This window comes from Glycocaulis albus (genome assembly GCF_014639075.1).
In the GTDB taxonomy this organism is placed as follows: domain Bacteria; phylum Pseudomonadota; class Alphaproteobacteria; order Caulobacterales; family Maricaulaceae; genus Glycocaulis; species Glycocaulis albus.
Window position 1 is genome coordinate 1 of sequence record NZ_BMFS01000001.1, and the last position, 56,015, is coordinate 56,015.

At 64.3% G+C, this 56,015-nt stretch carries 54 protein-coding genes and 3 tRNA genes (1 of these 57 running past the window's edge); 27 read left to right on the forward strand and 30 right to left on the reverse strand.

Features of this window, described 5'->3' with window-relative positions; translation table 11 throughout:
• The first annotated feature begins 50 nt into the window (after positions 1–50).
• Positions 51–3,341, forward strand: coding sequence for an autotransporter family protein (locus IEV75_RS00005; RefSeq protein ID WP_188450501.1), 3,291 nt, complete (start codon positions 51–53; stop codon positions 3,339–3,341).
• 74 nt (positions 3,342–3,415) lie between these two features.
• On the opposite strand, the gene IEV75_RS00010 is transcribed toward IEV75_RS00005, so the two are convergent.
• The 4 genes from IEV75_RS00010 to IEV75_RS00025 form a co-directional block, all read right to left on the reverse strand.
• Positions 3,416–3,784 carry a hypothetical protein gene (locus IEV75_RS00010; protein WP_188450502.1) on the reverse strand — a complete coding sequence of 123 codons (369 nt, stop codon included), beginning with the start codon at positions 3,782–3,784 and terminating at the stop codon, positions 3,416–3,418.
• A gap of 84 nt (positions 3,785–3,868) precedes the next feature.
• Complete coding sequence (gene arsH, locus IEV75_RS00015; RefSeq protein ID WP_188450503.1) at positions 3,869–4,588, reverse strand: arsenical resistance protein ArsH; 720 nt, start codon at positions 4,586–4,588, stop codon at positions 3,869–3,871.
• Positions 4,588–5,649 carry an ACR3 family arsenite efflux transporter gene (gene arsB, locus IEV75_RS00020; RefSeq protein WP_188450504.1) on the reverse strand — a complete coding sequence of 354 codons (1,062 nt, stop codon included), beginning with the start codon at positions 5,647–5,649 and terminating at the stop codon, positions 4,588–4,590. Before arsB ends, arsH begins: the two co-directional genes overlap by 1 nt.
• 11 nt (positions 5,650–5,660) lie before the next feature.
• Positions 5,661–6,164, reverse strand: a complete 504-nt coding sequence (locus tag IEV75_RS00025) for an arsenate reductase ArsC (RefSeq protein ID WP_188450505.1) — start codon at positions 6,162–6,164, stop codon at positions 5,661–5,663.
• A gap of 75 nt (positions 6,165–6,239) precedes the next feature.
• On the opposite strand from IEV75_RS00025, the gene IEV75_RS00030 reads away from it, so the two are divergent.
• Complete coding sequence (locus IEV75_RS00030; RefSeq protein WP_188450506.1) at positions 6,240–6,605, forward strand: ArsR/SmtB family transcription factor; 366 nt, start codon at positions 6,240–6,242, stop codon at positions 6,603–6,605.
• 25 nt (positions 6,606–6,630) lie between these two features.
• Entirely contained in the window at positions 6,631–7,500 is an 870-nt protein-coding gene (locus IEV75_RS00035; protein WP_188450507.1) for a 1-acyl-sn-glycerol-3-phosphate acyltransferase, read from the forward strand.
• A 56-nt stretch (positions 7,501–7,556) separates the two neighbouring features.
• Here the strand turns inward: IEV75_RS00035 and ahcY are convergent, their stop codons facing one another.
• Positions 7,557–8,975 carry an adenosylhomocysteinase gene (ahcY, locus tag IEV75_RS00040; RefSeq protein WP_188450508.1) on the reverse strand — a complete coding sequence of 473 codons (1,419 nt, stop codon included), beginning with the start codon at positions 8,973–8,975 and terminating at the stop codon, positions 7,557–7,559.
• A gap of 244 nt (positions 8,976–9,219) precedes the next feature.
• Here ahcY and IEV75_RS00045 point away from each other — a divergent pair, with 244 nt between their 5' ends.
• Positions 9,220–10,779, forward strand: a complete 1,560-nt coding sequence (locus tag IEV75_RS00045) for a prolipoprotein diacylglyceryl transferase (protein WP_188450509.1) — start codon at positions 9,220–9,222, stop codon at positions 10,777–10,779.
• Here IEV75_RS00045 and IEV75_RS00050 read toward each other — a convergent pair whose 3' ends face one another.
• The 4 genes from IEV75_RS00050 to IEV75_RS00065 form a co-directional block, all read right to left on the reverse strand.
• A complete protein-coding gene (locus tag IEV75_RS00050; RefSeq protein ID WP_217978594.1) occupies positions 10,780–11,055 on the reverse strand; it encodes an HPr family phosphocarrier protein in 276 nt (91 codons plus the stop codon).
• Complete coding sequence (locus tag IEV75_RS00055) at positions 11,052–11,456, reverse strand: PTS sugar transporter subunit IIA (protein WP_188450510.1); 405 nt, start codon at positions 11,454–11,456, stop codon at positions 11,052–11,054. Before IEV75_RS00055 ends, IEV75_RS00050 begins: the two co-directional genes overlap by 4 nt.
• A 102-nt stretch (positions 11,457–11,558) precedes the next feature.
• Positions 11,559–13,199 (reverse strand): sensor histidine kinase, encoded by a 1,641-nt coding sequence (locus tag IEV75_RS00060; RefSeq protein WP_188450511.1) that lies wholly within the window; start codon positions 13,197–13,199, stop codon positions 11,559–11,561.
• Positions 13,168–13,869: a response regulator transcription factor gene (locus IEV75_RS00065; protein WP_188450512.1), complete on the reverse strand. Its 702-nt coding sequence runs from the start codon at positions 13,867–13,869 to the stop codon at positions 13,168–13,170. Before IEV75_RS00065 ends, IEV75_RS00060 begins: the two co-directional genes overlap by 32 nt.
• A gap of 158 nt (positions 13,870–14,027) precedes the next feature.
• On the opposite strand from IEV75_RS00065, the gene IEV75_RS00070 reads away from it, so the two are divergent.
• Positions 14,028–15,773: a hypothetical protein gene (locus IEV75_RS00070; RefSeq protein WP_188450513.1), complete on the forward strand. Its 1,746-nt coding sequence runs from the start codon at positions 14,028–14,030 to the stop codon at positions 15,771–15,773.
• 24 nt (positions 15,774–15,797) lie between these two features.
• Here the strand turns inward: IEV75_RS00070 and IEV75_RS00075 are convergent, their stop codons facing one another.
• From IEV75_RS00075 to IEV75_RS00100, 6 genes are all read right to left on the reverse strand, one after another.
• Positions 15,798–16,280: a YbjN domain-containing protein gene (locus IEV75_RS00075; protein ID WP_188450514.1), complete on the reverse strand. Its 483-nt coding sequence runs from the start codon at positions 16,278–16,280 to the stop codon at positions 15,798–15,800.
• A 61-nt stretch (positions 16,281–16,341) separates the two neighbouring features.
• Positions 16,342–16,671 (reverse strand): gamma-butyrobetaine hydroxylase family protein, encoded by a 330-nt coding sequence (locus tag IEV75_RS00080; protein ID WP_188450515.1) that lies wholly within the window; start codon positions 16,669–16,671, stop codon positions 16,342–16,344.
• Positions 16,664–16,882, reverse strand: coding sequence for a Trm112 family protein (locus tag IEV75_RS00085; protein WP_188450516.1), 219 nt, complete (start codon positions 16,880–16,882; stop codon positions 16,664–16,666). The genes IEV75_RS00080 and IEV75_RS00085 overlap by 8 nt, the downstream gene beginning before the upstream one ends.
• A 40-nt stretch (positions 16,883–16,922) precedes the next feature.
• Positions 16,923–17,585: an LON peptidase substrate-binding domain-containing protein gene (locus tag IEV75_RS00090; protein ID WP_188450517.1), complete on the reverse strand. Its 663-nt coding sequence runs from the start codon at positions 17,583–17,585 to the stop codon at positions 16,923–16,925.
• 76 nt (positions 17,586–17,661) lie between these two features.
• Positions 17,662–18,585, reverse strand: coding sequence for a thioredoxin (gene trxA / locus IEV75_RS00095; protein WP_188450518.1), 924 nt, complete (start codon positions 18,583–18,585; stop codon positions 17,662–17,664).
• A gap of 97 nt (positions 18,586–18,682) precedes the next feature.
• The gene (locus tag IEV75_RS00100; protein WP_188450519.1) at positions 18,683–19,219 is read right to left on the reverse strand and encodes a prolyl-tRNA synthetase associated domain-containing protein; all 537 of its coding nucleotides are present in this window, start codon (positions 19,217–19,219) and stop codon (positions 18,683–18,685) included.
• A 138-nt stretch (positions 19,220–19,357) separates the two neighbouring features.
• Here IEV75_RS00100 and IEV75_RS00105 point away from each other — a divergent pair.
• Positions 19,358–19,432 (forward strand) — tRNA-Gly (locus IEV75_RS00105).
• 105 nt (positions 19,433–19,537) lie between these two features.
• On the opposite strand, the gene IEV75_RS00110 is transcribed toward IEV75_RS00105, so the two are convergent.
• Positions 19,538–19,747, reverse strand: a complete 210-nt coding sequence (locus tag IEV75_RS00110; RefSeq protein ID WP_188450520.1) for a hypothetical protein — start codon at positions 19,745–19,747, stop codon at positions 19,538–19,540.
• Positions 19,748–19,943: 196 nt separating this feature from the next.
• On the reverse strand, positions 19,944–20,633 hold the full coding sequence (locus tag IEV75_RS00115) for an SDR family oxidoreductase (protein ID WP_188450521.1): 690 nt from the start codon (positions 20,631–20,633) through the stop codon (positions 19,944–19,946).
• A 206-nt stretch (positions 20,634–20,839) separates the two neighbouring features.
• Here IEV75_RS00115 and IEV75_RS00120 point away from each other — a divergent pair, with 206 nt between their 5' ends.
• Positions 20,840–25,771: an NAD-glutamate dehydrogenase gene (locus tag IEV75_RS00120; RefSeq protein ID WP_188450522.1), complete on the forward strand. Its 4,932-nt coding sequence runs from the start codon at positions 20,840–20,842 to the stop codon at positions 25,769–25,771.
• Between the two features lie 116 nt (positions 25,772–25,887).
• Here the strand turns inward: IEV75_RS00120 and IEV75_RS00125 are convergent, their stop codons facing one another.
• Genes IEV75_RS00125 through tsaD form a run of 3 tightly spaced genes read right to left on the reverse strand, consistent with a single transcriptional unit; the run spans position 25,888 to position 28,348 of the window.
• Positions 25,888–26,223, reverse strand: coding sequence for a Rieske (2Fe-2S) protein (locus IEV75_RS00125; RefSeq protein ID WP_188450523.1), 336 nt, complete (start codon positions 26,221–26,223; stop codon positions 25,888–25,890).
• Between the two features lie 2 nt (positions 26,224–26,225).
• On the reverse strand, positions 26,226–27,221 hold the full coding sequence (locus tag IEV75_RS00130) for an NAD(P)H-dependent glycerol-3-phosphate dehydrogenase (RefSeq protein WP_188450524.1): 996 nt from the start codon (positions 27,219–27,221) through the stop codon (positions 26,226–26,228).
• The gene (gene tsaD, locus IEV75_RS00135; RefSeq protein ID WP_188450525.1) at positions 27,218–28,348 is read right to left on the reverse strand and encodes a tRNA (adenosine(37)-N6)-threonylcarbamoyltransferase complex transferase subunit TsaD; all 1,131 of its coding nucleotides are present in this window, start codon (positions 28,346–28,348) and stop codon (positions 27,218–27,220) included. Before tsaD ends, IEV75_RS00130 begins: the two co-directional genes overlap by 4 nt.
• Before the next feature lie 47 nt (positions 28,349–28,395).
• On the opposite strand from tsaD, the gene hemC reads away from it, so the two are divergent.
• The 7 genes from hemC (at position 28,396) to IEV75_RS00170 (ending at position 35,874) form a co-directional block, all read left to right on the forward strand.
• Positions 28,396–29,367 carry a hydroxymethylbilane synthase gene (gene hemC / locus IEV75_RS00140; RefSeq protein ID WP_188450526.1) on the forward strand — a complete coding sequence of 324 codons (972 nt, stop codon included), beginning with the start codon at positions 28,396–28,398 and terminating at the stop codon, positions 29,365–29,367.
• Complete coding sequence (locus IEV75_RS00145) at positions 29,364–30,092, forward strand: uroporphyrinogen-III synthase (RefSeq protein ID WP_188450527.1); 729 nt, start codon at positions 29,364–29,366, stop codon at positions 30,090–30,092. Before hemC ends, IEV75_RS00145 begins: the two co-directional genes overlap by 4 nt.
• A 39-nt stretch (positions 30,093–30,131) precedes the next feature.
• A complete protein-coding gene (locus IEV75_RS00150; protein WP_188450528.1) occupies positions 30,132–31,373 on the forward strand; it encodes a COG4223 family protein in 1,242 nt (413 codons plus the stop codon).
• Entirely contained in the window at positions 31,370–32,881 is a 1,512-nt protein-coding gene (locus IEV75_RS00155) for a heme biosynthesis protein HemY (protein ID WP_188450529.1), read from the forward strand. Before IEV75_RS00150 ends, IEV75_RS00155 begins: the two co-directional genes overlap by 4 nt.
• Before the next feature lie 11 nt (positions 32,882–32,892).
• The gene (udk, locus tag IEV75_RS00160) at positions 32,893–33,540 is read left to right on the forward strand and encodes a uridine kinase (protein ID WP_188450530.1); all 648 of its coding nucleotides are present in this window, start codon (positions 32,893–32,895) and stop codon (positions 33,538–33,540) included.
• Between the two features lie 451 nt (positions 33,541–33,991).
• Positions 33,992–34,067, forward strand: a tRNA-Thr gene (locus tag IEV75_RS00165).
• Positions 34,068–34,302: 235 nt separating this feature from the next.
• On the forward strand, positions 34,303–35,874 hold the full coding sequence (locus IEV75_RS00170; protein WP_188450531.1) for a long-chain-fatty-acid--CoA ligase: 1,572 nt from the start codon (positions 34,303–34,305) through the stop codon (positions 35,872–35,874).
• Positions 35,875–35,883: 9 nt separating this feature from the next.
• Here the strand turns inward: IEV75_RS00170 and IEV75_RS00175 are convergent, their stop codons facing one another.
• The 6 genes from IEV75_RS00175 to IEV75_RS00200 form a co-directional block, all read right to left on the reverse strand.
• A complete protein-coding gene (locus IEV75_RS00175) occupies positions 35,884–36,630 on the reverse strand; it encodes an SDR family NAD(P)-dependent oxidoreductase (protein WP_188450532.1) in 747 nt (248 codons plus the stop codon).
• 52 nt (positions 36,631–36,682) lie between these two features.
• Entirely contained in the window at positions 36,683–37,108 is a 426-nt protein-coding gene (locus IEV75_RS00180) for a response regulator (RefSeq protein WP_188450533.1), read from the reverse strand.
• Positions 37,109–37,154: 46 nt separating this feature from the next.
• A complete protein-coding gene (locus IEV75_RS00185) occupies positions 37,155–38,066 on the reverse strand; it encodes a bifunctional 5,10-methylenetetrahydrofolate dehydrogenase/5,10-methenyltetrahydrofolate cyclohydrolase (RefSeq protein WP_233351694.1) in 912 nt (303 codons plus the stop codon).
• A gap of 6 nt (positions 38,067–38,072) precedes the next feature.
• The gene (locus IEV75_RS00190; protein WP_127569118.1) at positions 38,073–38,378 is read right to left on the reverse strand and encodes a YggT family protein; all 306 of its coding nucleotides are present in this window, start codon (positions 38,376–38,378) and stop codon (positions 38,073–38,075) included.
• An 87-nt stretch (positions 38,379–38,465) separates the two neighbouring features.
• On the reverse strand, positions 38,466–38,876 hold the full coding sequence (locus IEV75_RS00195; RefSeq protein WP_188450534.1) for a response regulator: 411 nt from the start codon (positions 38,874–38,876) through the stop codon (positions 38,466–38,468).
• 26 nt (positions 38,877–38,902) lie between these two features.
• On the reverse strand, positions 38,903–40,111 hold the full coding sequence (locus tag IEV75_RS00200) for a sensor histidine kinase (protein WP_188450535.1): 1,209 nt from the start codon (positions 40,109–40,111) through the stop codon (positions 38,903–38,905).
• 146 nt (positions 40,112–40,257) lie between these two features.
• Here IEV75_RS00200 and IEV75_RS00205 point away from each other — a divergent pair.
• From IEV75_RS00205 to IEV75_RS00225, 5 genes are all read left to right on the forward strand, one after another.
• Positions 40,258–40,333: transfer RNA gene (locus tag IEV75_RS00205), tRNA-Ala, on the forward strand.
• A gap of 435 nt (positions 40,334–40,768) precedes the next feature.
• Positions 40,769–42,526, forward strand: a complete 1,758-nt coding sequence (locus tag IEV75_RS00210) for a glycosyl transferase family protein (protein ID WP_188450536.1) — start codon at positions 40,769–40,771, stop codon at positions 42,524–42,526.
• Positions 42,523–44,211 carry an NfrA family protein gene (locus tag IEV75_RS00215; protein WP_188450537.1) on the forward strand — a complete coding sequence of 563 codons (1,689 nt, stop codon included), beginning with the start codon at positions 42,523–42,525 and terminating at the stop codon, positions 44,209–44,211. Before IEV75_RS00210 ends, IEV75_RS00215 begins: the two co-directional genes overlap by 4 nt.
• Before the next feature lie 105 nt (positions 44,212–44,316).
• On the forward strand, positions 44,317–45,192 hold the full coding sequence (locus IEV75_RS00220) for a tetratricopeptide repeat protein (protein ID WP_188450538.1): 876 nt from the start codon (positions 44,317–44,319) through the stop codon (positions 45,190–45,192).
• Positions 45,193–45,242: 50 nt separating this feature from the next.
• Positions 45,243–45,671 (forward strand): hypothetical protein, encoded by a 429-nt coding sequence (locus IEV75_RS00225; RefSeq protein WP_188450539.1) that lies wholly within the window; start codon positions 45,243–45,245, stop codon positions 45,669–45,671.
• Positions 45,672–45,690: 19 nt separating this feature from the next.
• Here the strand turns inward: IEV75_RS00225 and IEV75_RS00230 are convergent, their stop codons facing one another.
• A complete protein-coding gene (locus IEV75_RS00230; RefSeq protein WP_188450540.1) occupies positions 45,691–46,014 on the reverse strand; it encodes a hypothetical protein in 324 nt (107 codons plus the stop codon).
• Between the two features lie 97 nt (positions 46,015–46,111).
• Complete coding sequence (locus tag IEV75_RS00235; protein ID WP_188450541.1) at positions 46,112–46,402, reverse strand: 4a-hydroxytetrahydrobiopterin dehydratase; 291 nt, start codon at positions 46,400–46,402, stop codon at positions 46,112–46,114.
• An 84-nt stretch (positions 46,403–46,486) separates the two neighbouring features.
• Here IEV75_RS00235 and IEV75_RS00240 point away from each other — a divergent pair, with 84 nt between their 5' ends.
• The 3 genes from IEV75_RS00240 to IEV75_RS00250 all read left to right on the forward strand — a co-directional run bounded on the left by IEV75_RS00240 (position 46,487) and on the right by IEV75_RS00250 (position 48,422).
• Positions 46,487–46,759 carry a histidine kinase gene (locus IEV75_RS00240; protein WP_188450542.1) on the forward strand — a complete coding sequence of 91 codons (273 nt, stop codon included), beginning with the start codon at positions 46,487–46,489 and terminating at the stop codon, positions 46,757–46,759.
• An 89-nt stretch (positions 46,760–46,848) separates the two neighbouring features.
• Positions 46,849–47,988 carry an iron-containing alcohol dehydrogenase gene (locus IEV75_RS00245; RefSeq protein WP_188450543.1) on the forward strand — a complete coding sequence of 380 codons (1,140 nt, stop codon included), beginning with the start codon at positions 46,849–46,851 and terminating at the stop codon, positions 47,986–47,988.
• Complete coding sequence (locus tag IEV75_RS00250) at positions 47,985–48,422, forward strand: acyl-CoA thioesterase (protein WP_188450544.1); 438 nt, start codon at positions 47,985–47,987, stop codon at positions 48,420–48,422. Before IEV75_RS00245 ends, IEV75_RS00250 begins: the two co-directional genes overlap by 4 nt.
• Positions 48,423–48,449: 27 nt before the next feature.
• Here IEV75_RS00250 and IEV75_RS00255 read toward each other — a convergent pair whose 3' ends face one another.
• Positions 48,450–49,010 (reverse strand): hypothetical protein, encoded by a 561-nt coding sequence (locus IEV75_RS00255; RefSeq protein WP_188450545.1) that lies wholly within the window; start codon positions 49,008–49,010, stop codon positions 48,450–48,452.
• A 51-nt stretch (positions 49,011–49,061) separates the two neighbouring features.
• Positions 49,062–49,604 carry an RNA 2',3'-cyclic phosphodiesterase gene (gene thpR, locus IEV75_RS00260; protein ID WP_188450546.1) on the reverse strand — a complete coding sequence of 181 codons (543 nt, stop codon included), beginning with the start codon at positions 49,602–49,604 and terminating at the stop codon, positions 49,062–49,064.
• Between the two features lie 164 nt (positions 49,605–49,768).
• Here thpR and rimP point away from each other — a divergent pair, with 164 nt between their 5' ends.
• The 5 genes from rimP to IEV75_RS00285 all read left to right on the forward strand — a co-directional run.
• Positions 49,769–50,377: a ribosome maturation factor RimP gene (gene rimP / locus IEV75_RS00265; protein WP_373290493.1), complete on the forward strand. Its 609-nt coding sequence runs from the start codon at positions 49,769–49,771 to the stop codon at positions 50,375–50,377.
• A gap of 13 nt (positions 50,378–50,390) precedes the next feature.
• Positions 50,391–52,151 (forward strand): transcription termination factor NusA, encoded by a 1,761-nt coding sequence (gene nusA / locus IEV75_RS00270; protein WP_188450548.1) that lies wholly within the window; start codon positions 50,391–50,393, stop codon positions 52,149–52,151.
• Positions 52,148–52,795 (forward strand): RNA-binding protein, encoded by a 648-nt coding sequence (locus IEV75_RS00275; protein WP_188450549.1) that lies wholly within the window; start codon positions 52,148–52,150, stop codon positions 52,793–52,795. The genes nusA and IEV75_RS00275 overlap by 4 nt, the downstream gene beginning before the upstream one ends.
• 125 nt (positions 52,796–52,920) lie before the next feature.
• The gene (gene infB, locus IEV75_RS00280) at positions 52,921–55,488 is read left to right on the forward strand and encodes a translation initiation factor IF-2 (protein ID WP_188450550.1); all 2,568 of its coding nucleotides are present in this window, start codon (positions 52,921–52,923) and stop codon (positions 55,486–55,488) included.
• 163 nt (positions 55,489–55,651) lie between these two features.
• On the forward strand, positions 55,652–56,015 hold the 5' portion of the coding sequence (locus IEV75_RS00285; protein ID WP_188450551.1) for a DMT family transporter. Its footprint extends 98 nt past the window's final position; the window shows 364 of its 462 coding nt (coding positions 1–364); its start codon is at positions 55,652–55,654; its stop codon lies beyond the right edge, outside the window.

Consider the following 56,015-nt stretch of genomic DNA (forward strand, 5'->3'; position numbering starts at 1 on the left):
TCCCTTCAAGGAGCTTGAATCACGACCCAGCTGATTTGGGAATCCCGTTTATGGGTACAGAACCTAGCGGCGGGATCAGCTTCAACTGTACCGGCTCGATGATCAATCCGCGCACCGTGATCAGCGCAGCGCACTGCTTCAACTCCAATCCGAACGAGATCTACGGTTTCCAGAGCGGCCCGTTGACCCCGATCATCGCTTTTGGACCCGACACGCTGGCCTCCGGCGGACCGCTGTTCAACTGGATCGGTACAGGCAATCAGTTCATTGATGACCGCAACGGCCTGACCTTTGCGCTGAACGTGATGACGCCGGAGGACGGCGCGTTCGGCGGCGATCCCTTCCCCGCGGCCGATGTCGCCATGCTGACCACATTCGATCCGCTCTTCACCCTGCCGACCTATGGCATGCTGTTCAGCCCGATCCCGGAAGACGTGCTCAATGAAGGCGTGCACGTCAACATGATCGGTTACGGCTCGTTCAATCCCGGGTCTGACAATTCGCTGCAGGATATCAATGGCCGCCGCCGGGCCGGCGAAAACATGTTGGGCTTCCTGGGCAATTTCAACCAGTTCTTCAGCGCACTGGGGCAGCAGGACAATTCCTTTCCGGGTGGCAGCAACACGCAGATGATGTACTGGATCGATTTTGATCAGCCAGACCGGACCGGCGAGTGCGGCCGCGAGAACGCGTTCGGGTTCACCAATTCTGTCGTCTGTTCGGACTGGGACGGCTTCAGCGGCGCGCTGGTCGACGGCGACACGTTTCTGCTCCCGGGCCCGTCGCTGGACATCTTCCCTGGCGATGCGCTGCCCAATGAGGTGGGTACTGCGGGCGGCGATTCCGGTGGCCCGCTCATGGCCATGAATATCTTCTCCAACCCGCTTATCCTCGGCGTTCTGTCGGGCGGCTTTGTCGATGGTTCCCTGCAGGCTGCGGGGCAGGATTATGGCGGGGTCAGCTATTATAACCCGCTCTACGCCTATGCGAACTGGATTGCGGAGAACAATCCCTACAAATACGTCACCAATAGCGGTGGCGGGGACTGGTTTGACGAGACGATCTGGGTGCAGGCGATCGATCCGAACTATTTCGTTTATCAGGACGGCGAGATCGTAAACGGTCTGCCTGACGGGCCTGATCTGGAAACGGGTACCGGTACGCCCTGGGGCGTGGTGTTTGACACCGATGTTGCCGATTTCGCGCCGGCCGGGTCAGCGGCGGCCTCCGCAGGCGCTCCGGCCGGTCTGTCGATTACCACCGATTACGCGGCGGACGGGCTGATTGTCACCGTTGGCGGCGACGTGCAACGCGGCACGCCCGGCTCTGGCGACGCTGCCAACGCGGCCGAAGCGCCTGAAGCTGTCGATGATGGCGAGATGACCACCCAGAATACCGGGCCGGGCTCCACAGGCTTTGTGCCGGAGAATTTCTACGGTGATCAAGGTGTGGAGGCTCCGCGCTTCTATGACGTGACGCTGGCTGCAGACGGCGATGTCACCCTTTCAGGTGCGTTTGTGGAAATTGACCGCCTGACCCTTGCCGGTTCTGGTGCCGGGCTCACCATTGCCGCTGACGCCGATATGTGGAGCCTGATCTCGACCGAGCTCTTCGCCGGTACGCTGACCGTCAATGGCGGTTTCATCACCCGCGAACTGGTGAACTGGGGCGGGGTAGTCCGCGGTACAGGCGTAATTGACCTGTTTGACCCCAACTTCCTGTTTGGCAATGGCCAGCTCATGTCGGGCGCATTCTTCAACGTCGCCGGCATCGTCAATCCGGGTCTGGCCAGCGCTGGCGGCCTTCTGGTCAATGGTGACTATATCCAGACATCAGGCGGGATGTTCGTCGTCGACTGGAATGCCAGCACGAACAGCCTTCTGCTGGTGGACGGGGACGTATCGCTGGCTGGCGGCGTAGCGGTGAACCCGGTAGATGGTTACGTGCCGCAGTTCGGCGACCGCCGCACCGTGCTGGAATATTCCGGCGATCTGGTCGGCGAGTTTGACGGCGTGATGGACCTGCCGGGCGTGCTTTTCGCGACGCCGGTTTATGGCGCCGGACAGGTAGAGCTGGTGCTGGATGCGGAAGATTTCACCAGTTTCGCGAATTTCACGAACCCGTCCCAGACCGCTCTGGGCAATCGTCTCGACGAGCTGCGCGGCAACCCGCAGGCCGGTCCGGTAGCCCAGCTCTACCAGATCATCGACCTGTTGCCGAACGGCCCTCTGGAAGACGCGTTTGAAAACCTCGTTCCGCATGAGGGCTTCCAGTTCCGCCGGGCGCTGAGCGGTCATAGCGACCTGCTCGGTGATGCCTTGCGCGGACGCATGCTGCAGGGTGCGCCGGCGGGCACGCCGACCGGCGGCGGCCAGACCATGTTCAACCTGATGGGGTCTGAAGCCTCCGCGGGGATGAGCGGCATGGCGATTGCCGATGCCATGCGCATGAACGGGTCTGCCATGCAGGACGAGGCGCAGGATCTGGGCAATGGGTTCGAGGTATTCTTTGCGGGCGGTCTGGTGGACGGGTCAGCGCCCACCACGTCCAGCTCGGCCAATGCCTCGACCGAAGGCGGTTTCGCCATGGCCGGCGTTGATTACGGCCGGTCCGTCGGCTGGCGGTTTGGCGGTGCGATCGGTTTTGCCACCTCGGAAAGCGAGCAGGTGCTCGCCGGTGGCGGCTCGGCGTCAAGCCGCGTGGAGAGTGTGCAGGTGACCGGTTATGCGGCCTATCGCAGCGACACGATCCAGGCCCTGCTGGCGGCGAGCTATGGTGACCATACCGCCCGGGCGGGCCGCACCGCTGTTGTCGGCGGCGTGTCCCTGCCGGTATCGGGTTCGCTGGGCGCGACCAGCTATGACCTGACGGCCCAGATCGGGTATACGGTCACCAATGGCGCGCTGCGCGCAACGCCGGTTGCCGGTATCACCTGGCAGCGCATCGAGATGGATGCCGGCAGCATGGCCGGCTCGCCCGCGGCCTTCGACCTGACGAGCTATACCGACTCCTTCACGACCGCGCGTGCCGGTCTGGATGTCGGCTATATCTTCTCCGGTCCGGGCTACACGTTCGAGCCGCGCGCCTATGCCGGATATGCCAACCGGCTGAGCGATGAGAGCGAAACCATTAGCGGTGACTTTGCCGGAACGCCGGGCAGCCAGGGCTTTGTGCTTGCCAGCGGGCTGGACGCGGAAAACGAGTGGTTCGAGCTCTCGGTTGGGGGCATTGCCCGCATGGATAACGGGATTGACCTCTCTGTCTCTTACGAGACGCGGGCGGGCAATGACCGTATCCGCGATGTCGATGTCTTCATGCTGGGCCTGCGCACCCGCTTCTAGGGCGCTCAGATTGCAAACAGGAAGGCCGCCCCGGATCATCGGGGCGGCCTTTTTGCTACGCGCAGGTATAAAGTCTAGCGGTTGCGCTCCACACGCACACGCACACCATTGGTCATGGCGCCAGCCCATGCGGCGCCTGCATTTTCGCGCTGGCCGGCAAACAGCGTGTCTCCGGCCCCGTCGACAAAGACAAGGCGCCCGCCATCATCTTCCTCAAATTGCCAGAACATGGTCTCGGCAATCGCGAGCTCGCAGTCCGGTGACACGGCCGCGAGGCCGGCAGCGCCCCTCATCAGAGCCATGGCACCGTCCGGGCGGCGTGCCGGGGGCATCAGCACCAGGGCGCATTGCGTGCCGTTCTCGGCCGTAGCGGTATAATTGCCGGCAATGGAGGCGGCTTGCGGCGTCTGGGCGGCAAGCAGGAGGGCGACAATCAAGCTCATTACGGCCAAATCCCTTGCTGGAGCGGTATCGGCTCACAGCCTAGCGCCGGATTGGCGCGGCGTCGCCCCCCGCTGACGGGCCGGCTACATGGAGCGCTGGCTGACGCGTTTTGACACCTCGGCGGCGCTTTCCTTGCGTTCGCTATAGCGGTCCACGAGATAGTCCGCGCAATCGCGCGTCAACAGGGTGAATTTCACCAGCTCCTCCATGACATCGACGATACGGTCATAGAGGGAGGAGGGTTTCATCCGGTCATGCTCGTCAAACTCCAGCCAGGCTTTGGGGACCGATGACTGGTTGGGAATGGTGATGAGGCGCATCCAGCGCCCCAGCACGCGCAGCTGGTTGACCGTGTTGAAGCTCTGCGACCCGCCCGAGACCTGCATCACGGCCAGCGTCTTGCCCTGCGTAGGGCGCACCCCGCCGAGCGCCAGCGGAATCCAGTCGATCTGGGCCTTCATGATCCCGGTCATGGCGCCATGGCGCTCGGGAGAGCACCACACCATGCCTTCAGACCACATCACCAGACCGCGCAGTTCGGCGACCTTGGGATGCGCCACATCCGCATCGTCCGGCAGAGGCAGGCCGGACGGGTTGTAGATGCGGGTTTCTGCGCCAAGGCGTTCCAGTATTCGGGCGGCTTCTTCGGTGGCCATGCGGCTGAAGGAGCGTTCCCTCACTGAGCCATAGAGCAGCAGGATGCGTGGCCTGTGCGTGGCCCGCGTGGCGGGGAAGAGCTGCTCTGGCTCCACATCGCGGTAGCAGTCCTCGTCGAGATGGGGCGTGGTGAGATCAAGGCTCATCAGGGCTGCTCCGCAGGGAATTTCGCGCGCGTCCGGTTGGCGAGCGCGACCAGCGACAACATCACCGGGACCTCCACCAGCACGCCCACTACCGTTGCCAGTGCTGCGCCGGAATTGAGCCCAAAGAGCCCGATGGCGACGGCGACGGCCAGTTCAAAGAAGTTCGAAGTGCCGATCAGCGCGCAGGGCGCAGCGACATTGTGCGGCACTTTCCACAGGTAAGCCGCGCCATAGGCGACACCGAAAATCGCGTAGGACTGGATGATGATCGGCACCGCGATCATGGCGATCACCAGCGGCTGGGACAGGATCGTACCGCCCTGGAAGCCGAAGAGCAGCACGACAGTGGCGATGAGGGCCGAGATCGAGACCGGCTTGATGCTTGCGTTGAAGCCGTCGAGGCGCGCCATGCCGCCGGAACGGATGAGCCAGCGGCGCACAGCAATGCCAGCGATGAGCGGGATCACCACATAGAGCCCGACCGAGAGGAGCAGCGTCTCCCAAGGCACCGAAATGGAGGTGACGCCCAGCAGCAGCGCCACGATGGGCGCAAAGGCCACTACCATGATGGCGTCATTCACCGAGACCTGAACAAGCGTGTAGGCCGGATCGCCCCGTGTGAGCTGCGACCAGACGAAAACCATCGCCGTGCAGGGTGCGGCGCCCAGAATGATGAGGCCTGCAATATATTGCTCGGCGTTTTCCGGCGCGATGAAGCGGGCGAACACGCCTTCAAAGAAGATCACCGCCAGCAGGGCCATGGTGAAGGGCTTGATCAGCCAGTTCACGGCGAGGGTGATGATGAGGCCCTTGGGCTTCTCGCCCACGCGGGCCAGCGCGCCGAAATCGGCATTCACCATCATCGGGAAGACCATCGCCCAGATGAGGATGGCCACTGCCAGATTGACCGAGGCGTATTCCAGGCCTGCCAGAAAGCCGAACACGCCAGGTACCAGCGCCCCCAGGCCTATTCCGGCGATGATGGCGAGGCCCACCCAGACCGAGAGCCATTTCTCGAACGGGCCGATGCCGGCAGGCGCGGCGTCGTTTGCAGTACTCATAGGCCTGTCCTTCAGGGTTGGAAATCGGGGATGGGCGCGCCTGCATGGGCTGCTTTCAGGGCGGCTTTCAGAACGGCTGGATCAGACAGATCACCGTCAAATGCCAACACCGCCTCGATACGCGCTTTCAGCGCCTGAAAAACCTGCTCGAAGGCCTCGCGGCAGGCCGCGTCCGGCGTGACATAGGCGGGGTCGGGCAGGCCCCAATGCACCTGTACCGGCGCGCCTGGCCAGATCGGGCAGGCCTCGCTGGCGGCCGAATCGCACACCGTGATGACGCCGTGGATTCCGGGCGCACCGGCTTCGGCAAATACGTCCCAGCTTTTCGAACTCAAGCCCTCAATTGGGAGGCCATGACGGGCGAGCGTTTCCAGCGCTATCCGATGCGGCTCACCCTTTGGCTTTGACCCGGCAGAGACGGCTGTGACCACCCCCTTGCCTAGCGCACTGAACAGCGCCTCGCCGAGGATGGAGCGGGCCGAATTGCCGGTACACAGGACGAGGATGCGGATCATGGGCGGCCTCTGGAGCGCGTGCTTGTCCGATCTCTAGCCTTGACATTTCAATATTTCAAGAAGTATTGAAATGAAATGTCAGATCGACCCGAACTTGCCGAGGCGCAAGCCTGTGCGCAGCTCTCCGCCCTCGCTCATGAGGGCAGGTTGCGGATATTCCGCGCACTCGTCTCTGCAGGCCCCAAGGGGCTCGCCGCAGGCGTGCTGGCAGACAAGGTCGAGATCAGCCCCAGCAATCTGTCGGCTCATCTGGCAGTGCTGACTACGGCTGGCCTCGCACAGGTCACGAAAGCCGGACGCCAGCGCATCTATGCGGCTGATCTGGCAGCAACCGCGGAACTGGTCAGCTTTCTGGTCGCCGATTGCTGCGGCGGTGATCCGGATCTGTGCCGCGATGTCACGGCGAAGCTCGCGGTATCGGCGCTAAGGGCTTGCAACTGACGCCCGCCCGTTTGAACTAGGGGCGATGAACCAATATCCCGCTGACCTTTATCCCGTTCCGCCCGCGCCGCCACAGTCGGCCAAAGAGCTTGTTGATCAGCTGATTGACGAGCGTGCGCCGCGTCTTCGCAAGCACCCGCGCCTGTGGAATGTGGTCCGGCCCACGGCCGGTGCGCTGATGGGCTATCGCGAAGCGATCCGTATGGTGGAGATCGTCCGGCCGATGCGGGCACGCGAGGCGTTCGACTGGGCCACGCAGTATCTGGAGCTGACCGTAAACGCGCACGGGCTTGACGCCATTCCCGATACAGGACCATGCGTGATTATCGGCAACCATCCCGGCGGCATCGCTGACGGCATTGCGCTCTGGCAGGCCATCCGCGAAAAGCGCCCTGATCTTTGCTTTCTGGCCAACCGGGATGCGCTGCGTGTCTGTCCGGGTCTTGAAGACATGCTGATCCCGGTAGAGTGGCGCAAGAATGCACGCAGCCGGGCCAATGCGCGCGATACGCTTCGAGGCTCCATGGAAGCACTCAATCAGGGCCGCTGCCTTGCCATATTTCCGTCGGGCCGCATGGCGCGCTGGCGCTGGAAACGCTGGGGGCTGGTGGAGGAGCCGTGGGCGCCAACGGCGATCTCGCTGGCCCGGCGCTTCAATACCCCGGTGGTGACGCTCGGCGTGCGCCAGTCCATGCCCGTCGCCTTCTATGCGCTGGACCAGATCCATGAGGAGCTGCGCGATATCACGCTGTTTCACGGGCTGATGCGCCAGCGCGGCAAGACCTATCGCTTGCGCTTTTCCGATCCGGTACCCGCCCGCGAGATACCGGGCAGCGAAGCGGAAGCCACCGCCACGATACTGGCACAGGCCGAACAGCTCGCCTGGGGGCGGTAAGAAAAACCCCGGCGGACCGCTCCGCCGGGGCTTTTCATGCGCAAAAGGCGAAACGCCTAGTAGCGGTAATGCTCGGCCTTGAACGGGCCTTTCTGTTCGACGCCGATATAGTCAGCCTGCTCAGGTGACAGCTTGGAGAGCTTCGCACCCAGCTTGTCCAGATGCAGTGCTGCGACTTTCTCGTCGAGGTGCTTGGGCAGGATATAGACATCGTTCTTGTACTGGTCGCCGCGCGTCCACAGCTCGATCTGGGCCAGCACCTGATTGGTGAAGCTGGCGCTCATCACGAAGCTCGGGTGGCCGTTCGCATTGCCCAGATTCACAAGGCGGCCTTCGGACAGGAGGATGATCTTGTGGCCTTCGGGGAACTCGATCAGATCGACCTGCGGCTTCACATTGGTCCACTGGAAATTGCGCAGCGCCTCGACCTGAATCTCGTTATCGAAATGGCCGATATTGCACACGATGGCCATGTTTTTCATGGCGCGCATATGGTCGACCGTGACGACATCCTTGTTGCCGGTCGCGGTAACGACGATGTCCACCTCGCCGATCACGTCTTCCAGCCGGACCACCGCAAAGCCGTCCATGGCGGCCTGCAGGGCGCAGATCGGATCGATCTCGGTCACCGAAACGCGGCAGCCTGCCTGCGCCAGCGATTCAGCCGAGCCCTTGCCGACATCGCCATAGCCGCACACAACGGCGGTCTTGCCGGCCATCATCACGTCGGTGCCGCGCCGGATGGCGTCGACCAGGCTCTCGCGGCAGCCATAGCGGTTGTCGAATTTCGACTTGGTCACGCTGTCATTGACGTTGATCGCCGGGAAGGCCAGCTCGCCGCGCTTGGCCATCTGGTAGAGGCGCATGACGCCCGTGGTGGTTTCTTCTGACACACCCTTGATATTGGCCTTGGCCTTGGCGAACCAGCCGGGGCTGGCCTTGATGCGGCGGCGGATAGCGTCAAACAGCCAGCGCTCTTCTTCCGATTTCGGTTCGCCGAGTACGGACGGGTCCTTTTCCGCCTTCTCGCCAAGCTGGAGATACATGGTGGCATCGCCGCCATCATCCAGGATCATGTTGGCGGTTTCACCATCCGGCCAGTGGAAGATGGCGTCGGCATAATCCCAGTATTCCTTCAGCGACTCGCCCTTCACGGCGAAGACCGGCACGCCGGTCTCCGCGATGGCCGCAGCGGCATGGTCCTGGGTGGAGAAGATGTTGCACGAGGCCCAGCGCACGTCGGCGCCAAGGGCGGTCAGCGTCTCGATCAGCACGGCGGTCTGCACGGTCATGTGCAGCGAACCGGCGATGCGTGCGCCTTTCAGGGGTTTGGATTTCCCGAACTCCTCGCGCAGCGCCATCAGCCCCGGCATCTCGATCTCGGCCATGTCCAGCTCGATCCGGCCCCAGCGGGCCAGGGAGAGGTCCTTGACGAGATAGTCTTTGCCATCGGGCGTGTTGAACAGCAGGGTCATGGATGATCCTTCTTTTCGCGGAGTTCTAAGCGGGAGTGCTTGATCAGCGCGGTGTATAGCCCCCGCGCGGGTACAGCGCAAACGCTGCACTGCCTGCTGTCACGGCTCTGACACAGGGAATTTGCAAACAAGAGGTTAAACCGGCCCGTTTTTTGTATACACTCTCTTAACGAGGGGCGTCTGTGCCATTGGCTTACAGCCGTGACGAGCACGAACATGGCGCGTGATGAGGGGAATACCAGGCATGGCGATACTGCCGACAGCTCACGCTACCCAGCGCTTTGGCAGCCGGGCGATCGATTTCTACGTGGCACCAGGACAGGTTATCGGATCGGATCCGCGCGCCCGCGCAGACGAGCGGCGCATCCAGGATCTCGATGGCGAACGTCATCCGGTCCGGATCGGCAAGCGCGACTTTGCGCTTGATGCCGGGGACTATGCCGCCGTGATACGCATGCAACCCGGTCCGAAACGGCGCTCAAGCCCGGTTGCGGTGGTCAATTACCGTACCGGCAGCTGGACGCGCACCAGCCAGGACAATACCCGCGTCCTGTCGCGTGCCGGAGTGTCGCGTAACGCCAACTGGCTGCTGACCCTTCTGGCGCTGACCCTTCTGGCGCTGATCATTGTATGGCCGCAAATGCTGACCCTGCTTGGCCTGTTTGCACCCGGACTTGCCGCCGGCCTTCCCTCGTTTGACGTGTTTTCAGCGCTTGTGGCTATCCAGCCCGGGCTGGCTGATGCGCGGCTTGCCGGTTCGGTACCGGCGGTCTCGGACATTATCGCGGAACTCGCGCCCCAATTGTCAGGGTTTGAAGGGGCTGTGATCTTTGCCGGCATTACGCTCGCCGGCGCCCTTCTGGCACTGGGTGCGCGCTCCTGGCGCTTTGCGTGGGTGCCGGTTTTCCTGATCATCACGCTGGCTGGCGCGGTGGCCATTGGCGGACCCGAGACGGCAGCCATTCCGGCCCTTCTGGCGCTGGCTGGCAGTGCAGCCCTGTTTATTGTGGCCGGGATCATCAATCGCTGGCGTGATGCGGCACGGCTGGAGGCGCGTATCGCCCGGCTGGCTGACCATGTCCTGCGTCATCCGCCGCAGGAGATGGTGACCCGCCGCGAAATGCCTGCCGGGTTTACCGAAACGGCTGGCGATACCGGTATAGACGCGGCGGACGAGGGCCAGGATGACCGGGCAGATATGCCGGCCGCCCCTGTGGCGGCAGCGGCTGCGGCGGCTGCCAGCATCTCCAGTGCTGATGGCACGCAAGAGGCTGCGCTGGCTGCCACACCGGCAGAGACCGCCCCGGATGCGGACGATCACGCCGAAGCCGGACCGGCCATCACGGCCGGCCCGGACGACGGGGCACAACCGGTCTCGCTTGAGGCAGGCGAGGCGGCCGGAGCGGAGACGCAAGCCGGGCACGATCCGCGTGCCGAAGCCCGGTCCATGGACATCCCCCCGCCGCCGCCCATGCCCTCTGAGGCTGTCTCTGGTGATACGGGGGCTGAGCGCGTGAACCGGGATGCCGAAACCACCGAGGCCGGGGCTGGCGCCCTTACCGGGCCGGTGGTCACTGATACCGAGACGCTGCAGCCTGATGCGCCCGTCGAGACGGCGGGCATCGTATCGCCTGACTCCGGTAATGCCGCTGCTTCGCTGGAAAGCGATGCGTCCGAGGATGCTTCACTGGCGGCAGGCGATGCGTTTGGCGGTCAGGAAGACCCCGCTGCCGCTGCTGTTGACGGCGATCCGGAAGACGCGGTCACGGGCGGTGAGGATGCCGGCAAGCCACGCGAGGGCTGATCACTCGCCCTCGTCGAACCCGTTTTCGATGAGGGCGCGCAGCGCCTCGATCAGGGCCGTGGCATCGCTGCCATGCGCGGTGAGTGTCAGCCGGGTGCCAGGCCCGGCGCCCAGCATGAGCAGATCCATGATGGAACGGCCATCGGCTTCATCGCCGTCCCGCTCGACCGTGACCGACGCCTGGAATTCCCGGGCCAGGCCGACAAATTTTGCGGCTGCGCGGGCGTGCAGCCCCCGCTTGTTCACAATCATCACCTCGGCCGTGGATGTATTCACGACAGCCCGTCGATCAGGTGGGAGCCAACCGTGATATAGCGCCGGCCCGCGCTGGAGGCATTGGCGGCGAGGTCGGCAAGATTCATGCGGCTACGCGCCTCGGCCAGGGTGATCATCATGGGCAGGTTGGCGCCCGCGATCACTTCGACCTTGCACTTTTCAAGAAGCGACATGGACAGGTTGGACGGCGTGCCGCCGAAAATGTCTGTCACGATAATGACGCCATCGCCGCTGTCTGCGGCCTCCACTGCCGCGCGGATGTCACCGCGGCGCTGCTCCATGTCGTCATCGGCCCCGATCGATACGGGTACGCATGCTGCCAGCCGGCCGACAACATGCTCGGTTGCTGCCACCAGTTCCTGGGCAAGCTGACCGTGGGTGACGATGACAAGGCCGATCATGGAGACTCGAAGAGCGGGGCGGGGCGAAGTGTGACCGCCATGTAACCTTGCATTTCAGATATGTGAAAGGGGCGTCTTGCAAAGAGGCCACAGCCGTGCCTTTCAGGACACGCCCGGGAGCTCAATGACAAAGCGGGCGCCGTGTGCCGGGCTGGCCCGGTTTTCAGCGTGGATCGTGCCGCCATGGGCGGAAATGATCTGACGGGCAATGGCCAGGCCCAGACCGGAATGGGTGCCGAATGCCGCTCCCGCCGGACGCTGGGTGTAGAACCGGTTGAAGATGGTTTCCAGTGCCTCGGATGGAATTCCCGGCCCGTCGTCCTCCACCGTGAGGATGAAGCCTTCACGGGCGTTGGCGTGCTTGCGCTGTATGGCCATACGGACCTTGCCCTCTGGCGGTGAAAAGGTCAGCGCATTGTCGATCAGATTGGTGAAAACACGGCCCAGCGGCTCCTCGCGTGCCGCAATGAAGGCTTCGGTAAGACTGGTCTGGAGTTCAAGCTGGCCGGGCAGGGCGCGCTCGCCATCGATATAGACGCGCACAATGTCGCGGATCAGGCGCACCAGATCGACGGGCGTCACCTGGTCGCGCGCGAGTTCGGCATCCAGCCTCGAGGCATTGGAAATGTCGGTGATCAGCCGGTCAAGGCGCTGCACATCCTTCTGGATGACGCCGACCAGCCGCTCACGCGCCGCATCATCGCGCGCGCGTACCAGAACCTCTGCCGCGGAACGGATGGAGGTGAGCGGGTTCTTGATCTCGTGGGCGACATCGGCGGCGAAGCTTTCGATGGCGTCCAGCCGGTCGTAGAGCGCGTCCGTCATGGCGCGGAAGGCCTGTTCCAGGTCGCCGATCTCGTCGCCCCGGCGCGAGAAATCCGGCAGAGGTACGCGCCTGCCGCCGGCCAGCTGGACGCTGCGCGCTGCGTCCGACAGGCGCTTTACCGGGCCGGCGATGCGCAGGGCCAGCAACGCGCCGAACGCGACAATGATCAGCGCGGCAAAACCGAGATAGGGCAGGATGGCGACCCGGTCAGCGGCAATCAGTGCGTCGTAATCATAGGATTCATAGGTGACAGAGCCGACAATGGTCTGGACCGGCGCGATCGCCAGCGTGACCGAGACGACCCGCTCGCCATAGCGCCCGCGCCGGACACCGGCCACGGCCTCGCCGGTTGTCTGGGCGAGCGCGATTTCCTCGCCCAGCGAGCGTTCGCGGGTCTGGCGCTCCTCGGACGACAGGAAGAAACCGCCAACAAAATCGCGCATGGCCCGCCACAGGCCGGTGAAAAAGCCTTCCACATCGCGCTGGCCCGGTGGAGGCAGGAGCTCGACGCTGACCCGCCCGGCGCTGAGATAGCTGTCGGCGGCGAGGCGCCCTTCCGGGCCGTGGATCATGGCGCGTGTGCCCTCCGGCACATAAAGCCGGGCCAGCACTTCGGCTGCGATGCGGGCATTGAGGACCGGTTCGGGCGAGCCTTCCACCGCCGTTTCGGTGATGACATTGCGGATAATGTCGGCCTGCTGGGTGAGCGAGTCGACCTTGGCGTCGATCAGGCCGGTGCGGTTCTCGATCAGGGCCAGCGTGCCCAGCGCCAGCAGTCCCAGCGCGAACAGGTTGGCAACAAGAATGCTGGCGGCCAGCCGTGAAAACAGGGCCTGGCGGAGCGTGGAGGGAAGCGCTGCAAGCCGCCTCCAGAGGCGGCGCGGCTCACGCTTCCTTGTAGCGGTATCCGACGCCATAAAGGGTCTCGATCCCGTCAAAGCTGTCGTCGACGACGCGGAATTTCTTGCGGATGCGTTTTATGTGGCTGTCGATCGTGCGGTCATCAACATAGACCTGGTCGTCATAGGCCGCGTCCATCAGGTTGTCGCGGCTCTTCACATAGCCCGGCCGGTTGGCCAATGCCTGCAGGATGAGGAATTCCGTCACGGTCAGGCGCACCGGTTTGCCGTTCCACAGGCAGGCATGACGATTGGGGTCCAGCGTGAGCGATCCGCGCACCAGCGCCTTCTGGTCGCTTTCCCCGGCCGGCAGGTCGGCGTCATCGGGCTGGGCCCGGCGCAGGACCGCCTTGATCCGCTTGGCCAGAAGCTGGTGAGAGAAGGGCTTGGCGATATAGTCATCGGCTCCCAGATCAAGTCCCAGCGCCTCGTCAAATTCCCCGTCCTTGGAGGTGAGGAAGATCACCGGCAGGTTGGAACTCTGGCGTACCCGGCGGAGCAGTTCCAGCCCGTCCATACGCGGCATCTTGATGTCGAAAATGGCCAGATCGGGCGGATTGTCGGCCAGTACGCCCAAGGCTTCGACCCCGTCGGTGAAGGTCTGCACCTGATAGCCTTCACCCTCGAGGAAGAGGGAGACGGAGGTGAGAATATTCTCGTCATCATCGACAAGGGCGATCTGGGCCATGCGCATATTGATCCTCTGATCAGGGCAAGTCACTGCAAACCTACAGCGCTGCCCGCCCGGAGCAAGGGGGTTGGGCGAGGCGCATGGTTACGAGCGGTTAAGCATAACACGCCAGTGTGGCAAGCGGCGGGGCAATAACAAGGGCGCAGGCTGGTTCCATGGCCAATGGAAAAGTCCATTTCGAGGTCTTCCTGAAGAAGCATCCCAAGGCTGAATGGGTGCTGGTGGAAGCTCTCAACGAGCGCTCGGATGCCATTACCCTGGCCGACCGGCTGGTCGCGAAGATGCCACGTGGCTCGGCCCGTGTCGCGCGCGAAACCTGGAATGATGCCAGCGGCACGTTCAGCTCTGTCACCATTCACGAGGTGGGCGCTGAACGCTTCAGCGTGCCCAAGGAGAAAACCGGAGAGGCTACGCTGCCCTGCGTGACGCCGGAGGATCTGGCCGGACCGGCTGCCCGTGACACGGTGCGGCGCGTTCTTGCGCCCTGGCTGGAGCGCCAGGAAATCTGCCCGCTGGAACTGCTCTACCGGCCAGACATGGCCGAAGCGCTGGATGCGTGCGAAAGCGATCTGCAACATGCCATCCAGAAGGTGGCGATTGCCCGGTCGCAAAACTCCGATGCCTCGGTTCACGCCTATGTCCGGCTTCTGACCGAGCTGGTCCAGCGGGCTATTGAAAAGGCGCGTAAAGATGCCAAGCGCAAGGCCCAGGACCCGAAGAATGCCAGCTTCCGGGAGCTGACCGAGAAAATCCACGCCGAGGGCAGTGCGGAAACCCGCCTGCGCCGCGCCATTGCCGAGCGGCTGGCCAATGCATCGGGCATGGCCCGCAAGGCGGAGATGCTGCTCGATTTCCACGACGACCTGCCCGAGGATCCCGAAGCGCGTGCCTTCGCTGCCAGGGAGGCTGACGCCTTTCTCGCCGAAATGCTGTCCTTTGACCGTGCGCTGAACCAGATTATCGGCCAGAGCCGCGATCTTGGCAGCCATGTGGAACGCCTCACCAGCGTGTTTGCCGGGGCGCAGACCCATCCCAGCATGAACGGTGCGCCCGGCAATGCGCGCCGGCTCGCCTCAAAGTTCGAGGCCAGACAATTGCCCGACAGCAAGGGCGAGATTGCCCGGCGCGTGCTTGATGCGCTGCGCCAGCCCAAGCGGTTCAAGCCTGACAATGTGCTCGAGGAGATCGCGCTGTCGCGCTCGCTTGCCCAGCGGCTGATCGCAGCGTCCGGCGACCATCTCAATCCGCAGGCTCTGGTGGAGGCCTTCACCGTGCGCTCGGCGCGGCTCCTGTCACCGGAATCGATCGAGGAAGCCCTTAAGAACGTGCCGACACCTGCTGACGAGGTCGCCCGGCTATTATCGATGGAAGACAATCTGGTTGGCGAACAGAACAAGGTGAAGCTGGCCGCTTACGTGCGCGCAAAGCTGTCGTCGCAGAAAATGGTGAGCTGGTTTGTAAAAGGGCCCGGCCAGCCGTTCGAGCGGCTGGCCACGCTCACCTCGCTGCAGAAGCGTGCGATCAAGGGCACGTTCCCGGAAGCGGCCAAGCTGGAGATGAGCGACGCGTTCGACCAGCTGGGTACTGCCATCATTCATGACAATCAGCTGTTTGAACGTATCACCGCGTCAAACCTGCCCGCCCTTGACCGGGCTGCCGGTCTCTTGCGGCTCGCTGCGCAGGATATCCTGCCGCTCGGGCGCTGCCAGCAGGACGCGCAGGCGCGCGCCATGCGTCTCCTGTCGTCCGAAATGGGACGGGCCGAAGCGCGTGCCGACAACGGTCCTGCCAAGCTGCAGGAATTGCAGGGCCTGCTGGCCAGCATCCAGCCGGCACCCCGGCCGGCGAAGACCGAGGCGGCAGGCGACACCCAGCCTGTTGCGGCCGAGGATCAGGCCTAATGCCCGTTATTATGACGGAGTTTGCTACTCGCCGCCGGCCTGGACGACCGAGCCTGCGATTTCCAGCAAAGTGCTGACCGATGTGGACAGGGCGCCCAGCGTGGTGCCGCCATTGAGCACATCATAGCGTGAGAACACGACACTATCGCCTTCCAGCACCACCAGCTTGATGGCGGCATAAGTCTGGTTGACCTGGTTTGCCACCTCCAGCGTGGCGGGCGTATTGGTGAAGACCAGCTCGGTGAGCATGCCCTGGCACTGTCCGTCCTCGCACACCGTTCCCGCAACCAGATAGTTCATGGTGCCGGTGGTGGCGATGAGCAGGGGCTGGCCCTGATCGGTGACGGTTTCATTGGTGATCTCGTGGCCCAGACCGGTCACCAGTGTCCGCAAGCCCTGGGCATCGATGCGCTCGATCACCGGTCCTGTGCCCTGGGCCGCAGCGGGCGCCGCTGCCGCCAGGCAGATCGAGGCGAGCGCCATACCGGCGCGGATAAGCATGGTCATGAATATATCCCTCAAAATCAGATCGCCGCGAAGTGTGCCGTCTCACGCCGGAACTGGCAAATCACACAGCCGGGCGCGTATGTGCCGCCTCGCCGAGGCTGCGCAGGAGTGTCCACGCATAGATGCCGCTATCGTGGCCGTCATCAAAAACAAGGCGGACCGCGTAGCGTCCGACAGGTTCTGCGGCGGTAACCCTGACCTGATCGGCGTGGGGGACGGCGCGCTTCTGGCCAGGGCCATGGCCCTGCACCTCGGCGGACGGGCTTTCACGGCGCAAGAGCGCATACGGGATGTCAAACACGGCGCCGTCGTCAAAACTGACGCGCAGGCGTTTGTGCGATGTCTGGAAGGCGAGGCGAACCGGCCAGGGCGTATGCGGGCGCTCAGCCATCGATGCGGCGGGCTTCTTCAGGCAGCATGACCGGCACGCCTTCGCGTACGGGGTAGGCAAGACCGGCGGCACGCGAGATCAGCTCGCCTGCTTCCCGGTCATACTCCAGCGTCTGGCGGGTGACAGGACAGACAAGGATTTCCAGCAGTTTCGGGTCCACATGGGCCGAGCGGCGCGGATTGGCGGTCTGGCTGTCTTTATCAGTGCTCATGGGCAGGGTGTTTAAGGCAAAGCCGGTATGTCCGGCAAGCCTAATGGAGTCTGCCAGCCGGACCGGATGACGGCCCGCGAGAGGCATGTTCCAGCGCCCCCTCCATGAGCGATGTCAGAAGCTCGCGGCGCACACAGGGTTTGGAGGCCTGCAGCAGCGCCTGCTTGCAGGCGGCATCAAAGGGGGCCGCCATGGCCACCTTGCCGGTAATGGCCGAGAGGGGCGCATGCTCCATGGACGACCAGTCGGCCTCGATCCCCGCGTGCTGGAAAAAGCGCTGCAGAAGGGCGAGGAAGCCGGCCCGGTCGGCGCCCGCCTCGTCGGCTGGCGGTCCCTCGATATCGTGCTCGAACCCGGCATAATCGGCCCGTCCCACGCGGTAAGGGGTCTTCAGCCGCGGCTGGGCGGTCAGGGTGAAGCGCGATACGCCCACCAGCACGATCAGATAGCGCCCGTCACTGGTTTCAGTGTGCTTGGCAATGCGCCCGGCGGTCCCCACGCGCTCCAGATCGGGATGCTCGCGCGGCCCTGTCTCGCGCGGCTGAATAATGCCCAGAAACCCGTTTCCGCTCATGGCGTCGTCGACCATGTTCAGATAGCGCGGCTCGAACACGTTCAGCGGCAGCGCCTCTCCAGGCAGCAGGATGCAGCCACGGATCGGAAAGAGGGGCAGCGTATCCGGCAAGGCGGGGTGTGCGGGCATGAGTCCTTACGAGCCTCCTGGTCGTGCTGGCGCGTTCCCGGTAGACATAGACTTGTGCCGGCCTGCCGCCAGTATTCTAGCTGAACAGGATGGAGGAGAGGCGCTTGCGGCCGGCCCTGGTCAGAGCCGATGTCTGCCCGGCGGCATCAAAGACACGCAGCAATAGCTGGCGGGCTGCGCCGTCATTCCATTCGCGGTCTTCCGCGATGCTGTCGAGAAGCTGGGCGGCGGCACCGTCAAGATCGCCGGCGCCGATCAGGGCGCGGGCCAGATCATAGCGAAGCGCGGCTCCCTTGCCGCCTGCTGCTTCCAGCGCGGCCCGGGAATCAGCCGGATCACCCGCATCCTCGCCCTCGCTGGCCAGCTCCATCGCGGCACGCACGCCGGCGATCGCGCCATCACCGGCCTTGGCAGGCGGTACCTGCGCCAGAACGCCTTCAGCGCCTTCCCGGTCGCCTTGCGACAGGAAGACGCGCGCCATCCCGGCCAGGGCACGGATATTCTCCGGATCGGCTTGCAGGACGGCGGCAAAATCCTGCGCTGCGCCGCCGGCATCACCCTGTGCGAGGGCGTTTTCAGCGCGCTCAAGCACCTCATCAAGCGCGGCCTCGTCGATATCGCCGCTGACACGCTTGATGAAGTCGTTGACCTGGCTTTCGGGAAGCGCGCCCATGAAACCGTCAACGGGCTGGCCGTTCACGAAGGCCAGCACGGCCGGGATGGACTGGATGCGCAGCTGGCCGGCCACTTGCGGGTTCTCGTCGATATTGATCTTGACCAGCTTCACCTTGCCCCCCGCCGCATTGACGGCCTTCTCGATGACCGGGCCCAGCTGGCGGCACGGGCCGCACCAGGGCGCCCAGAAATCCACGAGGACAGGCACCTGTTTTGACACCTCAACCACATCGGCCATGAAATTCTGGTCGGTGGAGTCCTTCACATGGCTGCCGGTGGGGTTGTTTGCCGGATTGCTGGCGGGCTGCTTGCCGAAAATCTGCATGACGGATCCCTGAAAATGCCGGTCCGGGCGGCGGCCCGGACATGTCGATATGTTGCGTTCCTAGGTGGACCGGCCGGGGCCAGACTGCAAGTGGCCGTCACGCCGGAACAGTGAAATCCATGATTTCAGGCTCGCGCCCCAGCGCCGCCAGAAAACGCAAAAGGCCTTCGCGTGATATGGCCGTGGTCGCGTCGTTTTTCAGCGGGTGAAAATTCACTGTCTCATGCGCCATCAGGGCGGCATCGAGAATGAAGCGCACCTTGCGTTGCGGATCATTGATGAGCGCGAATGCCGTCACCGAGCCGGGCGTTACACCCAGCACGTCTTCCAGACGGTCAGCCGATCCAAAGGAGAGCCGTCCGCAGCCCAGCCGCTCATGCAGGCGTTTAAGCTCTATCTGTGTCGAATGTTCCGCCGATATGAGGATCAAATTGCCCTTTTTGTCTTTCAAAAACAGGTTCTTGGTATGGCCGCCCGGCATGTGGGCCTTGATCTGGTCGCTCTCGGCGACCGTGAAGACCGGCGCATGGTCGTACGTGGTGTGGGCAATGCCCAGCGCATCGAGAAAGCTGAACAGACCCTCGCGGGTCACAGGCGGGGCGGGCAAGGGGACAGGCGGGACGGAAGCGTTCATGGCGTTCTTCCTGCCCTGCCCGGCACCGCGAATGCAAGAGATGAAATGAACGCCGCAGTGAAGGCTTGCCAAACCATTCGCGATGCGCGATATACCGCGCCCTCTGGCCTTCGCGGCCAGCCCCGGTAACGCATATGAGCGGGCGTAGCTCAGGGGTAGAGCATCACCTTGCCAAGGTGAGGGTCGTGAGTTCGAATCTCATCGCCCGCTCCATTTGCCGGATCTAAATCCGAAATTTTGATTCTGGCTGGCAGAGCGACACGGATCGTTCAAGCAAGCTATTAAACCTGCTTGTGTGAAGCGGGTATAATTGCGCCGTCAGGGCTTGGGCCCATCGCGCTTTTCCTGGCTGCCCTTACCCGCCTGGCCACTTTCGCGCGGCGCGGCCGGAGCGGGCGGGTCGGAGGCCGGAAAACTTTCTTCCAGTGCCTCGTCCAGCGCCTCCTCATCATCCGGCTTTTGCGGACGGCGCTTCGATGGTGGAACAGGTTTCGGGGTCGGTGCCGGTCTCGGCTTGCGGTCGGTCATGTCAGGCTCCTGTCATCGGTACCTGCCCTTGAAACCCCTCTGACCGGCCTTGTGTTCCGTGGCTGATCCGCCTGCGTGTTGCTGGCGTATAGAAAGCACGGGTCTCCCTTTGAGCGTCCCCAGCCTGCCATCGTGAGACCCGAAGGGCGCTGCCGGACTGTCCTGTCCCCGTCCGGCGGCGCCCGCCTTTGCCTGCCTACCAGTCGAGATCCTCGCCGCTGACATGGAAGAAGCGGCCATTCATGGCCGGATTGGCGCGGGCAATGAGATCGAGCTGGCCTTCCACGCATTCATTCACCGTAAGCGTGCCGCCCGCCCCGCCCATATCGGTCTTCACCCAGCCGGGATGGAAGATGAGCGTGATGATGCCCTTCGCCTTGAGATCGATGCTAAGGGACTTGCCGATGGCGTTCAGCGCGGCCTTCGACATGCGATAGGCATAATAGCCGCCACTGGTATTGTCCGCGATGGAGCCCATGCGGCTCGACTGCAGGGCGATCACCTTGAGCTGGGACTGCGCGACCTGACCGGCAAAGGTTTCCGCCAGCTCCAGAGCGGCAAAAGCGTTCACCTGTGCGATTTCAGCCATGGCGGCATAGTCGGTCTGGCCAAAGCCCTGCTCGCGCGGGCCGAACATGCCCGCATTGGCGAACAGGATGTCGATCGGGCCTTTGACCTGTCCGGCCAGCGCCTTGCCCGCGCCGGGGCGGCCAGCATCGTATTCCAGCATGGACAGGCGTCCGTCGCCGGGGTCGAGCGCCTTGAGGTCCCCGGCCCTGCCGGGATTGCGGCAGGCTGCGCTGACATGCCAGCCGCGCGAGAGCAGGACGCGTGTATGTTCCAGGCCAATGCCACGGTTGGCGCCGGTGATGAGCATGTGAGGCATGGTTCGACAGTCTCCGCAGAAAAAGGACTTGTTTTCAGTCACGCAACGAACCACACCGCGCGCCAATTGGTCCAGCCTTGCTGTCCATCATGCCGCAGTGGCGTTCATCGCTTGAACGGCGCAGCAGTGCAGCTAGGCTGGCGCCTTCCCATGCGGCGCGCGGCACCGGCGTGCGTCCGCCAGTCCGAAACGGAGCGTCCCCGAGCATGACCGCTGTCGTCAGTTCCGCCCATGCCTTTGATCGCGAAGAGTTTCTCAAGGCAGCCCGCAAGCACTGGAAGGCCCGCTTTGGCGGGCTTGACGATGCGGCGGCGAGCTTTGCCGAGCAGGTCTGGGAAGATTCCCTGTCTGATGATCTGCAGGGCATTTCCCAGGATGACGCACTGACGGTGTTTGCCGATTTCTGGGAGTTCGCGTCCGAGCGCGCCAGCGACAAGATAAAGGTGCGCGTGCGTGAAGGTCAGGGCAGTGACGGCAAACCGCTGGGCCGCGACATTGTCGAGGTGATCGGCCAGGACAGGCCGTTCCTGGTGGATTCGGTGATGGGCGAGATCGCCTCTCACGGGCTGGACGTGCTGGCCATGGTGCACCCTATCGTTCAGGTGCGCCGCAATGAGGATGGCAAGCGCAGCGGCAAGGACGGCCGTGTAGCCGCCGAGTCCATGATCCAGGTGCATGTCGATCTGCTCGACCAGTCTGCGCGCGAGGCGCTGGAGTCAGAGGTGCGTGCCACGCTCAGCGATGTGCGTGAGGCGGTTGAGGACTGGCGCGACATGCGCGCGCGCATGGATGAGTGCCTGGAACATCTCAAGGCGGCCAATACCCGCGCGCCCCGCGAGGAGGTGGAGGAATCCCTCGCCTTCCTGAGCTGGCTGCGTGATGACCATTTTGCGTTTATAGGCTGCCGCGCCTACGGGTTTGATGTCGACGAGGATGGCAATCTGCGTTCACGCGAGCCGGAAATCCTCAAAGACAGCGGGCGGGGCATATTGCGTGACCCTGAACGCACGGTCCTGCGCCGCACTTCCGAACCGCTGGTGATTGTCCCCGCGATCGAGGCCTTCCTGCGCGCGCCGAGCCCGGTGATCGTTGCCAAGGCCAATATGAAAAGCCGCGTCCACCGGCGCGTCTACATGGACTATATCGGGGTGAAGCGCTATCGCGATGATGGTGCGGTGATCGGTGAAACGCGCTTTGTGGGCCTGTTTACGGCAGAGGCCTATGACCAGATGGCGCGCGACGTGCCGCTGATCCGGCGCAAAGTGCGCCGCGTGCTCGACAAGGCCAGCAAGGCGCCAGGCTCGCACTCGGCGAAAAAGCTTCAGCATATTGTCGAGAACTATCCGCGCGACGAGCTGTTCCAGACGTCCGAAGAGGATCTGCTGAAGATCAGCCTTGGCATCCTGCACCTGTTTGACCGGCCGCGCACACGCCTCTTCCTGCGCCGTGACCAGTTTGACCGCTTTGTCTCGGTCCTGCTCTACGTGCCGCGTGACCGCTATAATACGCGCGTACGTGTCGAGGCGGGCGAGCTGATCCGCAAGGCGTTCAATGGCCGCCTGTCGGCCTTCTACCCCATGTTCGGTGATGGCGCGCTGGCGCGTGTCCACTTCATTATCGGGCTGGACCCGTTCAACCACCCGGAACCCGACCCGGCCGAGCTGGAGCGTGAGATCGCGCTTCTGGCGCGCACCTGGGAGGACGAGCTGGAAGCCGAGGCCCGGCGCGATGACGATGCCGACTCGCTGCGGGCGGTGCGCACTTATCTGGACGGCTATACCGCCGGCTACCGGGAACGCTACCAGCCCCTGTCGGCACTGGCCGATATCGCGCGGCTGGAGGCCCTGTCGGCTGACAATCCGCGTGGCGCGCGTGTCTATCGCGAAACCGATGATGACGATGCGCATCTGCGTGTGAAGCTCTACAGTCACGGTCACATGCTGGCGCTGTCCGACGTGCTGCCGGTTCTCGAGAATCTGGGCCTGCATGTCGAGGCGGAGGCCGGTTATCCGGTCCAGCGGCAGCGCGACGGCGAGGAACGTGAAACGCTGTGGGTACATGAGTTCGAGGTAGGCGCCCGGTCTGGCGAGTTCGCAGAGCTGGAAACCCTGGCGCCGCTGTTTGAGGACGCGGTACTGGCGGTTCTGGACGGGCGCACCGAAGATGACGGCTTCAACACGCTGGTGCCGGCCATCGGGGTGAGCTGGCGCGAGGCGGCTTTCCTGCGCACCTGTGCGCGCTACCGCCAGCAATCAGGCCTTGATCCGTCGCAATCCATCCAGGAAGAGGCACTCAGCGGTCACCCGGAAATCGCGCGCTGCCTGCTGGAATTTGCCCGCCTTCGCTTTGATCCCTCGCTCGATCTCGACCACAAGACGCGGGAGGAAAAGGCCGATGCGCTGGAAAAGGAATTGCGCGGCAAGCTGGATGCGGTTTCCAGCCTTGACCATGACAAGGCGCTGCGCCGGCTGGTCAAGCTGATCAAGTACACGCTGCGGACAAATTTCTACCAGACAGACGCCGATGGTCAGCCCAAGCCCTGGATCTCGCTGAAGATTGCCAGCCGCAAGATCCGCGACCTGCCCGCGCCCAAGCCCTATCGCGAGATATTCGTGTGGAGCCCGCGCGTGGAAGGGGTCCATCTGCGCTTTGGCCCGGTGGCGCGCGGCGGGCTTCGCTGGTCGGACCGGCGCGAGGACTTCCGCACCGAGGTGCTGGGCCTGGTGAAGGCTCAACAGGTGAAGAACGCCGTCATCGTGCCGGTCGGCTCGAAGGGCGGTTTCTATCCCAAGCAATTGCCCAAGCCGTCTGACCGGGAAGCCTTCATGGCCGAAGGCAAGGAGAGCTATCGCACCTTCCTGCGCGGGCTGCTGGATATTACTGACAATCTGGATGCTGACGGCAATGTGGTGGCGCCGGAAAACGTTGTGCGCTGGGACGGGGAAGATCCCTATCTTGTCGTCGCCGCCGACAAGGGCACGGCCAGCTTCTCCGATATCGCCAATGGCGTGGCCACCGATGAGTATGATTTCTGGCTGGGCGATGCCTTCGCCTCTGGCGGGTCTGCCGGTTATGACCACAAGAAGATGGCGATCACCGCGCGGGGCGGCTGGGAATCGGTCAAACGCCATTTCCGCGAGCGCGGCAAGGATATCCAGTCAGAGCCCTTCACCGTCATCGGCGTTGGTGACATGTCCGGCGATGTGTTCGGCAATGGCATGCTGTTGTCGAAGCAGATCCGCCTTCTGGCCGCCTTCGACCATCGCGACATCTTCATCGACCCCGACCCGCAGGACACCGAAGAGAGCTGGAAGGAGCGCAAGCGCCTGTTCGAGATGGACCGCTCCAGCTGGCAGGATTACGATTCCAAGCTGATCTCGAAGGGCGGGGGCGTGTTCTCGCGCTCTGCCAAAGCGATCCAGCTCAATGACGAGATCCGTGCCCTGACCGGGCTTGAGGGCAAGAGCGCGACGCCCAGCGAGGTCATGCATGCCCTCCTCAAAGCCGAGGTGGAGCTGATGTGGTTTGGCGGGATCGGCACCTATGTGAAGGCCGCTTCCGAACAGAACTACCAGGTTGGCGACAAGAATAATGATGCCATCCGCGTCGATGCCGAGGAGATGAAGGCCTGTGTGGTCGGTGAGGGCGCCAACCTGGCCATGACGCAGGCAGCCCGCATCGCCTTTGCCCGCAGGGGCGGCAGCGTGAATGGCGACTTCATCGACAATTCGGCAGGCGTCGACAGTTCCGACCATGAAGTGAATATCAAGATCCTGCTCAACCCGATGATGCGTGCAGGCGATATGAGCCGTGAGGAGCGCAATACGCTTCTGGAATCCATGACGAATGACGTGGCCGAGCACGTGCTGCGCCACAATTACGACCAGACGCTTACTCTGACGCTCGCCCGCGAGCGCGCGCCGGAAGACCTTGATGTGCACGAGCGTGTGATGGAGAGCCTGGAGGCCGAAGGCCGGCTTGACCGCGCGGTAGAGGGTCTGCCGGGCAAGGAGACCATCCGCGGCCTGAAAGATCAGAATGATGGTCTGTCACGGCCGGAAATCGCCATCATCACCAGCTATGTGAAGATAGCCCTGTTCGACAAGGTCGTGGCCTGTGACGTGCCGGACGACCCGCACTTCAAGGACACGCTGGTCACCTATTTCCCCAAGGCCCTGCACAAGTTTGCCGACGCCATGGACGGGCACCGGCTGAAAAGGGAGATCATCGCCACGCGCCTTGCCAACGATCTGGTGAATATGGGCGGGCCGGACTTCCTGCAGCGTGCGCTGGAGCTTAGCGGGGCCGACACGCCCGCCATCGCCCGCGCCTTTGCCGCCGCGCGCGAGATTTTCCGTATCGACGATCTCATGGCCCAGATCAATGCGCTCGACAACAAGGTGCCAGCCAGTGCGCAGATCAGCCTGCACGAGGAGGTGCGCCGCCTGCTTTTCAAACAGACGGTCTGGCTTGCCCGGCGTGCGCGCGCCGAGGAGGCGGGCAAGGCTGCGCCGGTGGGCGATATGATCGAGCGCTACCGGCAAGGTGCCGACCAGTTGCGCGAATGGGGTGAAAGCGTGCTTTCCAGCCATGAACGCGCCGGTGTCGCCGGACGCCGTGCGCGGCTGAAAGACCAGGGCGCACCGGCAAAGCTGGCTGGCATTGCGGCGCTTCTGCAGCCCCTTGTTCCAAGTACGGACATTATCGATCTCGCTGGCAGCGCCGGCTGGCCGCTGGCGGCGGCTGCACGGGCCTATCATGCCATTGGCGAGCGTTTCGGGTTCGATCCGCTGCGCTCTGCGGCCAGCTATCTGACCTCCGACCAGCACTGGGACCGGCTGGCCACGCGCCGTCTGGTGGAGGATCTGTTTGCCAGTCAGCTGGCCATCTCCACCGCAATTGCACGCTACGCCGATGCGGCGGGTGGCAAGCTGAAAGCGGGTGTGGAGGATCCGTCCGAGGACTGGGCCGGGGAGCTGGTCTCGTCCTGGCAGGTCACCCATGCCCATGAGGTGGACCGCACCGATCATCTGATCGAGCAATTGTCGGCCTCTGGCGGGTGGACCCTTTCCAAGATCGCCATTGCCTCCACCGAGCTGCGCGAGCTGGCGCAGAACGCGGCGAAGGACGAGGGGTGAAGCCCTCGTCCTTCGAGACGGCTTCTGACGAAGCCCCTCAGGATGAGGGCTTGGCCGTGCTTTTCCCCTCATGCTGAGGGCGAGCGAAGCGAGTGTCTCGAAGCACGAGGGAAAAGCTAAGCCGCGACGATTGCCCCGTCTGACACCGCCACCGGTACAGGTTTGAGGCCCGCCTTCCCGGCGGGCCCGCCCGTGCAGGCGCCGCTTTCAAGGGCAAAGCTCGCCCCGTGGAACGGGCAAACGATGAACTGGCCTTCGCTCACAAGGGTACGCCCCGAGGGCAGGCAGAGCGGGCGTCCCTGATGCGGGCAGACATTCACATAGGCGAAGGCCTCGTCGCCCTTTCGTACCAGCAATATGGGCAAGGGCTCATAGTCTGAGGGGAAGGCGCCCGGATCGGCCAGCGCGTCGAGACGGCCCAGCACGGTGCCGGGCGGGGGCATGTCGCTCATGGTCACGCGCTCTCACTGGTAAAGGGCCGCGCCAGCAGGGCGTTGATGGCCGCATCGACGCTGGCCTTGCCGCTGACAATGGCTGCCACCGCCTCGCAGATCGGCATGTCGACATGGTGGCGCGCGGCCAGCTCCATGACGGCGGGCGCGGTGGCGACACCCTCTGTCACAGAATTGCGCGCGGCCATGATGTCGGCAAGCGATTCGCCGCGCCCCAGCGCCAGCCCGCACGACATATTGCGCGATTGCGGCGAGGAACAGGTCAGTACCAGATCGCCCAGCCCGCACAGGCCCGTCAGCGTTTCACGCTGCGCGCCCAGCGCTACCGCCAGGCGCGTCATCTCGGCAAACCCGCGCGCGATCAGGGCGGCATGGGCCGACCGGCCCAGCTCGCGTCCTTCGACAATGCCGGCGGCAATCGCCAGCACGTTTTTTACCGAGCCGCCAATCTCCGCACCGATCAGATCATCGGCGAGATACGGGCGAAAACTGGCCGACCCGATCATGGCAATGAGCTTTTCGCCTGCGCTGGCGTCCGTGCAGGCGAGCGTGACGGCGGTCGGCAGGCCGCGCGCCACATCGGCGGCAAAGGACGGACCGGAGAGGACGGCCGGCACCGCGTGGGGCAATGTCTCGCCGAGCACATTACTCATCAATTTCAGGCTGCCCCGCTCAATGCCCTTGGAGCACAGCGCGACCGGCGTGCCGGGTCTCAGATGCGCGCGGAAGGCTTCAAGGCTGGCCCGCATATGCTGGGCGGGGGTGACAACCAGCCAGGCACCACACGCCGAGAGGTCTGCGGCGTTGTTGGTGGCGCGGATGGCGGGATCGAGCTTGATCCCTTTCAGGAAGACCGGGTTCTCGTGTGTCTCGTTGATGGCCGCCGCCACCTCCGGCTCGAATGCCCAGAGCGTTGAGGGCGTGCCGGCGCGCGCTGCCGCCTGCGCCAGTGCCGTACCCCAGGCGCCTGCCCCGATAATGCCCAGTCTTGCGCTCATGCCTTTGGTCCCTTCTTTCCAGACCCTAGCAGCGGATCATCGCTGGCGGCACCGGAATCCAGCGGCCAGCGCGCCCGCGCGGGCACATCAAGATCGTCACTGATGCCCAGCCGGAAGCGCTCTGCGCCTGCCAGCGCGATCATGGCGGCATTGTCGGTGCAGTATTTCAGGGGCGGGAAGAGCGTGCGGAAGCCGCGCGTCTCAGCCTCCCTGATCAGAGCCTTGCGCACGGCGGTGTTGGCGGCCACGCCGCCTGCCGCGACCAGTACCCGGGCTTGAGGGTTGTGCGCTGCATACAGATCCAGCGCCCGGCCCGTGCGTTCAGCCAGATGCGCCGCGATGGCGGCTTGCGCAGCGGCGGCAAGGTCGGCACGGTTGGCGTCTGTCGGGGCCTCCACCGCGTCATAGCTGCGCTTGACCGCGGTTTTCAGGCCCGCAAACGAAAAATTGCAGCTCTTGTCGTGTGCCAGCATGCGCGGCAGGGGGAAGCGCGACGGGTCTGTGGCTTCGGCGGCGAGCTTTTCCAGCGCAGGTCCCCCGGGAAAGCCAAGGCCCAGCACCTTGGCGGATTTGTCGAAGGCCTCACCTGCTGCGTCATCAATGGTGGAACCGAGCCGGGTCATCTGCCCCACCCCTTCCACGCTCACAAGCTGGGTGTGCCCGCCGGAGACCAGCAGGAGCAGCCAGGGGAAGGGCAAGGGCTCAACGAGGCGCGGTGAGAGCGCGTGACCTTCGAGATGATTGACCGCGATCAGCGGTTTGCCCGCGCCGATCGCCAGCCCCTTGGCGGTCATCAGCGCGGCCATCACCCCGCCAATGAGGCCGGGGCCCGCCGTGGCCGCAATGGCGTCCAGCGCGCCAAATTCCAGCCGCGCCTCCTCCATCACCTCGCGGGCGAGATGGTCCATGCGCTCGGCATGGCTGCGCGCGGCAATCTCCGGCACCACGCCGCCAAAGGGCGCATGATCGCTGTTCTGGTTGATGACGCGCTCGGCCAGTACTTCAGCCCTGCCATCGCCATGCAGGCGGACTATGGCGGCCGCGCTGTCATCACAGCTCGATTCAAGCCCCAGCACGGTAACGGGCTGGCCTTCTTGCGCGCCGGGATGGGTATGGGATAACGCCATACCCATCCGTTAGCGCCGCTCCGGCAGGCTGACAACTCACGGAGATCATGTTGAGCGCTTCCCTGCCTGTCATGGCGATAGCCACCCGCACCTCCCCGCTGGCCATGGCGCAGGCGCTGATGGTGCAGGCGCAGCTGGCGGCAGCCCATGGTGCGGGTGATGCGGATACCGCCTTTCCCATACTCGGGCTTGTCACTACGGGCGATCAGATCACCGACCGGGCGCTGCTGGAGGCGGGCGGAAAGGGGCTATTCACCCGCGAGCTTGACCGCGCCCAGCTGGATGGCAAGGCGGCGTTTGCGGTCCATTCGATGAAGGATGTGCCCACACATCTGCCAGACGGGCTGGAGCTGGCCTGCGTGCTGGAGCGTGAAGACCCGGCAGACATTCTGCTCACCGCCGCTGGCCCGGGCACGCTGGAAGGCCTGCCGCAAGGCGCACTGGTTGGCACCGCCTCACTGCGTCGTCAGGCACAGGCGCTCCATGCGCGGCCCGACCTTCAGATCACCCTTTTACGCGGTAATGTCGGCACCCGCCTGCAAAAGCTCAAAGACGGGCCGATTGCGGCGACATTCCTTGCCAAGGCGGGTCTCAGGCGGCTGGGGCGGCCGGAAGGGGACTGGCCGGGTGTTGATTTCGCACACTGCCTGCCCGCGCCCGCGCAAGGCGCCATTGGCATCACGATACGCAGCGATGATGACGCCGCGCGCGCAGCGCTCGCTCCGCTCAACCATGCGCCAACCGCTCTTGCCATTGCGGCTGAACGCGGCGTGCTCGAAGCGCTGGACGGCTCCTGCCGCACGCCTCTGGCGGCGCATGGCGTGCTGGACGGCGGCGCGCTGCACCTGACCGCCGAAGTGCTCAAACCTGACGGCACGCAGCGCTGGCGCATGGAGGACACAAGGACCGGAATCGGCACGGTGAAAGCGGCCCGCGCCTATGGCCTGTCCCTGGGGCAGAGATTGCGGGACGAGGGAGGCCCGGCCGTGGAAGCCATCCTGGCCGGGTCGGGATCATGAGCTTGCGCGTGCCGGTCATCGTCACGCGCACCCAGCCGGGCAATGCCCGCACCGTCAAGGCCGTCCGGGCGCGCGGGCTCCCGGCCATTGCCTGCCCCGTTTCGCAGGTCGTGCGTTCGCGCCGCGTCATTCAGGCCGACGGCGCAGATGCGCTGGCCCTGACGAGCGCCAATGCGCTGCAGGCCGTTCGTGATACAGGGCCGCTCATCCATCTGCCGGTGTTCACCGTCGGTGAGGGCACGGCAAAGGCCGCGCGCGAAGACGGCTTTGCCACTGTCACCAGCGCGGGGGGTGACGCGGAGACACTGGCGCGGACTATCGCCCGCACCCTGCCCGCCGGCCGTCATGTCCTGCATTTGAGCGGAGAGGACCGGGCAGGCGATCTGGCCGGCATGCTGGAGGTGCTGGGCTTCACGGTCACGACCCGCACGGTCTACCGGACCCGGCTGGCGCGCGGACTGACCGCGCGTGCCAGAGCGGCGCTTGAGGCTGGCCCTGCTATCGTTCTTGTCCATTCGGCGCGGGGCGCGCAGCGTTTTTTGACGCTTGTGGACGCGGCGGAACTGAGTGCTGTCTCCGCGCGTCTGGCATTCATCGCCATATCGGAGCGCGCCGCCGTGCCGCTGCACACGCGCGGCCTGGAAGCGCACATCGCCGGACAGCCGTCCGAGGAGAGCCTGCTCGCCGCACTCGATGAACTGGCGAAGCGGCGCGGCGCACCCTAGAGTGGGCGAGACGCAAATCCGAAGGCACCAGACCTGATCATGCAAGCGGACTCCCCCGAGAACACCCCTCCGCCCGGCGAGGCGGAGCCCATTGATGCCGAATTTGAACCGGCCAAGCCTGAAAAGCGCTCCGGCGGCGGCAAAGCTGCTCTGCGTATCGCCGGGCTTGTCCTCACGCTTATCCTGGCGGGCGGTGCTGGCGGCGTGGCGGGCTGGTATGCGGCGGGGTTGAACCGGACGGACGATACGGCAGCCAGCACAGACATTGCCCGTCTGGAAAGTCAGCTCGCCGGGCTGGAGGCGCGCCTGAACGCGGCCGAGGACCGGCCCCTGACCGAGATGGTACCCACCGAAGCGCTACGTACATTCGACAGCGAAATCCGTGCACTGGAAGAGCGTCTGGAGACCCTTGAGGCCCGCCCCGCTGTCGTGGCGGGCGAAAGCCTTGATGAGGCCGCGCTGGAGGCGATGCTGGATGAGCGCGATGCGGCCCTTCGCATCGAGCTTCAGGCGCTGCGCGAACAGGTCGAAGGGTTGGGGACGGCCAGCGGCGGCACAACTGATCTGCGTCCTGTTCAGGAGGCCATCAACGCCCTTGAGACCCGTCTGACCGGGACTGCAGAGCGCTTGGAGGGTGAGCTTGCCGCCCTGTCGGCGCAGCAGGATGATGTGTCCGCACAGATGCGCGATACCCTGACCACACGTGATGCAGCCTTTGACGCCCGGCTGAACACCCTCGAAGCCCGCCTGGCCGAGGCGCAAGCCAGCGCTGGCGGCGAAGCCGAAGCGGTTGAACGCTCGGCGGGGCGTATCCTTGCCTTCATCGCCTTGCGTGACATGGCCCGGGGATCGGAGAGTTTTGAAGCCGAGCGCGCCAGTCTGGCCCGGCTGTGGCCGGATGCGCCGGGCCTTGCCGCCCTGCAGCCCCATGCGCGCCGGGGTGTGCCATCGTCCGATGATCTGCAAGAGAGTTTCCCGGCTGCCGCAATCCGTTCGGCCTCGGGCGAGACGCGGCGCTTTCTGGGCCTGTTCGAAATCCGCCCGGCCGACAGCAGTCCTGACAGCGCGCTGGCGCTGGTGGGTCAGGCCGAAAGCCGCCTGTCGCGCGGTGATCTGGCCGGTGCGGTGGAGGCTGCTGCCCGTCTGGACGGCCCTGCCGCAGAGGCTGCCTCTGGCTGGCTGGCGCAGGCGCGCGCGCGCCTGGACATCGAAAATTCCCTTTCCACACTGCGCGGCGCGCTGAGCCGCGGCACCGCAATACCGGGCAGGAGCACACCATGATCCGCCTTATCCTTACCGTTGCCCTGTGCGTCATCACGGCGATCCTGGCGGTCTGGCTGACCCTCAACCCCGGTACGGCCAGTTTTGAATTTCTTGGCTGGCAGGCCGAGACCAGCTTTGCGCTTTTCATGGGCGTGCTGATCGTCGCGGCTTTCCTGCTGACCGTGCTCTGGTGGCTGATCGCCAAGATGTGGGGCGCGCCCGATGCCTGGCGCAAGTTGCGCCGGCGGCGGCGGCGTGAACAAGGCGTTGATGCGCTGGAGCGCGCGCTGATCGCAGCGGCTGCCGGTGAGGGAGAGCTGGCCGTGCGTCAGGCGGCACGCGCCGATGCCCTGCTGGAGCGGCCTGCCCTGTCGCGGCTTCTGGCTGCCAGAGCCGCCGAGGCCGCCGGCAATCTCCTGGCCGCGCGCGGGCATTACGAGGCCCTGCTGGAAGACCCCAAGACCCGCCTTGTCGCCCATCGGGGCCTCTCCGTGCTGGCTGAAACGCAAGGCGAGACCGGCAATGTCATCACGCATGCCGGCAAGGCCTTTGCCGAAGCGCGCACCGCGCGGTGGGCGTTTGACAGCCTGTTCAATGCGCAAATTGCCGCCGCGCGCTGGGACGAGGCGCTGGAAACCCTCTCCGAAGGTGAAAAACGCCGCCATATCGCCCCCGACAGTGCCGCGCGGCGCCGGGCGGTAATCCTGACCGTCAAGGCGCGCCAGATGCGCCAGAGCGATGCCGAGAAAGCCGCTGAGCTCGCCGAGAAAGCGGCGCAGGCTTCGCCGGGCTTTGCGCCCGCCGCGGTGCTGGCAGGCGATCTCCTGCCCGCACGCCGCCGCCACCGCAAGGCGGCGGATATTCTGGAAACCGCGTGGCGGTTGCGCCCGCATCCGGCCATTGCACGCACCTATGGCGAGCTTAGAAAGTCCGACACGGCAACGAAAAAGGCCGCGCGCCTGCGCGCGCTCGCCGAGTTCAATCCCGATAACCGGGAATCGCGCCTTCTGCTCACCGGCATCGCCCTTCAGCAGCGCAATGTCGAGGCAGCCCGCAGCGCCATCACGCCCCTGCTGGCCGAGACGCCCCTGTCTGCGCGCGTGTGCACGCTGGCCGCGCGCCTGTCGCGGCTCGAAGGCGATGAGGATGCCGCGCAGCGCTATCTCGCCCGCGCCGCCCATGCGCCCGGAGAGGCGGACTGGTCGGACATTGATGGGAACGGCGAAGCCTTCAATTTTGCCGAAAGCGACTGGCAGCGCCTGGTCTATGCCTGGGGCGACGAGCAGCGCCTTATCCATCCGCGCCATGAGCGCTTCGAGATGATCGCCGAGGCGCTCCCCGACCGCATTCTCCTTGAAGCCCCCAAACCGGCTGCGAAAGAACCCCCTGCCGCTGAAGAGGGCCCTGTCATCATCGCGCCTGCGCCCTTACCAGACCGGGAGAGAAGAAAGCGCGAGGAAACACCCGCTGCGGGTCCGCGCTTTGCGCCGGACGACCCCGGCGTGGATGAAGACGACAAGGGCTAGAGGACTGGCGCATGGCAAGGCTGATCGTGGGGGTAAGCGGAGGGTCAGCCTCCGGCAAGACCGAGATTGCGCGCGCGGCGGCCCGCGCCGTCAAACCGATGACGGCGCTGGTCATGGCGGAAGATGATTATTACGGCGATCATGGCGCCTCGCCCGATTTCGAAGCCGCCCGCTTCAATTTCGACCACCCGGCCTCGCGCGATCATGCGCTGCTGGCTGATCATCTCGAAGCGCTGCGGCGCGGCGATACGGTCAACGCCCCGATCTATGATTTCACCATCCACCGCCGCCGCGCCGATACCCGGCCCGTTACGCCGTGCGACATCATCCTGGTGGAGGGCATTCACCTGTTCTGCGACGAGCGGCTGAAAAACCTGTTCGATATCCGGGTCTATGTCGATGCGCCTGACGATATCCGCCTCGCCCGGCGCCTGCTGCGCGATGTGAACGAGCGCGGCCGCACGGCGCAATCGGTTGTCGGCCAGTATCTGGGGACAGTGCGGCCCATGCATCATGAATGGACCCACCCCAATGCGGATTGCGCCGATATCGTCATCGGCAATGATGCCGCCGCGGCCCGCCCGGCCGACCATCTCGAAGCCTTTTTCGATGCGCTGGCAAAGCCGGTCGTGGAGGCGATAAGAGCGAAGCTGCGGTAGGTAGCGCTTCACCAGAGCCCATCATCTTTGCGTCATTCCAGGCGCAGCGCGAAGCGCGCAGACCCGGAACCCAGATTCCGTTTCACTGGCGCATGCCGGGAAAACCAATAAACTCCAACCTCGTCACCCCCGCGCAGGCGGGGGCCCAGAGATCGTAGGGCGAACGCAGTGCCACGTTGCTCTGGGTTCCCGCCTGCGCGGGAACGACGCGTGTGATGGTTCAAGCTGGTGGTTCTTTGCGCCGAGTTCCCGCTCTGGTGTTTCCACGGGGTCCTGGCCCCCGAGCCGGAATCCATTTGCTCGTTTCACCGGCTTTAGCCGGGGAATCCCGTCCTCCACACCACACGCACAAGCGCGCTTGCGAAGACACGCGTTCGCGGATAGTTTGCGCGCCGCCGGGAAGGGGCCGTCCGCCTTGCCCGCGCACCCGCCCGTTATACGACGTGGCAAAGCCGCTTTAGCTCAGCTGGTAGAGCAACGCATTCGTAATGCGTAGGTCGCGTGTTCGAGTCACGCAAGCGGCACCATTTTTCTCTGTCTCACGGCAATTGGCTTCGTTCAAGCTGCGGACCGGGTTTCGCGCATGAGCGCGGGCGGGCAGTCACCTTGCTGCTTCGCGGAGTGAGCCTGTTCTCACTCCACCAACCAAACCCACCCCCTTCCCCTTTATCCTTCTTCCCCTATCATCCCTCGTTGAGCGGCCCGTCAGTGGCCGGAGCGTCAGGGCATGGCCCGGCGGAAGAGATGAGGGAGGAGACGCGAATGATCGATGCGGGCAAGCTCGTATCCATGGCCGATGTGCTGCGCCAGCAGGCGCGCGAGAACGGCAAGGTGGCCGCGCAGATATTCCAGGATCGCACCACCAGCTATGGCGCGCTGGACGCCCATGCCAGCCAAGTGGCGAACGGGCTGATCGCACTGGGGTGTGAGCCGGGCACGCGCATCGGTCACTTAGGCAAGAATAGCGATTATTTCGCCGAGCTTCTCTTTGGCGCGGCCAAGGCGGCTTGCGTGCTGACGGGCGTGAACTGGCGCCTCGCCGCGCCGGAGATTGCCTATATCCTGAAAGATGCGGGCGTCACCACGCTGTTTGTGGACGCCGAATACTACCCGCTGGTGGAGAGCCTGCTGCCAGACCTGCCCGCGCTGAAAACCGTGATTGCGCTCGATGGCGGGCATGCGGCATGGAAAGGCTATGCCGGCTGGCGCGACGGGCAGCCGGACGCTGATCCGATGCTGAAGACCGACCCGAAAGAGGATGTGCTCCAGCTCTACACCTCCGGCACGACGGGCCACCCGAAGGGCGTGGTGCTCTCGCACGGCGCGTATCTCTCGCTATTCGAGCAGGGGCTGCATGACGGGTTTGTCACGTGGGAGCCGGGCGATCCGAATCTGGTGGCCATGCCCTATTTCCATGTGGCGGGCACGAACTGGGCCCTGCTGGGCTTCTATCAGGCAGCGACCAATATCATCGTAAAGGAAGTCGATCCGGTCGCCATTCTGGACCTGATCGAGCAACACAAGGTCCAGACCAGCTTCTTCGTGCCGGCGGTGATATTGTTTCTGGTGCAGGCGAGTGCGGCGAAACCCCGCGATTTCTCCTCGCTCAGGCTGGTTGCCTATGGCGCCTCGCCGATTGCGGAAGAATTGCTGCTGAAAGCAGCCAAGATTTTCGATTGCGGCTTCCTGCAATTCTACGGCCTCACCGAGACCAATGGCGCGGCGGTGCATCTGCCGCCTGCCGACCATGATCCGGCGCGCGGCAAGCTGCGCGCCGCCGGCAAGCCCAATGCCGGTATCGAGATCCGTGTCGCGGGCGAGGACGGCCAGCCGGTGGCGCAAGGCGAGGTGGGCGAGGTGTGGATACGCGGCACCAGCCTGATGACGGGCTACTGGAACCGGCCCGATGCCACATCAGAGGCGATCAATTCAGATGGCTGGTTCAAATCGGGCGATGCCGGGTATCTGGATTCTGATGGCTATCTCTTCATCCATGACCGGGTGAAGGACATGATCATTTCCGGCGGGGAGAATATCTACCCGGCGGAGGTGGAAAACGCGCTCTTCTCCCATCCGGGCGTGGCCGATGTGGCCGTGATCGGCGTGCCGGACGAGCGCTGGGGCGAGGCGGTGAAGGCGGTGGTGGTAAAGGCGCCGGGATCGGACGCGACGCAAGAAGCCCTGATCGCGCACGCGCGCGAGCGCATTGCCGCCTACAAGGTGCCCAAGAGCGTGGATTTCATCGACGCCCTGCCGCGCAACCCCACGGGCAAGATCCTCAAACGCGTGCTTCGCGAGCCGTACTGGAAGGGCCGCGACCGGGCAGTGAGCTGACGATTCCAGCTAGGGCAGAACTTCCTCGCCGGCAAAGTCAAAGCAGCGGCCTGACTGTTGCGGGGTCAGCGTGTCGATGACGTTGAGCAGGCACTCAGCGCTGTAATCGGGTGTGAACAGCCTGCCGTCGGGGACATTGCCCCGGAAGGGCTCTGACAGCGCGGTCTCGACCGTGCCGGGATGCAGGCCGACGATGAGCGCTTCGCGCCGCTTGCGGGCCAGTTCGATGGAACAGGTGCGGATGATCTGGTTGAGGGCAGCCTTGGACGCCCGGTAGGCATGCCACCCGCCCAGCCGGTTGTCGGATATGGAGCCGACGCGCGCCGACAGGGCGGCAAAGACCGATTTGCCCTCGCGCGGCAGGGCGTCCAGCAGTGCCGCCGCGACCAGGGCCGGGCCTGTCGTATTGATGGCAAACACGCGGGCCATGCTCGCCGCATCAAGATGCCGCCAGGTCTTTTCCGGGCCGAAATTTTCACCGTGCAGCACACCGCTGGCTACGATGGCGAGATGTACCGGGCCATTAGCGGCAACCGGCTCCAGCGCCGCCCTTATGCTGGCAGGGTCTTCCAGATTGATTGATCCGGCGCGGACCTTTGGGCCGTCCGGCACTTCGCCCGAACGCGACAGGGCGTGAACCTCGCCGCAGCGCGTATCAGCCGCGAGATGGCGTACAAATGCCGCGCCTATGCCGCCGGACGCGCCAACGATCACGGCACGATAATATTCAGGCAAGGAGGTGAGGGTGGTGCTCATGGCGAGAAGAGCTAGAGCACTGAGGCCTTACGAAAAGGGGGTGGACTGGCGCCTAGAGATGCAGAGCGTCGTTGGCCGCATCCTGGACCTTGCGCATCAGGCGGAAGCTCGCCGTGCGGTCCTTGCCATTGAAGAATTCGTTCTTGTCCAGGATCGTCAGGTGCGGTCCCAGCGCCTCGGCATCAACACGCGCCGATCCGGTCAGGATCAGGACCGGCGTGCCGCGCGCAATCTTCTCGGCTGTGCGCACTGTGTCGGTCGGGTCGATGGAGTCCGGCAGGCGCAGATCGACGATGATCAGATCATACTGGCGCCTGGCCAGCTTGCGTTTGGCGTCGCTCAGCGTGCGCACCACTTCCAGCTCGAACTCATAGCCGCCAGCATCGCACAGGGCCTGCTGAAGCAGCATGGCATCGGCGAAGTCGTCCTCCACATGGAGGACGCGCAAGGTCTGGGTGGCTTGGGCTACAGCGTTCATGCCGACACGCTATCGTTGCGCGCTTAGCAAAGCGTAAATTTCCGCATTATCCTGCGAGGGGATCGGCGATTGTTTCGCCGGTCCGTGCGGCGGCGGCCTTGAGCGTGTTGGCCAGCAGGACAGCAATGGTCATGGGGCCGATCCCGCCGGGCACAGGCGTGATATGGCCTGCGGCCTTTTCACTCGCCTCGAAGGCGACATCGCCGACCAGTCCTGTATCAGTGCGGTTGATGCCGACATCCAGCACGCACGCGCCCGGCTTTATCCAGTCCGCCTGCACCATTTCCGGGCGGCCCACAGCGGCAATCAGAATATCGGCCGAGCGGCAGACCGCAGGCAGATCGCGGGTGCGCGAATGGGCGAGCGTCACCGTACAGTTCTGTTCCAGGAACAGAAGCCCGGCCGGCTTGCCGACAAGGATGGAGCGCCCGATCACCACGGTGTGCAGGCCGGACAGGTCGCCCAGCGCCTGCCGGGCCAGCCAGACACAGCCCGAAGGCGTGCAGGGGCGCAGCCCGTCCGCGCCCAGCACCAGCCTGCCTGCGCTGGTGGCGGTCAGCCCGTCCACATCCTTGGCCGGATCGATCGTCTCCACCACACGCCTGGTATCGATATGGGCGGGCAGCGGCATCTGCACCAGTATGCCGTCCACGGCCGGGTCGGCATTGAGGGTTTCCACCAGAGCGACCAGATCGGCTTCAGCCAGGTCTGCGGGGCGCCGGAATTCCTGCGAGATCATGCCCGCAGCCTCTGTGCGCCTTACCTTGTTGCGTACATAGACATGGCTTGCCGGATCCTCGCCGACCAGCACCACAGCAAGGCAGGGTTTGCGCCCGATGCGTGCACTGAGCGATGCCGCCTCGCTTGCCACCGCGCTGTCGAGCGCCTGCGCGGCCAGCTTGCCGTCAATCAGGCTGGCAAGCCCTTCACGATGCCGGATGAAATCGGGTGTGCTCACCGAACGCTAGCCCAGAAGCGGAAATATCTGCCCCATGATCACCCATTCGCGCACGAAGAAGATGATCAGCAGCAGAACCAGCGGTGACAGGTCAATTCCGCCCAGCGGCGGCAGGATACGGCGGATGGGCGACAGCACCGGTTCGGTCAGCGCATTGGTGGCGCGCCAGATCGTATTGACGAACTGGTTGCGCGGATTGACGACATTGAACGCGACCAGCCAGCTCAGCACCACATTCACAAAGATTAGCAGCACCAGAATATTCAGTACCGGAATGATGAAATAGATTATCAGGGCCTGACCGAAGGTCATCGCTGTCTCCGTCTGGACGCACGCGCAAGGCGTTGCAAGGGGTGGCGTCTGTCTAGACGCGCATTGCCCTGTCACGCAAGCGCGTGGTCAGTGCCGTCCGGGTATCTCTGCGTGGTCGCGCCAGAACCGGCACACCGCGTCAGCCATCTGCTGATAACCACCCAGGCTGTCGGGCTTGCGCAAGTAAGCATTCGCCCCGGCCTCATAGGCCCTGTCGATATCGCCTGGCTGGCTTGACGACGAGAACACGATGATGGGGACCAGTTCAGGGTCCTCGCGTTCGCGAAGCGCCTCGATGACCTCGTGGCCGGACAGGCCCGGCATGTTCAGATCGAGCAGCATGACATCGAACCGGCTGGAACGAAGCGCATCAAGGGCGGCCTGCCCGCCGGGCACGTGCATCAGATTGGCACCCTTCATGTCGGCGAAGGCGCGCTTGGTCAGAAAGGCGTCGCTCTCATCATCCTCGACGAGCAGGAGACGGATACTGTTCGCCATTGTCTTCCCCTTCGGGCCCCGCTGGCTTACGAGGTGACGCCGCCGGCCGGTAACGAACCCGCTGCCGGCAGGGTCAGGCAGAAGCGTGCGCCGTGAAGGTGGGTTTCGTCCAGCCAAATTTCGCCGCCATGGCTCTCGACGATCTCCCGGCAGAAGGCCAGGCCCACCCCCATACCCTGATAACGGGTGTTGTCATGCAGCCTTTTCATCATCTGGAAAATCGTCTCGGCGTGCGCCGGATCGATCCCGATTCCATTGTCTGTAATGGAAACCGCGACCATGCCGTCATCACCCTGCGCGGCATTTATCGTGATCACCGGCGGCAGGGCGGAACGGTATTTTATCGCGTTGGAAACCAGATTCTGAAAAAGCTGGGTCAAAAGCACCGGATCGCCCTCAACGTGCGGTAAATCCCCAAACTCCAGCGATGCGCCGCTGGCCTGTATGTCGTCTTCCAGCGCCGACATCACGCCGGTAATGACACGCCGCAATTCCAGTGCCTCGGTCTTTGGTGGCCGGTTCACCAGCTGGGCATATTCCTGCAGGACAGCGATCAGGGTCTGGGCACGCAGCGCGCCCTCGCGCACCTTGGCCAGATGCTTCTGGCCGTCGGCGCTCATCGCATCGGCCTCTTCCTGCTCGAGAAGCTGGGAGAATATCTGGATGTGACGCAAGGGGGCCTGCAGATCGTGCGCGGCGGCTGCCGCAAACTGGCGCAAGGCCGTATTGGCCCGTTCAAGGTCGCGCGTGCGCTGGCGGACGCGATGTTCCAGCTGGCCCGTCACGGCCATCAGCCGGGCTTCCGCCTCGTCGCGGCGCCCGATCTCGGCCTGCAAGGCATGGTTGGATCGTTGCAGCTGTATGTTTGACGGCATGGCCAGCGCGCGCGGCAATAACGGCCACAATGCAAGGGCGGTAGCCACGGATACGGCTGCCGTGGCCGCTTTCAGCACGCCCTCGAACTGATAGTGCGGGTTCCATACCGTCCAGATGGAGAAAAGATGCGTCATGCCGCACAGAAGGATGAAGGCCACGAACAGCCACATTACCGGGCGGTAGACCAGGTCGGGCCTGCGTATCGAGAAAATGGCCAGCGCTGCGGGAATGGAGAAATAGGACAGCGCGATCAGCGCATCGGACAGCACATGCGTCCACAATATGGACGGCTCCCACAGATAGCACATGCCGTGGGGCATGAAGCCGTGCGTTGATAGCGAATGCGTCATGGGTTCCATGCGCTTCGGGCCTCCCCTGCTTAGCCGGCACTATCTATGCGGCAGGACGGGCGTCAAGCGGGCCACCGGCGATTTCGACGGCTGCTCCATCATGTGCTTGACAAGATACGTGGCCGGGCACTACCTCCCTGACCTCTTCGCGAAGTGGGGCCGTAGCTCAGTTGGGAGAGCGCGTCGTTCGCAATGACGAGGTCAGCGGTTCGATCCCGCTCGGCTCCACCATTTTTCCAGGTTTTCCTCCGCGTTCGCCCGGCCGGTCCTAGCTGACGCTGCCGGCGCGTGATTGCGGTTTCAAACTCCGCAGTTCCGGCGCTGCGCCGCCGGCGCCATTTATCCAGACGTCCGAAAAAGTTCCGGATCGGCAGACATTTGCAGCTGCCGGTACCGGGTATGGGGCGCTAATGTGGCCGCGCCCCGTCAAGACGGCACCAATAAGGCAGCCTGTTCGCGCACCGGGCACCGCCGATGGGAGCGCCGTATTACAAAAATTCAATACGTTAACCGGTGCCCAGAGCTTCACATGAACCGGAGGTGAACGCCATCTGACTGTATTTGTTGGCCTTTTATGGCCTCATTCAGGATTAATTTTCAGCAAACTCCGCCCCTACCCCTAAAACCTGCCGGGCAGATCCCCGGCATCGGACGAGCGGGGCGGGGATGGACTGGTTTTCTCTTCTAGAGGCGGCGGCAGGCCTGGTTGGGGGCTTGGGTGACTGGTTCACCGATCCTGTAACACGCGAAAGCCTGGGCGAGGCCGTGCGCATCTACTGGACGGTTCTGTCCTGGGCGACGGTCTATGCGGCGCTGGTGATCTTTGTCTCTTCCATCGATGACACGTTTCTGGACCTCTATTACTGGGTGCTGACGGCGCAGAACCTTGTCTTGCGGCCCTTCCGGCGCATTCCCTCGGTCGAAAAGCTGCGTGCCATGCCCGAAAAGCGGCTGGCCATACTGATCCCTGCCTGGCAGGAGGCCGATGTGATTGCCCGGATGGTGGATCACACCATTCAGGAGCTGGACTATACCGCCTACGACATCTTTATCGGGGTATATCCCAATGATGCGGACACGATCCGCGAGGCCGACGCGCTGGTGGCCCGTCACGGCAATGTCTACCGCGCCAATGTCGGCCATCCCGGCCCGACCTCGAAAGCCGACTGCCTGAACTGGATCATCCAGAACGCGATCGCCCGTGAGCTGCAGACCGGCAGGCGCTATGACGCCTTTGTCATGCATGACAGCGAGGACGTGATTCATCCCCTGTCCTTCAAGGTGATGAATGCCTGGCTGGACCGCGCCGACATGGTGCAATTGCCGGTCCTGTCGATGCCGCGTGCCTGGAACGCGCTGGTGGCAGGCCACTATATGGACGAGTTTGCCGAATGGCATACCAAGGATCTCGTCGTTCGCTCCCACATGACCGCGCAAGTGCCCTCTGCCGGCGTGGCAACTGCGCTGTCGCGCCGCGTCATCGACCTTCTCAATGCCGAACGCGAGAACCTGCCCTTCAATACCGACAGCCTGACCGAGGATTATGATATCGGCCACCGGCTCTATGAGGCCGGGTTCAAGTCCGCCTTTGTGCGCTATTTTGCGCGGGTCAGGTTGACGACGCCCAAAGGCAGGCGCCGCACGCGGGTGGAGCTCGTGTGCACGCGTGAATTTTTCCCCGACGCGATGACGGTGTCGGTAAAGCAGAAATCACGCTGGATGCTGGGCATTTCCTACATGGGCTGGCGGCAGCTGGGATGGGTCGGCCCGCTCGTCCACCGCTATTTCCTTTATCGCGACCGCAAAGCCATCTGGACCGCGCCGACGGGCATGCTGGCCTACTTCATCACCCTCCAGTGGGCGTTGTACTGGCTTGTCTCGGCCGCCATTCCCGAAGCCGGTGGCCTGCCGCCGCTGATCGACCCCAAAAGCTGGGTCTGGTCGATCGTGCTGATCAATTTCTGGTTTCTGGTGAACCGGCTCGTCCACCGGATGATCTTCACCGGCATCACGCACGGGTTCAAATACCTGGTAATGGTGCCGGTGCGCATGGTGGTGGGCAACTATATCGGCTTTCTGGCGGCCGCACGCGCCAACCGGCGCTGGATCGTCCACCGCGTGACCGGTGTGGCGATCACCTGGGACAAGACGATGCACTCCTATCCCTCGCCGGAGGAGATACGCCGCACCCAGTCCAGCTTTGCCTCGCACGAGCGGCCCGTGGCGGCGCGCCCCGCCTTGCCGGAGACCCTGACCGCCGGGCTTGCCGCTTCGGTGCCGGCTGCGCCCCGTCCAGCCCTGCCTGCGCCATCGCAAACACCCTTCATTTTTGATCTGGACAGACGCGCCGGTGCGCTCATGGAAAGAGCGCCAGCCCCGCCGCCCATGCCTGTTCCGGCTCGTATAGCGGAGACCCTTTCATGACCCACACCCGTAAACGCCTGACGCGCTTCCGGTTCAACTCGGCCATTGGCCTGCTTGCTGCCGGCCTGTTGCTTGAATCCGGGGTGGATGTCGACCGGGCGGTATCTGCCTTTGCCACTGATTCCGGCCAGCTTGCCTGCGGCTATGAGCATTTGCGCCAGCAGGCCGTCGCGGCTGGCACGGCGCAAGGCTGGATGATGGCCGGCGATTGTGCGGCGACGCTGGGCGACCCGGCGACCGCGCTGGAAGCCTATCTCTACGCGCACACGATTGGCGGCATGAATGCGGACGAGACCATCTATGTGCTGCGCTCAATCGGCTTTCAGGCAGAAGCGGCCGGTGATCTGAACCGTTCGCGCTGGGCCTGGGTGGAGGCGGCCGGCCTGTCGCAATCGCCCGGCGACCGGCTGCGGGCGGCGCGGGCCCTCCGGCTGGCGGGAGAGACGGGCGCCGCGCGCGCGCGGCTGGCTGCGCTTGACGAGACGGGATTCCAGGGCGGTGAGCTGGCACTGCTTTACGAGGAGCGTGCGCGCGTGATCTCCGCTGAACAGCCCCGTGAGGCAGCGATGTGGATGGACCGCGCGATTGCCATCGAGCCGGCGGCCTTCCGGCATTTCGACAAGGGCCTGTGGCTGCAGGCAGCCGGCGATGATGCCGGGGCGCTGATCGCGCTGGAGGCGGCCTACGCGGCAGACCCGCTGAGCCGGGACATCGCGCTGGCCAATGCCTATGCCTACCGGCGTGCCGGGCGCCATGAGGATGCGGCGCTGATCTTTGCCGATGTGGCAGGGCGCGAGCAGCTCAATCTCGGCGTACGCGAGGAAGAAGGCTATGCGCGCGCCGCCGCCGGACAGCGCAGCGCCGCGGCGGCCGCTTTTCGTGATGCGATTGACCGGCACGCCGCCGCGGGGACGGGCGATGATGACCCGGTGCGGCTCTACCGGTTGCGCCGTGAGGTCGAGACGCTTGAACGCACGACCTATTTCACGGGCTATCTGACCTGGCGCGATGACGCGGCTTTTAGCGGATTCACCCTGCCCGAACAGGGCAGTTTTGAAAGCCAGATCGGCGCCGAGGCGGGCTGGCGGCCAGAGGGGCTCTACCGGGCCGGGCGCGGGGTCACGCTCTATGGCCGCGCCTATCAGAGCCTTGATGCCGGATCGCTCTCGCGTGCCGATGACACACTCCAGCTTGGCCTTGGCGCGCGCTGGAAGCCCATTGCCGGCCATGATTTCAACCTCGCTGCAGAACGTCTGATCGCAGGCGGTGATCTGGCGCGCGATGCCTGGCTGTTGCGGGCGTCTTATGGATGGACACAAGGCGGAGACTGGAATCCGGTTGCGGATCGCTGGGTCTATACCAGCCTCTATGGCGATCTGGCCTGGATCCCGGATGATCCGCAGTTCACGTCGGCCTATGCCTCTGTGCGCCACGGGCTTCGCTTCCGCACGGGCGAGGGCTGGGCTGTGACACCCTATGTCACGGCTGTCGGCCAGATTTCCGATGACAGCCTTGCCACGCGCGAACGGCTGGAGGCCGGCGCCGGTGTGATGGTTTCGCGCTGGTTCGGTGAGGATCAGTACCGCGCGTATCGTCACCGGGTCGATTTCGAACTGGAATACCGGGCGGGCATGGGTGACACGCCCGGCCATAGTGTCATCGGGCGCGTGGTGGTCAATTTCTGAGCCGATAGACTCTCTGCAGGCAAAGGACGGCCCGATTTCACTGGAAGACCAGGGCTGAGAGGCGTATAACCCCTGCCGGTTTATGGTTAGCGGCACAGGCAGGGCATGGCGCTTCTCGCTTCCATACAGGCAGGCAGTATTGTCAAGACGGTGGCGGGCGCGGTGCTGGTCGCGGCGGGGCTTACCGTGTCCGGCCAGGTTGCCGAGGAATATGCCTTGCGTGAGCGGGCCTATGCGCTCGCCGGAAGCGGGCAGTGCCGCGCAGCACACAGCGCCTTTGCCGAGCTGGCCCGGTCCAGCGGGGATGTGCGCGACTGGCTGGCAGCAGCGACCTGCGCGATAGAGGCCGGTGACCATGACCGCGCGGTCACGGCGCTGCAGGCCGTGCTGGCCGAGCGTCATGTTCTCACCACGGATGAGCAGATTTTTGCGCTACGCAGTTATGGCTATCGCGCCGAAGCTGCCGGTGACGGAGCCGGTGCACGCCAGGCCTGGCGCGATGCCGCTGCCCTGTCAGGGGCAGCGCAAGACCGGCTGATGGCCGCCCGCGCGGCCCGTCTTGCCGGTGACCGTGCAACGGCGCACGCGGAGTTGGCCGCTCTCAGCCCGGGCGCATTACCGGCGCAGTTCGCCGCCATCTGGCATGATGAGCAGGCCAGCCATGCCCGCCTTGCCGGACGCAATCGCGAAGCGCTGGCCCATATCGAGCAGGCGATTACCGTAGAAGACACGCCATGGCGCCGCTATGAGCAGGGCGTGGTGATGACCGCGCTGGGCCTGCACCGGTCAGCTGCGGAGGCGTTGATGCTCGCGCACGAGGGCGCGCCGGACAATGCCAGCATCCTTGTCTCGCTGGCCTATGCCAGCCGGGCCAGCGGCGAGACGGCTTCCGCGTACGATTACTACCGGCAGGCAGTCCGTCTTGATCCCGGCCTGTCGCGCCTCAGTGCTGATTTTCCGCCTGAAAACAGCCGCTCCTGACGCCCGCCTGCCAACCGCTTGTTTACCGGTGACAGGCTAGGCTTGCGCTTATGGATACCCTGTTTGCGACACTTCTGGCATCTGCCGCCCTTGCGCTATCGGCCCCGCCGCCCGCGGAAGAAGAAAGCGCTGCGCCTGCAGTGTCGGAGCGCATTCTCTCGACATCGCCAAGCTATGTCCGCATGGAGCCGGTATCGGCTTCGGTGCGGGCCGGCGCCTATATGGGCGGCGTTCTGGAGGTTCAGTTTGCGCTGGATATTCCAGATGAGGCGCTGCGCGAGCAGGCCCGGGCCAGCACGCTGCGCCTGCGTGATGGTTATGTCACGGCGCTGACCAGCTATGGCGGGCTTGGCTACCGGGCCGGTGACGTGCCTGATTTCGTGCGCATTACGCGCCTGTTGCAGCAATCCACGGACAGGACGCTCGGCGCGCGCGGCGCGGAGGTCCTGATCCGTTCGATTGCGCTGCACGAGCCATAGGCTCGCCTCGGGGCGGTAATTACGAGCGCGGGACGATGGTGAAGGTGACGGTCTCGCCGGTCGTGTTCTCGCCTTCCCAGCTATCGCCGAGGCTGAGGCCCTCCTGGATCGGCTGGCAATTGGTCTCGCCGGTGGCGCGGCTGGTGCACAGCTCGTCGCCCTGGACCTCCCAGGTTCCGGAAATGCCGACATCGCTGGAATAGGTGCCGTCCTCGCTCAGCATCACCGTATAGGTGACGCTGTCGGACTGGACCTGAAGCGCATGTTCAAGCAGCGCATCGACAGAGGCGCCGTGATCGTCGGCGCCAAGAAGTGCCAGGCTGGCGGCAAGCATGGTCAGCATGAATAGATCTCCCTTGTGTTGCCCATGCCCCGTTGTGACGACGGGGCCGTCTGGCCCCGTTCCGGCATGGTTAACGCCAGCTTAACCAAAGCCCGGCTCAGGCGGAAGCGGCATCATTGATGAATCTGGCCATTTCGACGTCCAGCGCGCTGACGCCATCGCAGTCATGGGTCGTCAGGACGATTTCTACCTTGTTGTAAACATTGAACCATTCCGGATGATGATCCATCTTGTCGGCTTTCAGGGCGACGCGCGTCATGAAACCGAAGGCGGCATTGAAATCATCAAACTTGACCGTACGGGTGATGGCGTCGCGGCTTCCTTCTGCCTTGGTCCAGCCGTCCACCTGCTTCAGGGCGGCATCAGCGCCGATCTTTTGCGGGGCCATGATCATTCTCCTTTGCCGTTTACCGAAAAAAGACTCATCGCGGGCATAGTCGGTTCCGGTGAAACAAGAAAGGAGGCGGCAGACATGACCCGCTTTCTCGTATCCGAAACCAATCCTGGCGGGCGCAAGCTTGAGGATATCCTCATCCAGCTGCGTGCTGAGGTGCTGACGCGTTCGACGAAAATCTCCGAGGACACACGGCCCGAGGCCCTGCACGTCATGGCCAATAACATGAAGGTGCTGGAGCATCTGTCCGCAGCGATCGAGCTGGCACAGGACTCAACCCATCTTCTGGACCGTGCCTTTGGCCCGTCGGAAGCGGCCCATGGCGGTCCGCCGCGTATCGGTGTGGCCTAAGGCGCACTGCACTTCACGTTCTGCTTGAACTGAACGGCTCAAGCGGCCAGCCTTGCTGAACTCGCACCGTTCAGCATCAGGGCCGCGCCATGACTTCCTTCCAGTTCAGAACCGTTCCCCACATTGTATCCGCGCCCGGCGCCGCGCCGGAGCTGGCCCGTCATGCCGCTCCCGCCCTGAAAGGCGCCAGACGCCTGCTGGTGGTGACCGACAAGGGCGTGATGGGGCTTGGCCTTCTCAACAGTGCGCTGGAAGGGCTGAAAGCGGACGGTTTCCAGGTCCACGTCTATGACAAGGTGGTCGCCGACCCGCCTGAAAGCGTCATCGAGGAAGCCGTCACCGAGGGACGCGGATTCGGGGCCGAGGCCGTGATCGGCTTTGGCGGGGGCAGCCCGATGGACACCGCCAAGGTGGTCGCGCTCCTTCTGGGCTCTGACCAGCCGCTCGCCGACATGTATGGCATGGACCGGGTCAAGGGCCCGCGCCTGCCGCTCATCCTTATCCCGACCACGGCCGGTACCGGCTCCGAGGTCACCAGCGTCGCCGTCATCACCACCGGCGCCACGTCCAAGCGCGGCATTGCCGCTGCGCCGCTCTATGCTGACATGGCCGTGCTGGACGCCGATCTGACGCTGGGGCTGCCCAAGCATATCACGGCGGCGACCGGCATTGACGCCATGGTGCATGCCATCGAGGCGTTTACCGGCAAGCGCTTTAAAAACCCGGTCTCTGACGCGCTGGCGCTGGCAGCGCTCAGAATGCTCCACGCCAATCTGGAGCGCGTGTGCCAGGACGGATCGGACCGGGAGGCGCGCGCGGGCATGCTGCTGGGTGCCATGCTGGCCGGTCAGGCCTTCTCCAACTCGCCCGTCGGCGGTGTGCATGCCATGGCCTATCCGCTCGGCGGCATGTTCCATGTGCCGCACGGGCTGTCGAACTCGGTTGTCCTGCCGCCCGTCCTGCGTTTCAACGCCAGTGCTGCCGAGCCCCTCTATGCGGAGATTGCGGGCCATATCGGCTTGCATGCCAGCTCAGCCGGACTGATCGAAGAGATGGAGCGCATCGCCGACGCGGTAGGCATAGAGCGGCGCCTGTCACAGCTCGGCATCAGCCATAATGATATTCCCGCCATGGCCGAGGATGTGGCGGCCAATGACCGGCTATTGCCCAATAATCCGCGGCCCATGGCCTATGGCGATATCGTTGCCATGTATGAGGAAATCCTGTGAGCGGGCGCGAACCACCTGCCCGGCGTCCGGGCTATGGCGCGTTCGAGCGTATCGAGACGCGCTGGGCCGATAATGATGTCTACGGCCATATCAACAATGTCACCTATTACGCCTATTTCGACACGGCGGTTAACCGCTGGCTGGTCAAGGCGGGCCTGCTGGACATTGCCGCTGGAGACCCTATCGGCCTCGTGGTGGAGACCGGCTGCCGCTATCACGCGCCGGCGGCCTTCCCCGACCGGCTGGAGGCGGGCATACGCGTGGGGCGGCTCGGCAATTCCTCGGTGCGCTACGAGATCGCCATTTTCCATGAAGGCGGGGAGGAGGCCATCGCCGAGGGCCATTTCACCCATGTCTATGTGGACCGCAAAACCCGCCGCCCGGTCTCACTGCCCGATAGCTGGCGCAAGGCGCTGGAAAAGCTGGCGGGCTAGCGCCCGAAGCCTTTGTGAGGACAGCCCCTAGTAGCCGAAATGCGAAAGGATAAGCGGGACGGCAACGACAAGCAGGATCGGCCCGGTGATCAATCCGGCAATTAATGCGCGGGCCATCCAGTCCGGTCTGGCCGATGGTTCTGTGCCGGTACCGGCGATCAGCCTAAGCGCCTGATGGGTGCTGCCCGCCGCTGACGCGCGCTCAGCCAATTTCGTCAGCCCTTCAAGCGCGCCGTGTCCGCCACCTGCTGACTGCACCACAAGCTTGCGTGCAGCCCAGCGTTCCGGGCTTTCGTGACGCAGCTGGCGAGCTGACAGCCAGGCCATGCTCACGATCAGCATGAGCGGAAAAATGACCATTAGTCCGGCAACGAATGCGCTGAAGAACCCGTTCGAGACACCCGCACCGAACACGGCGGTTGCAAGCACGATGGCCATGCTGAATCCGGTCTGGAACCAGAAGCTGCCGAAGAGCCGCCGCATGGGCAGGGACACAAACCGCCCGGCCTCGTCTTCCGCGGCCCGGATAACACCGGCGCCGAAACCCGCCTTGGCCAGGACAGCCTTCTCCTTGTCCGTCAGGCTCATGCCCGTCTCCCTCGGTGCCATCATGGCGAACCGGTCAACGTGTTTCCAGCCTCACCCTTCCAGCGGATATTCCGCCTCGATCTCGTAGGCGTTTGGGCCGCGGCCACGGGCGTGGCTGGAATAGAGGTAGAAGCGATCCGCCAGAAAAGGTTGTGACTTCCACAAGTTCAGCCGCTCTTCAAATTTCTGCACCCGCTGAATCTCGGCCATGTTGAGATAGGCGACCGTCAGGTGCGGCGTGTAGCTGCGCTTCTCCATCTCCATGCCGGCCTTGATCCCGGTGCGGTGGCACTGGCGGGCGAGGCGTTCGAGCGGTTCACCGCCCTCGACACCCAGCCAGAGCTGGGTGGGGCTCGCCTTGCCGAAATGGCCGGTACCTTTCAGGCGCAGCTCGAACGGGGCAATGCGTATGAGCGATAACTCATGATCGAGCTCCGCGATCACGTCTTCGGGCCACTCGCCATAGAAGGCGAGGGTGATGTGGAAGTTTTCCTCCGGGCGCCATTTCGCACCCGGCACGCCCTTCAGGAGCGGCGTCACCCGCTCGGCGATCTCGTCAGGAATGGGAAGGGCGGCGAAGATACGTAAGGCCATGAGGCAAAGACCGCCATATTTCAGGCGTGGGGGTCAAGCCAGCCGCCTACCCCATTGCATTTGACCCTTGGGGGGCGTATAAGCGCGCTCATCAGGTTCGATGTGCCGGATGGCACTATCGGGCGGCTCTCACCGGGGGCCGCCTTTTTCATTGCCTATTCGGGCTGTTTGCCGCTTCGGAGCCGTCTTTGAGAACACGCAGCCGACACGATGAGATGATCGCCGTGCTCGCCGACCCGGTCGCTGAGGCGATGGGCTACGAGATCGTGCGCATCCGCGTGCTGTCGGGAAAGCGCCAGACCGTGCAGATCATGGCGGAAAAGGCCGATGGCACGATGGATGTGGAAGATTGCGCGCGCCTGTCGCGGGCCCTCTCCGATGTGTTTGAAACGAACGATCCGATTTCCGGCGAATATGTGCTGGAAGTGTCCTCGCCCGGCATTGACCGCCCGCTGACCATGCTCGCCCACTTTGAACGCTGGGAAGGGTTTGAAGCCAAGATCGAGCTCGACCGGCTGGTGGAGAACCGCAAGCGGTTTCGCGGCGTTCTGGCCGGGATCGAGGACGGCAATGTGCTCATTGATCTTGATGGCGAGGAAGAAACCGCCGTCCTGCCGTTTGACTGGATTGCCGAGGCCCGGCTGGTTCTCACCGATGCGCTGATCGCCGAATCCCTTAAAGGGCGTGGCGGAGAAGCCCCGGTCTGGACGGACGGAGCCGAGACCGTGACTGAAGACACCCAAACCGACAAAACCTCAAAGACCAACAGATAACAGGATACTCATCATGGCCATCGGGGTCAGTGCCAACAGGCTGGAACTTCTGCAGATCGCCCGCGCCGTCGCGCAGGAAAAGATGATTGATGAGCCGCTGGTGCTCGCCGCCATCGAGGAAGCGATCCAGAAGGCCGCGCGCTCGCGCTATGGCAGCGAGCTCGATATCCGCTGCTCGATCCATCCCAAGACCGGCGAGATGAAGCTGACGCGCCACACCACGGTGGTCGAGGAAGTCGAGAACGACTCCCAGGAAATCAGCCTGGAGGAAGCGAAAAAGATCGACCCGAATGCGGAAATCGGCACGGTGTTCGAGGAAGAACTGCCCCCGATCGAGTTCGGCCGCGTCGCCTCCCAGACTGCCAAGCAGGTGATCACGCAGAAAGTGCGCGAGGCCGAGCGCGAACGTCAGTACGAAGAATACAAGGACCGTATCGGCGAAATCATCAACGGCATCGTCAAGCGCGTCGAATACGGCAATGCGATTATCGATCTGGGCAAGGCCGAGGGCATTATCCGGCGCAATGACGCCATTCCGCGCGAGGCGCTGCAGCCCAATGACCGCGTGCGCGCCTATATCTATGATGTGCGCCCCGAAGTGCGCGGGCCGCAGATTTTCCTGTCGCGCGCGCACCCGGATTTCATGGCCGCCCTGTTCTCGCAGGAAGTGCCGGAAGTCTATGAAGGCATTATCGAGATCCCGCGTGTCGCGCGCGATCCGGGCAGCCGGGCGAAGATCGCCGTCATCTCCAATGACAGCTCTATCGACCCTGTGGGCGCGTGCGTCGGCATGCGCGGCAGCCGCGTGCAGGCGGTCGTCAACGAGCTGGCGGGCGAGAAGATCGACATCATTCCGTGGAATCCCGATCCGGCCACCTTCATCGTCAACGCCCTGCAGCCGGCGGAAGTTGCCAAGGTGGTGCTCGATGAGGAAAGCCAGCGTATCGAGGTTGTGGTGCCTGATGACCAGCTATCGCTGGCCATTGGCCGCCGGGGCCAGAATGTGCGCCTTGCCAGCCAGCTGACCGGCTGGTCGATCGACATACTGACCGAGGTCGAGGAGAGTGAGCGTCGGCAGAAAGAGTTTACCGAGCGCACGGCCCTCTTCATCGAAGCCCTTGATGTTGACGAGGTCATTGCCCAGCTTCTGGCAACGGAAGGCTTCACCGATGTCGAGGATCTGGCCTTTGTGGAGCTGGACGAGATCGCCGTCATTGAAGGCTTTGACGACGAGACGGCCGAGGAAATCCAGACCCGCGCACGCGAGTTCCTTGACAAGCAGGCCGCCGAGCAGGATGCCCGCCGCAAGGAGCTGGGCGTGGACGACGCCATTCTGGAGATTGACGGCGTCACGCTGCCGATGGCGGTGAAGTTCGGCGAGAACGAGGTGTTCTCGGTTGACGATCTGGCCGGCATGACGCCGGATGACTTGCGCGGCTGGTACGAGACCCGTGATGGCGAACGCGTGCGCGAGCCGGGCATTCTCGATGGCTTTGATATCGAGGCCGCCGATGCCGAGCGCCTGATCATGAAGGCCCGTGTGGCGGCCGGCTGGATTTCCGAAGAGGATATTCCGGCGGAGGAGCCCGAAGAGGCCGAAGCCGGCGCAGATGCGGACGGTGTTGACGAGGCCGTCGAGGACGCGCTGGCCGAAGACGGCGAGTTCGATCTGGCCGCTCTCGAGGCGGAAGCGGAGCGTCTGGGCGTGGACCTTGAAACCCTCATCAATGCCGGTGAGGAGAGCGAAACGGCGGAGGAAGACGAGAACAAGTGAGCCGCGGCGCACGGGAAACCCGCGTGAAGACGCCCCGGGAGAGGCGCTGCATCGCGAGTGGCGAGACCGCTCACGAGGCCAGTCTGATCCGCGTGGCGGTCAGCCCGGAAGGGCTGGTGGTGCCGGACATTTCGGCCAGGCTTCCCGGGCGCGGTGCCTGGATCAGCGCGAGCCGGGAGGCGGTGGCCACCGCCATGAGGCGCAAGGCCTTCCAGCGGGCGTTCGAAGGGCCGGTGACGGTACCCGAAGGGCTTGCTGATGAGATCGAGAGACAGCTTGCCGCACGGGCATTGTCGATACTGGGTCTCGCAAGGCGCGCAGGACGGCTCGCAATGGGGTATGATGGCGCCAGAGGTGCCATTACCGCATCGCCCCCGCCGGCCTGGCGTATCGAGGCCAGCGACGGTGCGACGGACGGCCGGCGCAAGCTGGACCAGCTTGCGCACGGCGCGGCGCCAGGTGTGCCGGTGGTGATGTACTTCAGCGCTGCCGAACTTGGTGCAGCGCTCGGGCGCTCCGGTGTGGTGCATCTGGTGCTGTCACCGGGACCGGAGGCCGAGGCGTTCGGTGTGTTGATGGGCAAGCTGGCCGGTTTCCGTGCCATGGGCCCGCAATTGCCGGATGGACCGGCAAGAGAGAGTTGAAACGGCAGGCAGGACCGCTAGGTTAGCGGGCCTTTCGCCAGAGCCGGATGGACAGGGCAGTAGGCATTGCTGCGGCGCAGTGCTTCGACAGGCCTTTTTATGCAGAGCCGCGATGAAAGACGTTTATGAGCGACGCTGACGAACGCAATCCTTCGGGCCGCAAGCCCCTCACCCTCGGCGCACGTACCGGATCGGGCACCGTGCAGCAGAGCTTTGCGCGCGGCCGCTCCAAGGCGGTTGTGGTTGAGAAGAAGCGCAAGCGGATCGCGCCGGGCGCTGCCGGTGCGCCTGCGGGCAAGGATGCCGCCCCCGCGCAGGGCAAGCCTGCTGCCAGCGATGCCGACAAGGCGCGCGCGGCGCTGGCCGCCAAGGCCAAACAGCTCGGGCTGTCTGAAGAAGAGCTGATCCGGCGCCAGCGGGCGATCGCCCGCGCCCGCGCCGAGGCTGAGGAACGCGACGCCAAGAAGAAGGCTGAAGAGGCCGAACTTGCCCGCAAGGCCGAGGAAGACCGCAAGGCGCTCGAAGACCAGCGCAAGCGCGAGGAGGCCGCCCGCAAGGAGGCCGAGGCCCGCAAGAAGGCCGAGGCGCAGCGTGTGGCAGCTCCCGACCCGGCTGACATTCCCGTTCCTGTTGATCCCGATACGGCCAAGCCCCAGCGCAAGGTCCTGGACAAGGACGCCCGTGCCAAGGATGAGGCCCGCGGCGGCGATGGCGACGATGATGACGGGCGGGCCAAGAAGAAGCTGGCACCGGCGGCCAAGGCTGCGCCATCACGGTCCAAGGATTCCGGTGAGCGCCGCCACAAGGGGCGCCTTACCATCCAGAATCTTGTCGAGGATGATGAAGGGCGCCAGCGTTCGCTGGCTTCCATGCGCCGCGCCCGCGAGCGCGAGAAGCAGCGCCGCACGCAAGGCGGGGCCGAGCGCGAGAAGGTTGCGCGCGACGTTGTCGTGCCTGAAAGCATCACGGTGCAGGAGCTGGCCAACCGGATGGCGGAACGCGCCGCCGATGTGGTGAAATTCCTGATGAAGCAGGGCCAGATGGTCCGCGCCGTCGACTTCCTGGATGCCGATGATGCCGAGCTGATCGTCGAGGAGTTCGGCCACCGCGTGAAACGGGTGTCCGATGCCGATGTGGAAGAAGGCTTTATCTCTGCCGATGACCCGGAAGACACCAAGCAGCCGCGCCCGCCGGTCGTGACGATCATGGGCCATGTCGACCACGGCAAGACCTCGCTGCTCGATGCGCTGCGCTCCACGGACGTGGCAGGCGGCGAAGCGGGCGGCATCACCCAGCATATCGGCGCCTATCAGGTACAGCTGAAATCCGGCGACAAGATCACCTTCCTGGACACGCCCGGCCACGCCGCCTTCTCGGCGATGCGCGCGCGCGGTGCGCAGGCCACCGACATCGTGATCCTGGTCGTGGCGGCTGATGACGGTGTGATGCCGCAGACGGCGGAGGCGATCAATCACGCCAAGGCGGCCGGTGTGCCGATGATCGTGGCGGTGAACAAGATCGACAAGCCCGACGCGACGCCCGACAAGGTGCTCAACGAGCTGCTTCAACATGAGATCGTGACCGAATCCATGGGCGGTGACGTCCAGTTCGTTCCGGTGTCGGCTTTGAAGAAGACCGGTCTTGATGAGCTGACCGACGCGATCACGCTTCAGGCCGAAATGCTCGAGCTGAAGGCTAATCCGGACCGTTCAGCCGAAGGCATTGTCATCGAGAGCCAGATCGACAAGGGCCGCGGCCCGGTTGCGACCGTGCTGGTCAAGCGCGGCACGCTGAAACGCGCCGACATCGTTGTCGCGGGCGTGCAGTGGGGCAAGGTGCGTGCGCTGACCAATGAGCGCGGCCAGCAGATGAGCGAGGCAGGTCCTTCGCTTCCGGCCGAGATTCTTGGCCTTGATGGCGCGCCGGAGCCGGGCGAAGCCTTCTCGGTTGTCGAGAACGAGGCACGCGCCCGCGAGATCGTCGATTACCGCATGCGCCAGCGCCGCGACAAATCGGCCGGCACGGGCGGTGGCGGCACCTCGCTGGAACAGATGATGGCCCGCCTGCAGCAGAATGAGGTCCAGGAACTGCCCGTTCTCATCAAGGCGGACGTGCAGGGCTCTGCCGAGGCGCTGACCGGCGCGCTGGAAAAAGTGGGCAATGAAGAAGTGCGCGCCCGCGTCATCCACGCGGCTCCGGGCGGTGTGTCGGAGGCCGATGTGCAGCTGGCCAAGGCCTCCGGGGCTCCGATCTTTGCTTTCAACGTGCGTGCCAACAAGCAGGCGCGGGACCTCGCCGAGGCTGAAAAGGTCGAGATTCGCTACTACTCGATCATCTATGATGTGATCGATGACGTGAAGAAGACGCTGGAAGGCCTTCTGGCGCCGGAGAAGCGCGAAACCTTCATCGGCTATGCCGAAATTCTGGAAGTCTTCAATATCACGAAGCTCGGCAAGGTGGCCGGTTGCCGCGTGACCGAGGGTGTGGTGCGCCGCGGCTGTGGTGTGCGCCTGCTGCGCAACGATACCGTCATCCATGAGGGCGAGCTGTCCACGCTCAAGCGCTTCAAGGACGAGGTCAGTGAAGTGCGTGCCGGGACCGAGTGCGGCATGGGCTTTGTCGGCTATCAGGACCTGCAGAAAGGCGACCAGATCGAGTGCTTCACCGTCGAGGAGATCGAGCGCAAGCTCTGACACCGGCCGGGCCTGAGTTGAGCCTAACCAAACCCCGGCTGGGAACAGCCGGGGTTTTTCAATGCCGGGGCTTTCACGGCCAGCCGGACCCCGTCTTCAGGGAACGCAGGCCCGCCGGGCCGTGTTGAAGCCTGACTGCCCGCAGAACACAGAGGAAACCCGCATGAACGCCTCGCTTGCCTTCCCCATTGTCATGGTCGTGATCGCCGGCGCGGCGGTGGCAACCCAGCCGGCCTTCAATGCCCAGCTTGCCGCCGTGCTGGGCTCGCCATTGCGCGCCGCACTGGTGAATTTCAGTGCCGGGGCGCTTGTCATGCTGGGTGTGGTGAGCGTTTTCGTACTGAGAAACGGTCTGCCGAGCCGGGAGACCCTGGCCTCGGTCCCGCCCCATCTGTGGATTGCCGGCGGGGCGCTGGGCGCGCTGTTTGTGACAACCGCCATGTGGGCGACCCCGAAAATCGGGGTGGGCGCATTCTTTGCGGTCCTGATTGCCGCCCAGCTGATCGCGGCGCTGGCCATGGATCATT

Coding starts and splice junctions, on each gene's coding strand:
- IEV75_RS00005 (WP_188450501.1), top strand. CDS start 51: ATGGGTACAGAACCTAGCGGCGGGATCAGCTTCAACTGTACCGGCTCG.
- IEV75_RS00010 (WP_188450502.1), bottom strand. CDS start 3,784: ATGAGCTTGATTGTCGCCCTCCTGCTTGCCGCCCAGACGCCGCAAGCC.
- arsH (WP_188450503.1), bottom strand. CDS start 4,588: ATGAGCCTTGATCTCACCACGCCCCATCTCGACGAGGACTGCTACCGC.
- arsB (WP_188450504.1), bottom strand. CDS start 5,649: ATGAGTACTGCAAACGACGCCGCGCCTGCCGGCATCGGCCCGTTCGAG.
- IEV75_RS00025 (WP_188450505.1), bottom strand. CDS start 6,164: ATGATCCGCATCCTCGTCCTGTGTACCGGCAATTCGGCCCGCTCCATC.
- IEV75_RS00030 (WP_188450506.1), top strand. CDS start 6,240: ATGTCAGATCGACCCGAACTTGCCGAGGCGCAAGCCTGTGCGCAGCTC.
- IEV75_RS00035 (WP_188450507.1), top strand. CDS start 6,631: ATGAACCAATATCCCGCTGACCTTTATCCCGTTCCGCCCGCGCCGCCA.
- ahcY (WP_188450508.1), bottom strand. CDS start 8,975: ATGACCCTGCTGTTCAACACGCCCGATGGCAAAGACTATCTCGTCAAG.
- IEV75_RS00045 (WP_188450509.1), top strand. CDS start 9,220: ATGGCGATACTGCCGACAGCTCACGCTACCCAGCGCTTTGGCAGCCGG.
- IEV75_RS00055 (WP_188450510.1), bottom strand. CDS start 11,456: ATGATCGGCCTTGTCATCGTCACCCACGGTCAGCTTGCCCAGGAACTG.
- IEV75_RS00060 (WP_188450511.1), bottom strand. CDS start 13,199: ATGGCGTCGGATACCGCTACAAGGAAGCGTGAGCCGCGCCGCCTCTGG.
- IEV75_RS00065 (WP_188450512.1), bottom strand. CDS start 13,869: ATGGCCCAGATCGCCCTTGTCGATGATGACGAGAATATTCTCACCTCC.
- IEV75_RS00070 (WP_188450513.1), top strand. CDS start 14,028: ATGGCCAATGGAAAAGTCCATTTCGAGGTCTTCCTGAAGAAGCATCCC.
- IEV75_RS00075 (WP_188450514.1), bottom strand. CDS start 16,280: ATGACCATGCTTATCCGCGCCGGTATGGCGCTCGCCTCGATCTGCCTG.
- IEV75_RS00080 (WP_188450515.1), bottom strand. CDS start 16,671: ATGGCTGAGCGCCCGCATACGCCCTGGCCGGTTCGCCTCGCCTTCCAG.
- IEV75_RS00085 (WP_188450516.1), bottom strand. CDS start 16,882: ATGAGCACTGATAAAGACAGCCAGACCGCCAATCCGCGCCGCTCGGCC.
- IEV75_RS00090 (WP_188450517.1), bottom strand. CDS start 17,585: ATGCCCGCACACCCCGCCTTGCCGGATACGCTGCCCCTCTTTCCGATC.
- trxA (WP_188450518.1), bottom strand. CDS start 18,585: ATGCAGATTTTCGGCAAGCAGCCCGCCAGCAATCCGGCAAACAACCCC.
- IEV75_RS00100 (WP_188450519.1), bottom strand. CDS start 19,219: ATGAACGCTTCCGTCCCGCCTGTCCCCTTGCCCGCCCCGCCTGTGACC.
- IEV75_RS00110 (WP_188450520.1), bottom strand. CDS start 19,747: ATGACCGACCGCAAGCCGAGACCGGCACCGACCCCGAAACCTGTTCCA.
- IEV75_RS00115 (WP_188450521.1), bottom strand. CDS start 20,633: ATGCCTCACATGCTCATCACCGGCGCCAACCGTGGCATTGGCCTGGAA.
- IEV75_RS00120 (WP_188450522.1), top strand. CDS start 20,840: ATGACCGCTGTCGTCAGTTCCGCCCATGCCTTTGATCGCGAAGAGTTT.
- IEV75_RS00125 (WP_188450523.1), bottom strand. CDS start 26,223: ATGAGCGACATGCCCCCGCCCGGCACCGTGCTGGGCCGTCTCGACGCG.
- IEV75_RS00130 (WP_188450524.1), bottom strand. CDS start 27,221: ATGAGCGCAAGACTGGGCATTATCGGGGCAGGCGCCTGGGGTACGGCA.
- tsaD (WP_188450525.1), bottom strand. CDS start 28,348: ATGGCGTTATCCCATACCCATCCCGGCGCGCAAGAAGGCCAGCCCGTT.
- hemC (WP_188450526.1), top strand. CDS start 28,396: ATGTTGAGCGCTTCCCTGCCTGTCATGGCGATAGCCACCCGCACCTCC.
- IEV75_RS00145 (WP_188450527.1), top strand. CDS start 29,364: ATGAGCTTGCGCGTGCCGGTCATCGTCACGCGCACCCAGCCGGGCAAT.
- IEV75_RS00150 (WP_188450528.1), top strand. CDS start 30,132: ATGCAAGCGGACTCCCCCGAGAACACCCCTCCGCCCGGCGAGGCGGAG.
- IEV75_RS00155 (WP_188450529.1), top strand. CDS start 31,370: ATGATCCGCCTTATCCTTACCGTTGCCCTGTGCGTCATCACGGCGATC.
- udk (WP_188450530.1), top strand. CDS start 32,893: ATGGCAAGGCTGATCGTGGGGGTAAGCGGAGGGTCAGCCTCCGGCAAG.
- IEV75_RS00170 (WP_188450531.1), top strand. CDS start 34,303: ATGATCGATGCGGGCAAGCTCGTATCCATGGCCGATGTGCTGCGCCAG.
- IEV75_RS00175 (WP_188450532.1), bottom strand. CDS start 36,630: ATGAGCACCACCCTCACCTCCTTGCCTGAATATTATCGTGCCGTGATC.
- IEV75_RS00180 (WP_188450533.1), bottom strand. CDS start 37,108: ATGAACGCTGTAGCCCAAGCCACCCAGACCTTGCGCGTCCTCCATGTG.
- IEV75_RS00190 (WP_127569118.1), bottom strand. CDS start 38,378: ATGACCTTCGGTCAGGCCCTGATAATCTATTTCATCATTCCGGTACTG.
- IEV75_RS00195 (WP_188450534.1), bottom strand. CDS start 38,876: ATGGCGAACAGTATCCGTCTCCTGCTCGTCGAGGATGATGAGAGCGAC.
- IEV75_RS00200 (WP_188450535.1), bottom strand. CDS start 40,111: ATGGAACCCATGACGCATTCGCTATCAACGCACGGCTTCATGCCCCAC.
- IEV75_RS00210 (WP_188450536.1), top strand. CDS start 40,769: ATGGACTGGTTTTCTCTTCTAGAGGCGGCGGCAGGCCTGGTTGGGGGC.
- IEV75_RS00215 (WP_188450537.1), top strand. CDS start 42,523: ATGACCCACACCCGTAAACGCCTGACGCGCTTCCGGTTCAACTCGGCC.
- IEV75_RS00220 (WP_188450538.1), top strand. CDS start 44,317: ATGGCGCTTCTCGCTTCCATACAGGCAGGCAGTATTGTCAAGACGGTG.
- IEV75_RS00225 (WP_188450539.1), top strand. CDS start 45,243: ATGGATACCCTGTTTGCGACACTTCTGGCATCTGCCGCCCTTGCGCTA.
- IEV75_RS00230 (WP_188450540.1), bottom strand. CDS start 46,014: ATGCTGACCATGCTTGCCGCCAGCCTGGCACTTCTTGGCGCCGACGAT.
- IEV75_RS00235 (WP_188450541.1), bottom strand. CDS start 46,402: ATGGCCCCGCAAAAGATCGGCGCTGATGCCGCCCTGAAGCAGGTGGAC.
- IEV75_RS00240 (WP_188450542.1), top strand. CDS start 46,487: ATGACCCGCTTTCTCGTATCCGAAACCAATCCTGGCGGGCGCAAGCTT.
- IEV75_RS00245 (WP_188450543.1), top strand. CDS start 46,849: ATGACTTCCTTCCAGTTCAGAACCGTTCCCCACATTGTATCCGCGCCC.
- IEV75_RS00255 (WP_188450545.1), bottom strand. CDS start 49,010: ATGAGCCTGACGGACAAGGAGAAGGCTGTCCTGGCCAAGGCGGGTTTC.
- thpR (WP_188450546.1), bottom strand. CDS start 49,604: ATGGCCTTACGTATCTTCGCCGCCCTTCCCATTCCTGACGAGATCGCC.
- nusA (WP_188450548.1), top strand. CDS start 50,391: ATGGCCATCGGGGTCAGTGCCAACAGGCTGGAACTTCTGCAGATCGCC.
- infB (WP_188450550.1), top strand. CDS start 52,921: ATGAGCGACGCTGACGAACGCAATCCTTCGGGCCGCAAGCCCCTCACC.